Source organism: Promicromonospora iranensis, assembly GCF_028994805.1.
Taxonomy (GTDB): domain Bacteria; phylum Actinomycetota; class Actinomycetes; order Actinomycetales; family Cellulomonadaceae; genus Promicromonospora; species Promicromonospora iranensis.
In genome coordinates, this window is the sequence record NZ_JAJQQP010000007.1 from 81468 (window position 1) to 137484 (window position 56017).

Sequence of the window (56017 nt, forward strand, 5' to 3'; positions counted from 1 at the left end):
CCACCGTCGGCTCCTGGCTTCGCGGTTCCCGGCTTGCCCGTTCCGGGCTTGCTCGGTTCAGGATCTTCGGTCCCCGGCTCGCCCATCCCTGGCTCCTCAGTTCCCGGGTCCTCAGTTCCCGGCTCCTCAGTACCCGGCTCACCTGTTCCGGGCTCACCAATTCCAGGCTCACCAGTTCCAGGCCCACCAGTTCCAGGCCCACCAGTTCCAGGCCCACCAGTTCCAGGCCCACCAGTTCCAGGCCCAGGGTTCTCTGTGCCAGGCTCACCCGGCCCAGGCTCACCCGGCCCAGGGTCCTCGGACCCCTCCGACGGGACGCCGGTCAGCAGGCCGTCGACCAGTCCGTCCTTGCCCAGCGTGCCCTCGACCACTCCCGGGACGTCGGCGCGCAGGAGCGACCGGACGATTCCCTCGCGGTCGACGAGCTCGCCCACCAGCCCACTCTCGGCCGCAGCGAGGTCGCCGCGCACGGCGGCCTCGTCCTCGGCCGGGTCGGTGGCTCCGTGAGCGACCGGGGCCGGCGGACCTTCCGCTGCGGCGTGCGCGGAGGAGGCACCGACGACCATGAGGCCGCCCGCGACAAGTGCCGTGTAGAGCACGCGTCGGAAGTATCTGTCCATGGGTCTCTCCTTGCCTGGCGTGGAGCCGACGGCAGATTCACCGTCGGGAGATGCCGCACGCGAAGGCGCGGCCCAGCCAGGTCAGGCAGGAGAGACAGGGATGTCCGTGTAGCTGCGCGAGAGCCTCGCGCGCGACTCGTCGGTCGCCACGCGCCAGCAGCGTGCCCGGAAGAGCAGCAGGGCGGAGAGCACCGCGAGGAGCTCACCGCCCGGGACCTTCAGCTGCGGGGCGCCGCCGAGCAGACCGGCCGTGCTCGCCGCCGCGGCGTTGCCGGCACCGCCGGCAACGAGCGGGAGGTCCGCACCGAGGAGGCTCGGGCCGCCCGCGTGGGCGGCCCCCGCCGTCAGGACGTTCAGGGCGAGAACGGCGTCCGATGCGGTGGCGCCCTCGCGGACGCCCTCCCGCATCAGGTCGAGCATGGCGTGCTGGACGCCCGCAGAGGTCCAGACCACGACCGCGACGCCACCGGGAGCCTGCAGCGCCCCCGGGGACGTCGCCTCGGCGCCCTCGGCCTGCTCCGCCGGGGCCACCGTGCTGGGGCCGTCCGGCACCGAGGGCTGGACGGGAAGCTCCGGCACGAGGACACCCGGCGCCGGAGCGGTCGGCTCCACGATCGGGCGGAGCGGCTCGACGACCGGAGCCAGCCCCTCGCCCACCGGAGCGACGACTCCGACGACCGGCGACAGGACCGGCTTGAGCGCGTCCGTGACCGGAGCGGTGGCGGGCTCGAGCGCCCGCACGATCGGGGAGGTCACACCACCGACGACGTCGGTCACCGGGGAGACCAGGCCGACGACGGGCTTCAGCACGCCGCCCGTCACCGGGGCGAGCGGCTCGGTCACCACGCCGAGCACCGGCGCCAGCGGGGAGACGACCTGCCCGACCAGTCCTGCCACCGGGGTCAGCTGTTTCCCGACAGGTTCGGTCACCGGCTTGAGCGCCTCGCCGACCTGCTCCGTGACGGGCTTGAGGATCGGGTCGGAGACCTGCTCGACGACCTCGGCGACACCCGCGACGGGCTTCTCGGTGATCCGTGTCACCGCCTCACCCACAGGTGCGGTCACCGTGCTGACAGGCTCGGTCACCGGCTTCAGCACGCCGTCGGTGACCAGGTCCACCGCCCCCGCGACCGGCTTCGTGGCCGGCTCGGCCACCTTTCCGGTGAGCTCGTTCTTCCCGGTCGACCCGGGAGCAGGCGCGGCAGGCTCTGGCACCGGCTTCGCGGCAGGCTCCGCCACGGCGGGCTCCGCCGCGGCAACGGGCGCCTCGGGCTCCGCTTCCGGCGCAGGCTCAGCGGCCGGGCCGGGCGCAGGAGCCGAGGGCTCGGGTGCGGACGGCTCCGTCGTCGCCGAGGCACTGCCCGCCGTGGCCCCGACGGCTGTGGTGTTGGTCAGCCCGATCAGGTCGGTGGTTCGCGTGACGGTCTGCGTCGTCGCCTCGACCGTGTCACCGAGGACGGAGCCGAGCGGGCCGCGTTCCGCGGCGCTCGACGGGGCCGCGAGAGTGACGCCCAGCGCGAGGCCCGCTGCGCCGAGCGCGAAGGTCCCGACGGCGCGCGCGACAGCACGACGGAGGTGATCCCCCGTGCCCGTCAGCGCGTCCTTCGACATCGGTCTCCTGCTCTCCGGCCCCCGTGTGGGCCGCTACCAGACATGCATACACATTTAATCTGCTCGGGGTTCCCGAACTCGGCAACTGCATATCTGCGGTTTGCGGATCGCGAATTTTGTGCTTAGGAACTGCGACATGTCGGAAGAGGCGCGCTATCTCGCCCTTCTTCCGCTAATCCGCACGATTGGAACGGGGCATCCCGGGGCCGAGGGTGAACTCACAGATCACCCGACGGTGGCCCCGAAGACGAGGCCCAGCACATAGGTGACGCCCGCCGCGCCGAGGCCGATCGCGATCTGGCGCAGCGCCCTGGTGAGTGGGGAGGTGCCCGACAACAGCCCGACCACGGCACCCGTCACCAGCAGCGCGAGCCCCACGAGCGCGGTGGCGACGACCACGGCGGCGAGTCCCTCGAGCCCGAACAGGTAGGGCAGCACCGGGACCACTGCGCCCGACGCGAAGAAGCAGAAGGACGAGACCGCCGCGCCCCATGCGGTCCCGTGCGTCTCGAGGTCGTCCGCGCCGTCCAGGTCGTCCGCGTCGTCGGCGGAGTCGGTGCCGTCCGCGGGACGCTCCGCGGCGGAAGCCCCGTGCACCCGGAGGAGCGGCCCCTGCTGTTCCGTGGGAGTGACCGCGAGCCGGGCGAGCACGGCGTCGGCGTGCGCGGTCGCGTCCTCGATGGTCATGCCCCGGGCCCTGTACACGAGCGCCAGCTCGTTCGCGTCGACGTCGAGGTGCGGCAGGGCGGCGCCGGCCGCGGGCGACGGCGACGACGCCTCGAGCAGCTCGCGCTGCGAGCGCACCGACACGAACTCCCCCGCACCCATCGAGAGCGCACCCGCGAGAAGTCCGGCGAGCCCGGACAGCAGCACGGTGCTCGTCGCCACGCCGGAGGCGCCGATGCCGAGCACGAGCGCGAGGTTCGACACGAGCCCGTCGTTCGCGCCGAACACGGCGGCACGGAACGTGCCCGACAGCCGGTTCCGGCCGCGGGTTGCCAGCGCCCGCACCACTTCCTCGTGGATCTGCTCGTCGGCCGCCATGGTCACCGTGGCATCGGCGTCGTGCGCGTACGACGACCTGGCCTCGGCCCGCTGCGCGAGCGCCAGCACGAAGACGCCGCCGAAGCGGCGGGCGAGGAAGCCGAGCGCCCGGGTCCGGAGGTCGCCACGCACGGGCGCGCCGACGTCGGGGCCCAGGAGATCGAGCCAGTGTGACTCGTGCCTCTTCTCCGCGCGCGCGAGCGCGAGCAGGATCTCGCGCTCCTCACCGGCGCGTCGTCCGGCGAGGTCACGGTAGACCGCGGCCTCGGCTCGCTCGTCCGCGAGCAGCCGGCGCCACCGCCGGACGTCGGCGCGGGTCCGACGGCGGGACGGGTGCAGCTCCTGCGCACGCTCGGCGGGCGTGGGGGTGCTGCCGGACGAGCGTCGGGCCGGGTCGGAAGGTATGTGGGGCACGACGTCATCATGCCCACGGATCACGGGGCGTGGGTTTCGTGGCTCCAGCGGAGGTTTTTCGCCCGGCCGAACTCCGTGCCCGTCCGGGGCCGAACCTCCCGTTCCCCGGCCTGCCGTACGGATTCACGAGCAGAAGGATGCACAATGGACGCCGTGATCATCGTCAGCACGCACGGGTCGGCCGCACCCGGCGGCGCGATCGGATGGGCGTGGATCAACCACGCGGGCGGCCAGTTCGACTCGGGCGGCGCTGCCCGAGGAAACGACCAGGTAGCCGCGCTCTCGGCCTTGCTGCGGGCGATCGAGGCCCACCCGGGTGACGAGCCCCTGCTCGTGGAGTCCGGCTCGCAGTACGCCATCCGATCAGTGTCCGAGTGGTCCGAAGGATGGAAGCGCAACGACTGGCGCTCCCCGTCCGGCGATCCCGTCCCGAATCTCGACCTCGTGCAGGGCATCGACCGTGCCGTCACGGAACGCACGGGCCCGGTCCGCTTCCACTGGGTACGGGGGCACGTCGGCAACCCCTACAACGAGCGCGTCGACCAGCTCGCCGGCTTCGCCGCCGAGGAGTGGGACGCGGGACGTGGCGGTGTCGGCGAGATGCTCGTGCCGGACGCCGGGATGATCCCGGACGCCGAGCTGCGCCACGCGAGCGCCGCCGCGGAGACGCCGGAGCCCTCTGCCCGCGTCACGCCGCCTGCCCCGGTCGGGACCGCGGCCGGCCGGACGTGGGTCGCGGACACCCTGTTCGACTGAGCTCGACCGAGTTCGACCGACGGTCGTTCGGCCGGGGACAGAGCTGCGGCCCTGACCCGACGTACCAGGTGCGTCGGGTCAGGGCCGCAGTCCGCGTCTGGTGCGAGGACGGGCTACAGGCCGGCCAGCAGGAGGTCGTCAGCGGTCCGGGCGGCCGGGGCGACCCGGCCGGTGGTGGCCGGGTCGGCGTCGTCGGCGCCGTCGTCCTTCCTGGCCGCCTCCCGCAGGAAGAGCGGAACAGGCTTCGCCGTACGGGCGCTGAACTCGAGCCGGTCGGCGACGGCGCGCGCGTGCTGCGCCATCTCGTGCGCGATGGTGATGCTCTCGCCCAGGTAGGCGCTCGGGTCGATCAGGCGGCGGATCTCGTCGCGGTCGAAGTAGGCGCTGACCGTGGTGTTCCGCACCAGCAGGTCGAGGAACCGCTCGTCGCCGACGGCGGACTCCTGCGCCACCTCGTACACGACCTCGTGCGCCTTCTGCCGACCGATGCGCTCGCCCAGCTCCATCATGAGCGACTCCGAGCCGATGAGCCCCTCGCTGAGGGCGAGGTTCGACCGCATCCGCTGCTCGTCCAGCTCCAGCCCGTCGAGGATGACGTCGAGCCGGGTCAGGATGTCGCCGCCGAGCACCGTGGCGCGCTTGACCGTCTCCTCCAGGAGGTCGGTCATGCCGCCGTTCGCCTCGTGGTCGTGCTGCATCGCCTCGAGCGCCGGTGCGGCGAGCGCACGGAGCTGTGCACTCATCGACAGGAGGTCGAGGGCGAGCTGCGGGTTGCGCTTGTGCGGCATGGTCGAGCTGCCGACGGTCCCGTCCGGGATGGGCTCGAACGCCTCGCCGAACTCCGGCTGCATCATCGAGTAGATGTCCTTGCCGATCTTGCCCGCGGTGCCGGCCACCTGGCCGAGGACGAGCACCAGCTCCACGATGCCGTCGTTGATCGCGCGTGACGGGACGGGCATGGTGCCCAGCCCGAGGTGGTTGGCGACCCGGCGCTCGACCTCGCGACCGGCCGGCCCGAACGACGCGAACGTGCCGACGGCGCCGCCCATGAGCACCCGGAACAGCCGGTCCTCGAGGCGCTCGAGCCGGTCGGTGTGGGCCGTGAGCTCGTCGATCCAGACCGCCACCTTGAAGCCGAAGGTGATCGGGACGGCGTGCTGGCTGTGCGTACGGCCCGCCATCGGCACCGCTGCGGAGGCGTCGGCCTGCTTCGACATGCCGCGCAGCACCTTGGCGAGCAGGTCCTTGACGGCGCGGTGCGCGTCACGCAGCACCAGCACGTCGGCCGTCTGCGTGATGTTCTGCGTGGTGGCACCCCAGTGCACCCATCCACCGTGCTCGCGCCCGACCACGCGGGCGAACTCCTCGATGAGCGGCATCAGAGGGTGGCTCGCCGACACCGTCTCGGCCGCCACCCGGTCGAGGTCGAGCTTCTCGATCTGTGCCGCCTGCGCGATCGCCTCCCCTGCCGGCTCCGGGATCAGGCCGACCTCGGCCTCGGCCAGTGCGAGCGCGGCCTCGACGTCGAGCCGCGCCTGGAATCGGTTCTCGACGCTGAAGAGGTGCGCGATCCCGGCGTCGGGCACGCGTCCGTCAGTAAAGTGTCGAATCGATTCGCTGTGCATTTCTGGTTTCCCCACTCAGTTTTCTCGCCGTACGTGACTGGACGTGCACTGACAGGTCTGACCCGGGTACGGGGCCGGTCTGCCGGCGGTCTCCTTCTCCACCGCACCGGCCGCCGTGGAGCCTTGCCCGCCGGCCTGCCGTGCTGAACGCACTGTGCCGATTGCTCGATGCACCGAGTTGCTGTTCCGAATGATGGGAGAAGAAACCGCCCCCAGATTAGCCGAACTGTTTCGGGAATGTAACGGGAGTGAGGCCTGTCACACGGATCGCCGGTTCCCGGAGGGCCCGCAACCTGCCGTTCTGCAGGGCAGTGACCGGGCGGTGACCGGCGACGGGTGAACTTTCCTGGTGCTCGTTCGTCGTCTCACATGGCGAGAACGCAGGGCAGGCCGCCGACGCAGAGAACCCGGCCGCACGTGCCGTCGAGGGGCGTGCGGCCGGGCTCTCCGTCGAGGCACCGGCTGGTGCGGCGCGAGCGTGGTGCGGTCAGCCCGCGGACGCGTCGTCGGCCGGGGCTTCGTGTTGCTCGCGTTGAGGCGCGAAGGCCTCGGTGGCGCTTCGATGCAGGAGCGTGGTGCGGCGAGGGTTGGCGATGGAGTGGTACTGGGCGTCGTCGGCGTCCGTCATGATCCTCCTCCGGTGCAGGCGTACGGCTACGGTGCACGTGGTTCACCGCTCTGTGCGGATCAACTATTTTCGTTGATACCGAGTCGCGCCGTCGACTGAAGTGCCTGTGACATCTGCCTCATCGCGCCGTCAGAACTTTGCCGCGGGCACGCTCGTTGGTGCTACCCGTCCGCCCTGGGCGCGACGGCGGCGCCCGGAGGGACACCGCGCACGCGGTACCCGGTGGGGAACAGCTGGTAGCGGCCTGCCACCAGGCCCCAGAGGCCGCGCGGCGCCAGGAGGACCACTGCCACCGCCACCGCGCCGAGCACCACCAGGTACCAGGTGCCGAGCGGTGCCAGTGCCTGCTGCAGCGCCCAGTAGAGGACTGCCCCGACGAGCGGGCCCTCGATGGTCCCGATCCCGCCGACCACCACGATGAAGATCATCGCGGCGGTCCAGCTCACGGAGTAGATCGATCCCGGCGTCACCCCGAGCGTGCTCAGCGCCACGAGGGCACCCGCGAGCGCCGCACCGCCCGATCCTGCGACGTAGACGAGGCGCCTGCCCCGGTCCACCGCTACGCCCAGGCTGCTCGCGGCGACGCGGTCGTCACGGATCGCGGTGAGGCCGAGTCCCACGCGGGAGCGCATGAGCAGGTACGTCCCGAGCACGACGGCGACCATGAGCGCCAGCGCGAACCAGTAGACGAAGGCGACCCGCTCCACCCGGTCGGTGCCGCGGAAGGCGCTGAGGGAGAGCCCGGTCCCGCCACCGAGCCCGTCGATCCGCATGGTGACGAGCCGGAACACCTCCGCCACGACCCAGGTGCCGATGGCGAAGTACCCGCCGGCCAGGCGGAACACGAGGTAGCTCGTGGGCAGGGCGATCGCGGCACCGACCAGGCCGGCGGCTGGCACGGCCAGCCACAGCGGGGCCCCGACGGCGTCGGCGAGCTGGATCAGGGCGTACCCGCCCACGCCGACGTACGCCTGCTGGCCGACGCTCACCATGCCGCCGTACCCCGCGAGCAGGTTCCAGGTGGTACCGAGTATCACGAGGGCGAAGAGCATCACGAGGCTCGACAGCGCGCCCAGGGTCACCACGTAGGGCACGACCGCGGCGAGCAGGACGACCACGACCAGCAGGACGCCCCCACCGGCCAGCGATCCGCGCCCGCCGCGCGTGATCGTCCGGGTGGCAGCTCGGGCCGCACCGGCGTCGCTCATTCCTGCACGCTCCTCGGCATGAGGCCGCCCGGCCGGACCACGAGGACGGCGAGGAAGACGAGGTGCCCGGCGAGCACCCCGGACTGCGGGTCGGTCTGCGCGCCGATCGTCTGGGCCAGGCCCAGGACCATGCCGCCGGCGAGCGTGCCCCACAACGAGCCCAGCCCGCCGATGATCACCGCCTCGAACGCGAACAGCAGAACGAGCTCTCCGTAGCCCGGCGAGAACTGCGTGCTCATGCCGACGAACACGCCCGCGAGCCCCAGCGTCGCAAAGGCGAGCGCGGTCGCCACCGCATACATGTGCCGCGGGTCGACGCCGGTCATGGCGGCGGCGCCGGCGTCGTCCGCGACGGCGCGCATGGCGCGGCCCGTGGAGGTGCGGGCCAGGAGGAGCTGGACCGTCGCGATGACCGACGCCGCCACGGCCAGGGTGAGCAGCGGCAGGACGCCGACCGAGAGGCTGCCGACGGGCAGGCCCGCCGAGGCCAGTCCGCCCGTGGGGATGGTGCGGGTGTCCGCGCTGAAGACCTCCTGGAGCAGGTTCGTGAGCGCCACGGCGACGCCGAACGACACGAGCAGCGGCGCGAGCTCACCCGCGCCGCGCGGGCCGTCGGCCGGGTCCCGGCCGACCTGGGCGAGCGCCGGGTTGAACAGGCCCCGCTGCACCGCGTAGCCGAGGGCCGCGAACAGCGGGACGACCACGACGGTCGCGAGCCACAGCGGCAGGCCCTGCTGCACCAGGACCAGCGTGAGGTAGGCGGCGAGCACCGCGAGCACGCCGTGCGCCAGGTTGACGATGCGCATCACGCCGAAGATCAGCGACAGGCCGCAGGCCAGCAGGGCGTACTGCCCGCCGAGCAGCACTCCCTGCACGCCGGCGTTGAGCCAGTCCATCGTTCCTCCGGTCTCGTTGCGTTCCATTTCGGTGGGGGGTGGGTGATGCCGAAGTAGGCGTCCGCGACGGTGTCACGGTCCAGGCCGGCAGCCGGCGCCTCCAGCACGGTCCGGCCGCCGAGGAGGCACTGGACCCGGTCGGCCACCCGCAGCGCCTGGTCCAGGTCCTGCTCGACGACGAGCGCGGTGGTGCCCGACGCGGTGATCCGCCGCACCGCGTCGTAGAGCTGCGCCACGACGGTGGGCGCGAGCCCGAGCGACACCTCGTCGAGCAGCAGCACGCGCGGGTTCGCCAGGAGCGCACGGCCGATCGCGACAGCCTGCTGCTGCCCGCCGGACAGGACGCCGCCCCGTCGGTCCCTCATCTCTGCCACCAGCGGAAACATCTCGTACACGGCGCGCAGGTCCCACGGCCCGGGGCGCTTGGGCCAGCGGCCCATGAGCAGGTTCTCCTCGACGGTGAGCGAGCCGAAGACACGCCGCCCCTCGGGCACGAGCGCGATCCCGCGCCGCACCCGCCGGTGGGCGGGCACCCGGGTGACCGGCTCGCCGTCGAGCAGCACGCTGCCCGACGTCGGCAGGTGCGTCCCGGCGAGCGCCGCCAGCAGCGTGGACTTGCCCGCGCCGTTGGCGCCGAGCACCGCGAGGGTCTCGCCCTCGGCGACGGACAGCGACACGCCGTCCACCGCAGTCAGGTCGCCGTACCGGACCTCGAGGCCGGTCACGTCCAGGACGTTCATGCCGTCTCCCCGGTGGGCTCCGTCGCCGGCTCGGAGCCCGCGTCCACGGCGTCGACCGTCGAGCCCAGGTACACCTCGACCACCTGCGGGCTGCGGATCACCTCGTGCGGGTCGCCCTGGGCGATCACCTCCCCGCCGGCGAGGCACATCAGCCGGTCCACCACGCCGAGCAGCGCGTGCAGCACGTGCTCGATCCAGACGACTGCCACGCCGTCGTCCCGCAGGCGGCGCACGAGGTCCACCACCTGTGGCAGCTCGCGGTCGGTGAGGCCGCCGGCGATCTCGTCCAGGAGAAGGAGTCGCGGGCCGGCCGCGAGGGCTCGCGCGACCTCCAGCCGCTTGCGGTCCAGCAGGCGCAGGCTGCCCGACGGCGTGTTGGCCACGCCGGTCAGGCCCGTCACCTCGAGCGCGTGCCAGGCCTGGGCACGCGCGTCCCGGGGCGGCCCCGTCCTCGTGTGTCTCCGCCCGGCGAACGACGCCCCGACCAGGGCGTTCTCGTACACGGTGAGCCCACCGAAGGGTCGCGGCACCTGGTACGACCGTGCGATGCCCCGGTCGGCACGGGCTGCGGCGCCGAGCCGGGTGATGTCCCGTCCGTCGAGCGCCACCGTCCCGGCGTCGGCCCGCTGCGTGCCCGCGACGATGTCGAGGAGCGTGGTCTTGCCCGCCCCGTTCGGCCCGACGAGGCCGAGCGCCTCACCGGCGGAGACCTCGAACGACACGTCGCGGGCCGTGACGACCCGGCCGAAGCGCTTGGCGACGCCGGACACCTCCAGCAGGGGCACGGTCACTCCTTTCGGGGTCTCGGCAGGCTCGACCAACGGTGCGGTGCGGGTCGAGGTGCGGGTCTATCGGAGGGGTTCTACCTCGCCGCCCGCCGGGATCTCCGGGGCCAGCTCGTTGGAGACGACCACGAGCTCGTACGGGTGCGCGCCCTCGTCCTCCCCCTCGTCCAGGCGCCACTGGCCACCGACCAGCGGGGTCTTGGCGACATACGGCGGGACGCTGTCGTCGACGCCCCAGGCGACGTCGCCGACCACGGTGGAGACCTGGAGGGTGGACAGCGCCTCGGTGATCGCGTCCGGCTCGGTGGAACCGGCCTCCTCGACGGCAGCGACGGTGATCTCGAACAGGGCCTCCGCGAAGCCGAGCGGCTGGGTCCACTGCTTGCCGGTGTCGGCCTCGTACTGGTCAGCCAGCTCCTGCGCCGTCTGTCCCGTCAGGGACGAGGAGAACGGTGCCGTCGGGTGCCACCAGACCTCGGAGGTGAGGCCGTCGCCCTCGTTGCCCAGGGCCTCGACCGCCGACGGGAAGAGCAGTGCCTTGCCGATCGTCGCGATCTTCGGCTGGTAGCCCTGCTGGCCCGCCTGCTGCCAGAACGTGGTGAAGTCAGGCGGGATCGGCACGCCCACGAGGATGTCGTGGCCCTTGAACGCGGAGAGCTGCGCCGAGAAGTCCTGGGTCCCGTTCGGGTACAGGCCCGGATCGTCGATCGTGACGCCGGTGTCGGCCGTGAGGGCGGGGAAGTTCGCGCTCCAGGCCTGGCCGTCCGGGTCGTTCGGGAACAGGCCGGCCGCCTGGGAGTTGGTGTCGACCTGGCTCCACATGTCCGCGTAGACCGCCGACACGTCCTCGAGGCCCCAGAACGCGTGATAGCTGTACTCGAGGTCGGCCGGCTGGTCACCCTCGCGGATCGCGAACGGCTGCCAGGGCGCGACCGTCGAGATGCACGGGACCTGGTTCGCCTCGCACTGCTCCGAGACGGGGTTGGTGATGTCCGGCGTGGACGAGGTCAGCACCAGGTCGACGCCGTCGCTGTTGATCAGCTCGGCCGCCACCTCGCCCGCGCGGGCCGAGCTGGACTGCGAGTCCTTCACGATGATCTCGACGGCGTGCTCGCTCCCGTCGACCGTGACCGGGTTGTCCGCGAACCACTCCTCCATCGCCTCGATCACGTAGGCGTTGGCCTCGCCGAACGGGGCCGACGAGCCGGTCTCGGTCGAGACGAACCCGATCCGGAGGACGTCCTCCTCCCCGCCGTCGCCGCCGATCGTGCCGCCGCCGACGTCGCCGCAGCCCGCGAGGGCCCCTGCCAGCACTGCCGTCGACGCCCAGGCAGCCAGTGCCCGTCCGTTGCGAACCATCGTCGTCACTCCAAGTCAGTAGTGGTACGTGCTACATCGGTGGTGCCGTGACTTCCAGTGGTGCGGGTGGCGCCGGTCACTCGCGCGGGGCGAGCACCATGTCGAAGCGGGTGCGCGACCACGTGCCCGCCACCGCGCGGCCGTCCGGCGTCGGGGTGCCCGCCGGCAGCTCCTCGAAGTCCATGACGAGCGAGTCCTTGACCCCGAACACGGAGTCCGAGGCGAGCAGCTCGTCGCCGCGCACGAAGATGTGGGTCACCAGGGTGCGGAGCCCCGGCGCGGTCACCATGAAGTGCAGGTGCGCGGCACGCAGGGGCGACCGGCCCGTGGCCGCGAGCAGCGCGCCCACCGGCCCGTCGTGCGGGATCGGGTACGGCGTGGGCGTGATGCCCCAGAACCGGTACCCGCCGTCGTCGTCCGAGTAGAGGTGCGCGCGCCCCGCGGTGCGCTCGTCGCCGTACTGGACGTCGTAGAACCCGTCCTCGTCGGCCTCCCACACCTCGATCCGGGCTCCCCGCACCGGCCGGCCCGACGTGTCGGTGACGGTGCCCTCCACCCAGCAGGGCTGCCCCGTGGCGCCGCCGGCGATGTCCCCGCCGTTCTCGATACGCGGGGCGTCGTCCATGAAGAACGGTCCGAACACCGTGGCCTCCGTCGCGGACCCGTACGCCTCGTTGTTGATGGCGATGGTCTGCATGGAGGCGCCCAGCACGTCGGACAGCAGGATGAACTCCTGCCGTCTGTCGTCGGTGATGTGCCCGGCAGCCGTGAGGAACTCGATGCCCTTGTTCCACTCGTCCTCGGTGAGCCGCACCTCGCGCAGGAACGCGTGCAGGTGCCGGGTCAGGGCCTGCATGACGGTCTTCAGTCGCTCGTCGCCGGCACGGTCGAACGACGCCACCACCCGGTCGGTGAGGTCCTGCTCCCGGGCGGCCTGCTCCGGGGCCGCCGCGTGGTCGTCCTCAGCCATCCTGGTCGCTCCGCCCGAGCACCGCCCTGAGCGCGTCGCCGAGGGCGCCCGCGGGGTCGGCGGCGAGCGTCTGCGCTCGCCATGCCACGTGCGCGTCGGGACGCACCAGGATCGCGCCCGACTCCTCGACGCCCCGCATCTTCGCCCAGTCGTAGTAGGTGTCGATCACCTCGCGGCCGGGTCCGATGACCACCGTCCCGAGCGGCACGCCGAGCTCGTCGGCCACCGTGGCCGCCGCGTCGGCCCATGCCTCCCCGGCGATGCCGGTGACCAGCGTGAACCGCCCGTACGGCACCAGGTCGTGGGTCGAGCGCTTGTAGCCGGCGGGGTCGGCCACCCAGACGTGCGGGAACCGGGCGCCCGGGACCGTGGACTGCTCGTAGTAGAGCTCCGGGTCGCGCTCGTCCACAGGCTGGGGAGAACCGTCAGCGACGACCGCGGCGGACTCGTAGAACTGCCCCATGTCCACACCGTGTGCGTTGAACTCGTAGTGCTTAAGGTCCATCGCCTCCACGAGCGCCGCACGCTTGGCCTCCCCGGCCGGGGTGTTGGCCTTGCGCTCGTCGATCGCGGCCTGCATCGCCTCCGGGGTCTCGGCGTCGAGCACGCCGAGCACCTCCATGAACCGGAACTCGCCGCCGGACTTGTTGGCCCGCAGCACGATCTGCTCGGCGATCGGCGCGCGCTCGGTCGAGTAGGTGTCCAGCAGGGACGGCGCCGCCTGCCCGTTCAGGACCGCGGCGATCTTCCACGCCAGGTTGTACGCGTCCTGGACCGACGTGTTCGAGCCCAGGCCGTTGCTCGGCGGGTGCCGGTGCACGGCGTCGCCCGCACAGAAGACGCGCCCCTTCTGCAGGTGCGTCGCGTACATCTGGTTGTTGCCCCACAGCGAGTAGCCCGTGATCTCGACGTCGAGGTCGTCGACGCCGACCAGCTGCCGCACGATCTCGGCCGCTGCCGCGTCGTCCAGCTGCGGCGGGTCGCCCGCGATGTCGTAGCCCCAGACGATCAGCCACTCGTTCCACGGCCGGACCATGCGGACCAGGCCCGCACCGATCCCGCCGACGTCGGAGCCGGGCTGCAGCACCCAGTACAGGACGGACGGACGGTGACCGACGAGGTCGGTGAGGTCGGCCTTGAACGTGATGTTCATGGAGCCGGCGATGTCCATGGCGCCCTCGAACGGCAGGCCGATGTCGGCCGCCACCTGGGAGCGCGCCCCGTCGCCGCCGATCAGGTACTTCGACCGGATCGTGTACTCGGTGCCGGTGACCCGGTCGAGCACGCGGGTGCTGACGCCGTCGGCGTCCTGGGTGTGGCTCAGGTACTGCGTGGAGAACCGCGACTGGGTGCCCCGCTCGGTGGCGTTCTTCACCAGGATCGGCTCGAGGTACGTCTGCGGGATGTCCACCGTGAGCGACGGCGAGGCGAGGCGGGCGTCCGCCTCGCGCGCGGGGTGCGTCTCCCAGGTGAGGATGCGGCCGATCTCCTCGCCCGCGATCGTCGTGCAGAACACCGTGTCGCCCACGAGCTCGTGCGGCGTGGCGTCCGCGAGGACCTGGTCCTCGATCCCCAGGTCCCGGAAGATCTCCATGGTCCGCTGGTTGGTGATGTGCGCTCGGGGCGTGTTCGCCGTCCAGCGGTACTTGGTGATCATGATGTTGCCGATCCCCAGGCTGGACAGGAACAGAGCGGCCGACGCGCCCGCCGGGCCGGAGCCGACGACGAGCACGTCCGTCTCGACGACGACGTCGGTGGGCGTGGTGCCGGCAGGGCTGCTGGGCAGTGCGGTCTCTGTCTGACCGTCGTCGAACTCAGGCATGCGCACAGGCTGCCGTGGGCCTCCGACCAGGGAAAAGACCTGCCCACGAAAGTCGGCGGAAATTCTCAAGAACCGATGGGGAGCGGGTGTGCCGGGCCGGTGTACCGGCGAGCCTCCGACGGCGACATGCCCGACTGCTCCCGGAACACGCGCGAGAACTGCGCGGCCGACGAGAAGCCGCAGCGCAGGCCGATAGCCTCGACCGTCTGCTCCGCGTAGGAGGGCATGCGCAGCATGCGGCCCGCCATCTCCACCCGGCGCCGGGCGACGAACCGCGGCACGCTCGTGCCCCGCTCGGCGAACACGCGCGAGAGCTGCCGCTCGCTCAACCCGATCGCGTCGGCGATGCGGCGCGCGGACAGCGTGGGGTCGCGCAGCCACTGCCGCACGTACTGCTCTGCCGCGGCGAAGTGCGCCCCCGTCGTCGACGTCCCGGCGGCCGGGGGCCTGGCCGTCGACGGTGCTCCGGCGGCCGTCGACCCGACCCCGGCCGTGTCCGGCTGCGCCAGCACCGCGGTGACCAGCTCGAGCAGCGCGTCCTCGTCCGCCGAGCCGTCCCCCCGTGACCCCACGGCACGCGCGACGAGTGCGGCCAGCGCCGCCGCATACGAGCCCGCGCCCCACGCCGGGGCGGTTCTCCCGCCCGGTCCGGCCCGCCCGCGAAAGTCGATCACCCGCGCGGTGCGCGGCATGGTGCCGCCCACGGACCGCAGCACGTCGTAGGGCACCTTGACCGCCAGCTCCTCCAGGCCCTGCTCGAAGCCGCGCAGGAACGGCCGGTCGGCGTCGCAGACCAGGAGCTGGCCGGGGCGCAGCGTCCGGGTGCCGTCGGCGTCGGCGAAGAGCGCCGCACCGGCGAGCGTGAAGTACAGGGCCACCGACTCGGTGGGGCGAGAGCGCACGGTGCGCGCGGTGCGTTCGACGGCGTGCGGGTTGGCCTCGACGTGCGCCAGGTGCAACCGGTCCAGCTGGAGGTTCGCCTCCGCGGCCTCGAGCGCCGACTCGTCGAGCATGCGGCACTGCAACGCCACCAGGGCGTGGGCGTTGTGCTCCTCCCACAGCTCGATCCGCCGCGCTGCGGGCAGGCCTCGCGTGGAGAAGCGGTCGACGGCGCCGTGCGACGCCGGTGTGGCACGGGTCACGGTGCTCACAGTAGGTCCAGCGCACGGAGCCGCACCAGGATTCGCGGTGATCCCGCGGCGTGTTGACCTGGCGTGTCGACCTGGCAGCTGTTCGCCGTGTTCGAGCAGGTCAGGCCGTATGGCGAGCGTCCGGCGCGGGCAGCGGGTGCGGGCGACCGCCAGGCGCGGGATGCTCCACCTATGCCTGACACCGAGCCACGGCCGCAGCGCCTGAAGCCCTCCCGCGACCCCCAGCTCGTGCTCCTGCGGCACGGCGAGACCGAGTGGAGCGCGAGCGGGCAGCACACGGGCCGCACCGACATCCCGCTCACCCCGGCCGGTGAGGAGCAGGCACGGTTCGCCGGGGCGACCCTCGCCGACTACGAGTTCGCGGCCGTCTACACCTCGCCGCTGGTCCGGGCACGGCACACGGCGGAGCTGGCGGGCTACCCCGACGCCGTCGTCGACGAGGACCTCGCCGAGTGGGACTACGGCCCCGTCGACGGCCGCACCTCGGCCGACGTGTCCGCGGAGCTGGGGCGAGAGTTCCTCATCTTCGACGACGGCGTGCGCGTGCTGCCGCCGTCGGCCGAGCACGCCGACGGCCGCCCCGGCGAGACGCTGGACGAGGTCGCGGTACGGGCGGCGCGCGTGCTGGCCCGCGCGGAGGAGACCCTCGCCGGCCGGGCCCGAGCCGGGGACAGCGGCGGCGACGTGCTGCTCGTGGCGCACGGTCACCTGCTGCGCGTGCTCGCCGCGGTCTGGCTCGGCGTGGACCCCCGGCTCGGGGCGCGGTTCGAGCTGGGCACCGCCGCCGTCTGCCAGCTCGGGTACGGGCACGGCCTGCGCACCATCGAGGGATGGAACCTGGCCGCACAGTAGATCCCGGTCACGCAGTAGGGCAGTATTCGCGGAATGAGGGAAGAGCACCTCGCCGAGGGCGAGACCATCGTGATGCAGCTCCGCACGCACCCGAAGAAGGTCATCAAGCCGATCCTCCTGCTGGTGGTGCTGCTCGCGGTCCTGGTCGCCCTGTGGGTGCTGCCCGTGCCGGTCGACCAGATCGTGCTGTGGTTCGGCACCCTCATCCTCGTGGTGCTGGGGCTGTCCGCCGCCGTCGGGCCGTTCCTGCGCTGGCGCACCACGCGCTACACCATCACCAACCAGCGTGTCGCGCTGCGCACCGGCATCGTCACGCAGACCGGCCGGGACATCCCGCTCTACCGGATCAACAACGTGACGTTCGAGAAGCAGCTCACCGACCGGTTCTGGGGCTGCGGCACCCTCGTGATCTCCGACGGCACCGACCAGCCGGGCATGGTGCTCGACGACGTGCCCGACGTCGAGCAGGTGCAGCGCACCCTGCAGGACCTGGTGCGCCAGGGCCAGCAGCTCAGCGACGACTGACGTCGGGCCCGGCGGGCCGCGGACCGTCGAGGACAGCGGCCAGGTCGGCGCCCGCGCGCAGCAGGGCCACCGTGCGCGCCGCGATCTGGTCGAGCCGCCCGCCCAGGATCCGCTCGGCCTCCGCCACACCCTCGACGACACCGTCGACCCGACGCAGGGTCGCGACGACGTCCCGCACGGCGGGGATGCCGTACCCGCTGCCGCGCAGGGCCGCGACGATGCGCGCCTCCCGGATCGCCCCGGTCCCGTACTGGCGGGCGCGCAGGGTGGTCACACGCTCCGGGACCGCCAGCCCTTCCTGCTCCCAGAACCGGAGCGTGGACGCGCGTACACCGAGGGCGGCGGCGAGCTCGGTGACGGTCATGGTGTCGCCGGCGATGTCGGCGCCCGGCACCCCCGCCTCGCTCTGGATGGCGCGCAGCGCTTCCCGCGCGCGAAGCACCTCGTCCCGCTCCCGCGCGAGCGTGACGTGCACGGCGCCGACCGCGGCAGCGGCGTCGGCGAGGCCGAGCGCCGGCTCGCTGGGCCGGACCTCCCCAGGCTGCGCCCCGCCGAACAGCCGGGCGAGCAGACGCCGCGCCGGCACCGGCCCGGCGGCGCTCGCGAGCCCGCGGTAGGCGGCCAGCGCCCGGACGTGCACGGCCGTGTAGGTCCGGTACCCGTTGGCCGCACGCACGGCGGGCGGGAGCACACCGAGCCGTTCCAGGTCCCGGACCTGCTGCACGGAGTACCCCGACTCGCGCGCGACGTCAGCGGTCCGGAGCGGTGGTCGGTCGTCTTGCGTCATCCGGTCAACCCCACACAAGCACTTGAAGGTGATGCTTGAACCATGAGCACCGACCTGAGTATCGACCAGATCATCGCCGCAGTGCAGGACCTCGACGGTTCGCTCGTCGTGGCGCCCGCCGTCGGTGACGCCGACTTTCCTGAGCTGGCCTGGGGCGACGCCTTCTTCTACTACGCCCCCGACGGTCAGCTGCCCCGGACCGTCCAGCCCTACGGCACCGTCGTCACCAAGAACTACCCGGACGACACCGGCTCCGACCTCGACCCGGCCGGTCGCTGGCGCGTGAACGTCCATGTCGGCCGGGCGGCGTACCGCGAGCTCACCGGCGGGGACGGCGGTGCGGAGCACGACGGCACGGGTGCGGCCGCGATCGACCCGGCCACGCCCGACGTCGTCCTCCCGCACCCCGTGTACGGGTCGGCCGGCTGGATCGCCGTCGTCAACCCGGGCCCGGCCACCGCGGGGACGGTGCTCCGCCTCCTGCGCGCGGCGCACGAGGCCGCCCGCGCCCGCTTCGAGCGCAGACGCTGATCCTGTGGGGTTCAGTCGACCGGGATGCGGCTTGCCGCCTGGGTGCTGCGGCGGAGCATGTCGGCGCTGAGCCGGATCTCGCCGAGGGCGTGCGCGTCCAGCAGGCGCCGCGCCAGCTTCTCCAGCGCGTCGGGGGCGGCCGCTCCCTTCTCGTCCGCCGCGACCGCGATGCCCTCGCTGCCGGTGACGCCGTAGCGTGCGGCGAACCAGTCCGCGACGGTCACCCCGTGCACGGGCATCTGCACGACGTCGACGGTGTCACCCGCGCCGATCTCGCCGTTCTCGATCACGCGCAGGTAGGCACCCGTGCGGTTCGCCTGCGTGAACCGGCGCACCCAGCGCTGCTCGCCCAACCGACGGCCGAAGGTCTGACAGGGCACGCGCGGCTGCGTCACCTCGAGCAGCGCCGAGCCGATCTGCCAGCGTTCTCCGACCACCGCGCGGTTCACGTCCAGCCCGCGGACGCGCAGGTTCTCGCCGAACAGGCCCGGCGTGACCTCACGGCCCAGCTCCGCCGACCAGAAGTCGGCGTCCTCCTGCGCGTACGCGTAGACGGCCTGGTCCGGTCCGCCGTGGTTCGCACGGTCCGCCTGCACGTCCGCGTACAGGCCGAAGGGCCGGACCTTGACCCGGCCGTCGACCGGGCGCTTGTCGATGGCGGTGACTCCCACCGTGCCGGCGTCGGGGTGCAGGACGTGGACGCGGCAGACCGCGAGGAGCTCAGCCATGCGCACATGCTCCCCTGCCTGCGGCGGCCCTGGCACGTGTCGGGCCCACAGTTCACCCGGGTGACCTGCGGACCCGACACGTGTGCCGTCACCTGCGCTTCGGCAGCGGCAGCGGCTCCATCCACTGGTCGTTGGCCGTGAGGTCGATGCCGTACTCGGCGGCGAACCGCATGCGGGTGCCGGCCAGCACGCCGTCGACCGACTCGTCGAGGTCGTAGACCCGCGCGCCGCGCAGTCGGTTGCGCTCGTCACCCGACAGGCCGTACGTACCGAAGCCCGTGTTGCCCGCGTAGCCGAGCAGCACGCCGTAGTAGTTGCCGGAGTAGGTGTTCACGTGGTCGTGGCCGCAGAACACGCCGCGCACGTCACCCCGGTGCTGGATCGCCGAGAACATGCCCGAGTTGAACGGCCCCGGGCACTCGTCCTCGTTCCGCTCGCCCTCGATGGCGTGGCGGGCCTTGGCGCGCTCCTGGTCGGCGTCGGTCCGCCCGTCCACCGACCCGAACCACATGAACCGGTACTCCCACAGCGGGATGTGGATGAACATGAGGGACGGGACGACGTGCCCGACCTTGCGCTCGAGCTGCACCGACGTGTCGTAGTACCACTTGACCTGGTCCATCCGCAGCCAGTCCCACGTCGGGTAGCCCTCGAAGTCCTGGCCGGCCAGAGTCTCCGGGGCGTACCGGCCGGAGTCGAGCAGCCAGAGGTTGAAGGCCGGCCGGCCGTTGCGGCCCTGGATCAGCAGGTTCGAGTTGCCCTGACCGGTGACGCCGCGCGCCGTCGGACCGTTCACGTTGTAGCGGTACGACCGGTAGAAGGCGAGCATGTCGGCCTCGTCGAGCCCGCTGTTCGGCGTCGAGTCCTCGTCGTGGTTGCCGAAGGTGATGGCCCACGGCACCGACCGCTCCTCCATCGGCTGCACCACGTTGTTCATCGCCTGGTGCATCTCGAGCGGGGTGTCGCAGCCGCCGGTGATGTTGTCACCGTTGAGGATCACCAGGTCGGGCCGCTCGTCGTCGAGCACCGCGCGCATCAGCTCCAGGGTGCGACGGTCCACCTTCTCGTCGTCCTGGGTGTCGTTGAACTGGACGATCTTGAACCTGCCGTCGCGGCCGAACCGGAGCCCGCGCTGCGGGTGCCGGGTGAGCTCCGTGGCGGCCGCGGGCGCCGCCGCCGCGACGGTCGCGGCGCCGGCCGCACCGAGGCCGCTCAGGGACAGGAACGTCCGACGGTCGACGGCGGACGTCCCGCTGCCCGGCGTCCCGCTCTCGGCCGGGTTGATCTCGCTCGGCATGTCGCCGGCTGTCTTCTCACTCATGCCGACGACGATCGAAGGCCCGGCTGGCGGCAGCCCGACCGGCGGGTGGACCCCCGGTGACGGTCTGCTGAATTAGTGTCGGGGAGTCATGGTGAACATCGCGTCGCGGGTGCGGAGCCTCGGAGCGCTGACCACGGTCGTACTCGTGGTCACGCTCGCGATCGCGTCGTCGTCGGCACATTCGCTCCTGGTCGAGAGGTCGCCTGCGGCGGCCGTGGTCGACCTGCTGATCGCCGCTTCCGTCCTGGCGAGCCTTCGGCTTCGCACGACCGCGTTGCTGCTGGGCGTTGCGGCATTCGCCGCGCAGCTTCTCCTGACGACCGACTTCACCGTGACGATGGTGGGGCTGTGCGTCGTCTACCTCTCCGTCGGGCGGAGCGGCAGCAGCGCGCAGCGCGCCCTCGGTGCGGTGTCCGTGGTCCTGATCGTGTGGTTGGCGCTGCTCACGGTCTACTTCGAGGGCGCGGGACCCATGGGTGACGCCATCGAGCCGGTGGGGTTGCCGCCATGGCTCCTGGTGACCCTGGGGATCCTTCTCGGGGCCGGCATGTACCTCGTCCCGATGCTGCTGGGAACGTTGTGGCAGGCGCGGCGTGCGGTGGGACAGAGCACGCGGGAGCGCCATCAGGCCGAGGCCGACCGGGACCTGCTGCGGTTCCAGGCAGCCGTCCAGGGCGAGCGCGCTCGCCTGGCGCGCGACGTGCACGACACCGTGGGCCACGCGTTGACGATCGTGATCGCCCAGTCCCGTGTCATCCAGCGGATCGTCGACCGCGACCCGCACCGTGCCACGAGCGCCGCCGCGACGATCACCGCGGTCGCGAGCGAGGCGCTGGAGGAGATCCGCGGTGTCCTGGCCGGCCAGAGCGCCGAGGAGTGGTTGTCCCGCCAGGACATGCTGGACCTGATCAGCTCGGCCGGGCTGGGCGATCGCATCGATGCCCAGCTCGACGTCGGGCTCCCCCCGCTGCCACCCCCTGAGGGAAGGACCGCGCACCGGGTGATCCAGGAGCTGCTCACCAACGCACTGCGACACGGCGAGGAGGGCGCGCCGATCCTCGTCCGCGGAACCGTCGAGAGGGATCACGTGGTCATCCTCGTCACCAACGTGCTACCCACGGCGCCTCGTGACGGTGTGACCACCGGTGGCTCCGGACTGCCCGGTCTGCGAGAACGGCTCGCCGCGGTCGGTGGGCGCCTCAGGGCCGGACCCACCGCCGGACGGTGGCACAGCGAGGCGCGCATCCCACGGAACCGGTCTGCTTCGGGCGCCGAGGGTCCTCGCCCGCGTGAGGACGACGCATGATCCGGGTGCTGCTGGTGGACGACCAGGCGCTGTTCCGGGTGGCGATCGGCACGTTGATCGACCTGGAGGACGACATCGAGGTCGTCGGGCAGGCGGCTGACGGTCTGCAGGCACTGCGGCTGGTCGACGAGACGGAGCCCGACGTCGTCGTCATGGACGTACGCATGCCGCGGATGGACGGCGTCGAGACGACACGGCGCCTCCTTGCGGCCGGGGCCGCGCGCCGCACCACGCCGCGAGTCATCATCCTGACGACGTTCACCTTCGACCAGCAGGCGCTCCGAGCGGTGCGCCTCGGTGCGAGCGGCTTCCTGCTGAAGGACGTCGACCCGGATCTGCTCGTCGCGGCCATCCGGACCGCTCACCGCGGTGGCAGCCTCATCGCGCCGGGGCAGCTGGAGGACATCTTCGAGCAGGGCGGCCGGGAGCCCGCAGAGCTGCCGCCGGAGTTCTCCCGACTGACCGATCGTGAGCGAGCGGTGCTCGCGCACATCACCCGTGGGCTGAGCAACGCGGAGATCGCGGAACGCGAGTTCGTCTCCGAGTCCACGGTGAAGGGCCACGTCAGCTCGGTCCTGACCAAGCTCGGTCTGCGTGACCGCACGCAGATCGTCGTCTTCGCGTACGACCACGGTGTGATGGCGCCGCGCGAGGAGTAGCCGCAAGTACCGGTCGGACGGTACTTGCGACCGGGGCGGTGCCCGGTGCCGCGTCCATAGTGTCGAGGTCATGAACATGACCTCCTTACCCCGGGCGGTGCTCGAGGCACGGCACGTGCATCGCACCTACGGGACCGGGCCCGCGGCGCTGACCGACGTCAGCGCCGAGTTCCGGGCCGGCAGCCTCACCGCGGTGATGGGCCCGAGCGGATCCGGGAAGTCCACCCTGCTGCACCTGCTGTCGGGGCTCGACGACGCAGACCACGGAGAGATCCGCCTGGGCGAGACCGCGCTCGGCGACCTCGACGAGGACGCCCGCGCCGAGCTGCGTCACCAGCGGATGGGATTCGTGTTCCAGGGCTTCAACCTCCTGCCCGGACTGACCGGGCTGGAGAACATCAGGCTTCCGCTCCGTCTCGGCCGGCGGCCGGCCACCGCCGATCCGCAGTGGGAGACGTACCTGATCGATCTCCTGGACATCGCCGATGCGCTGGACCGTTCTCCGACGCAGCTCTCGGGCGGCCAGCAGCAGCGGATCGCCATCGCCCGTGCCCTGCTCCACCGGCCGGACGTGGTCTTCGCCGACGAGCCGACCGGAAGCCTGGACGTCGCCACGGGCCGGAACGTGCTCGGGCTGTTCTCGTCCCTGGTGCGCGAGCACGGCATCTGCATGGTGATGGTCACCCACGACCCCGTCGCGGCGAGCATGTGCGACCGGGTCCTGGTCCTGCGCGACGGCACGATCGAGCACGACCTCGCCACGACGGCACCGGAAGATCTCGCGCGGCTTCTCATCGGGCACGTGAACGCATGAGCGCACGGCAGGGCGGTCAGCGCGCCACGGGTGCTGCGATGCTGATCTCGGTCACGGGAACCACGATGACGACCGTCGTCCCGGGTATCCAGGCGGACGTCGCCCAGAAGGTCGCCGAGACCCTCTTCGGCGGCATCCCTCTGGTGCAGCTGATCCTCCAGCTGCTGGCCTGGGCGTTCCTCGCCATCGCGGTCGCCACGGCGACGTCGACCGCGACGAACTCGTTCCGCATCGTGCTCGACGCGCGTCTCGAGGAGATCGCGCTGCGGCGCGTGCTCGGCTCGTCCGCGACCCGAGAACGCCGCCGGCTGACACGGTTGAGCAGCCGCATCGGCATCATCGGCGCTCTGCTCGGGATGACCCTCGGCACGCTGATCCTGCTCGCCGTCGCCCCGGGAGCGGTCACCGAGCCCTTCACGGTCCTGTCGATCGTGGTGGGCGCGACGGCGATGGCGCTGGCCACGGTGACCGCGGCAGGCCGAGCCGCACGAGAGGTACTGAGCACGACGGCCATCACGGGCCTCCGCCTGACCCGGGTCGACGAAGCCGAGCGGGCACCGCACACACGGCACGAGGCGGGACGAGCCCTGTTCGCCGGCGGACTGGTCGTCGTCCTGGGCAGCGTTGTCGCCAGCTTGTTCAGCCCGTTCGCGATCCTGGTCGGAGCGCTCGGTGGCGTCGCGATGATGTTCGGCGCTCTCTCCGTCATGGATGTCCTGCTGCCCGCGGTGCTGAAGCTCATCGCCCGCCGCGGCGTCGTGCACGGAGCCGCGGGTGTGGCGATCCAGTCCCTGAGAACGCGCTCGGCCGGCGCGGCACGCGGGGCGACCGGCGTCTTCACCAGTACGGCAGCGGTCACCACGTTCATCGTCGCTCTCGCGACGCTCACGGGGGCGCTCGAGGACTCCTACGCGGGCACGTCCCACGAGGACGCGGCGGTCGGTGTGCTGCACGAGGTCACGGCGCAGTTCGGGCTCGCGACATCGCTGCTCGTGGTGCTCTGCGGCATCGGGCTCTACACCTCCATCACGCACTCGGTACGGCAACGCACGAGAGAGATCGCGACCATCCGCGTGCTCGGCCAGCGCCCCGACGACACCCGCAGGATGCTGCTGGTGGAGGCCGGTGTCCTCACGGCCGGCGCCGCGATCCCGGGCCTCGCGCTGGGAACGTTCACCGGCTGGGCCGGTGCGCAGGACGTCCTGGGCACCGTGCGGGAGCTCGGGCTGCTCGTTCCCGTGCTGCCGTGGCCCTACCTCCTTGCGTGTGCCGTGGGCGCAAGCCTGCTCGTCCTCGTGTCGATGCGGTCCGCCGCGCACCACGTCATCGAGCCCCCTCCCGTACGCGCCCTCGCCACAGCCTGACCTCCCCTCGATGATCAACCAGACAAGGAATCCTCTATGTCCACGTCCCAGCCCTCTGCCGTCCGGCGTCGTACCCGCACCTGGGTCGTCTTCTCCGTCATCGTGGCGATCGGCCTCCTGATGGCAGCCGCTCCACCGGTCATCGAGAGGATCGCGGGACGCAGCATCGGTGCTCTCATGAACGAGTCACAGGGCAACAGCACGTTCAGCCGCTACGACAGCGCCGCCGAGCTCCCCGAGGACGTCGCACCGTCGTGGCTACCTCGCGAGGCACGCGACATCCGGGTCGTGGGAGCCGGGCCGAGCTCCGGAGTACGGGGAGTGCGCATCGACGCCGCCGTCACCTCGACGTCGATACCGTCCACGTGCGTTCCCGCCACGAGCCGGACCATCCCCTGGGACGGCGGCGGGAGCTGGCCCGACCTCGGCTCTGCGACGACCTACACGTGCGACCCGTCCTGGACTCTGGCCGTCACCGGGGACCGCTGGTACCTCTGGAGCTGAACGGCGCTCGGGCCGGGACGTGAGCTCCCGTCAGCCGCGCCGTTCGGCCACCTGCCGGAAGATCCGGTAGACCACCAGGATCACGACGACCAGGCCCGCGGTCGCGGCGATCTGCGGCCGGGCGGCGGCGTCCGACAGCATGAGCCCGACCACCGCCACGAGCGCCACGAGCGTGGCCCACGAGAGCCACGGGTAGCCCCAGGCGCGCAGACGCAGCGCCTCGCCGCGTTCGGCGGCCGCGGCCTCCAGCCGCGGCCGCAGGCGCAGCTGCGAGACGACGATCAGCAGCCACACCACGAGCAGCGCCGAGCCGACGGCGTTGAGCAGCACCCCGAGCAGCGACTCCGGCAGCAGGTAGTTCAGCAGCACCGCGACGACGCCGAAGAAGACCGAGACCAGCACCGCCACCCACGGCACGTCCCGGCGCGAGACCCGGGTCGCGAGCGCCGGCGCGTCACCGCGCCCGCCGAGCGAGAACAGCATGCGGGACGTCGCGTAGACGTTGGCGTTGAAAGCGCTCAGGAGCGCGAGCACCACGACGACCTCCATGAGCCGCGCGGCGCCGTCGAACCCGGCCATCTGCAGCACGGACACGAACGGCGACTCCAGGCGGGCGGCGTCCGTCCACGGGATCAGCGCGACCATGATCGCCACCGAGCCCACGTAGAAGAACAGGATGCGCCAGAGGATGGTGCGGGTGGCCGTGGCGACCGCCGTCTGCGGGTCGCGGGCCTCGGCCGCGGCGATCGTGACGATCTCGATGCCCCCGAAGGCGAACACGACGGTGAGCAGGCCGGCCGCGATGCCGGGCAGGCCGGTGGGCGCGAAGCCGCCGTGCGCGGCCCAGTCCCCCAGGACGCTGCCCGCCACCGGCACGACGCCGGTCACGATGAGCAGGCCCAGCACCAGGAACCCGACGATCGCGGCGACCTTGACGGTCGCGAACCAGAACTCGGCCTCCCCGAACTGGCGCACGCCCACGAGGTTGACCCCGCCGAACACCGCGACGATGACTGCCGCGACGGCCCACTGGGGCACCGCGGGCCACCAGCCGTGCACGATCCCCGCCACGCCGGTGATCTCGACGCCGAGCACCATGACGATCGTGAACCAGTAGAGCCAGCCCAGGAGGAAGCCGGCCCAGCGGCCGAGCGCGGCCTCCGCGTAGACGGAGAAGGACCCGCTCGACGGGAGCGCCGAGGCCATCTCTGCGAGCATCCGCATGACGAGCACCACGATGGCGCCCGCTATCGCGTAGCTGAGGAGGACGGCGGGACCGGCGGCGGCGATGCCGAGGCCGGAGCCGAGGAACAGGCCCGCTCCGATGGCGGACCCGAGGCCCATCATCGTCAGGTGCCGGGGGCGCAGTCCGTGGGCCAGCTCCTGGCTCAGGTCGTCGGTGGTGCTCACGACCGACCACGGTAACCCGAGCGCCGGAGTGCCGGTCCACGGCGTGTGCAGGGACACAGGGTGTGCCGGAGCACAGTGGGTGGCGGAGCACGGCGCGGCCGCGCCGCAGCGGATGTGAGTGGCTCGCCTCCGGTGAGAGACTCGGAGGCGTGACCGACTCTGCACACACCCCCGTGCACGCTGGTGAGGCCCGCCCTGTCGAGGACGAGGACTACGGCCTCGAGACACCCCTGGCCGGGCACCCCGAGCCGCTGCCGCACGTGGTGGTCGTCGGTGGCGGGTTCGCCGGCATGGCAGTCGTGAAGGCGCTGCAGGACGCGCCGGTGCGGATCACCCTGATCGACCGCCGGGTCTACAACACCTTTCAGCCGCTGCTGTACCAGGTGGCGACCGGCGGGCTGAACCCCGGCGACGTGACCTACTTCCTGCGCGGCCTGCGGCTGAAGCAGAAGAACGTGCACGTCGTCCACGAGCACCTCGTGGAGGCGGACCACCAGGCGAAGAAGATCCGTCTCCTGAACGACCACTGGGTCAGCTACGACTACCTCGTCGTGACGGCGGGCGTGACCACCAACTTCTTCGGGACGCCGGGCGCCAAGGAGTACGCGTTCCCCATGTACTCGCGGTCGCAGGCCATGCGGATCCGCGACAACCTCTTCATCCGCCTGGAGAAGGCGGCGAAGTCGAAGCGGCTCGACGACGGCCTGCGCGTCGTGGTCGTGGGCGGCGGAGCCACGGGGGTCGAGGTGGCGGGCGCGCTCGCGGAGCTGCGGACCGCCGGCCTGGCGCCCGCCTACCCGGAGATCCACGGCGACGCCTTCGAGGTCAAGATCGTGCAGCGCGGCGGTGAGATCCTCAAGGCGTTCGCCCCCCAGCTGCGGGCGTACGCCGCGAAGGAGCTGTCCCGGCGCGGGGTCTCGCTGCACCTGGGCGCGGGCGTCGCCGCCGTCGAGCGCGACGCGGTGGTGCTCACCGACGGCAAGCGCATCCACGCCGACCTGACCGTCTGGTCCGCGGGCGTGCACCCGCACGAGGAGGTCTCGGACTGGGGCCTGCCGCAGGACAAGGGCGGCCGTATCAAGGTCGGCGACGACCTGCAGGTGGAAGGGCTGCCCGGCGTCTTCGCGGCGGGCGACATCGCGGTCTCGCCGTCCGGCCTGCCGCAGCTGGCCCAGCCCGCGATCCAGGGCGGCACGGTGGTCGGTCGGAACATCAAGGCGCTCCTCGAGGGCCGCCCCCTGGAGGAGCTGCGCTACGTCGACAAGGGCACCATGGCGGTGATCGGCCGGCGCGCCGCGATCGCCGAGATCAACCTGCCCGGCGGCAAAGCCCTGCGGATCACCAAGGGCCTGGCGTGGCTGGTCTGGCTGTTCGTGCACATCATGTCGCTGATCGGCCCCCGTAACCGGGTCACGACGCTCGCCGGCCTGGTCACCCGCTACGGGTTCCCGTTCCACCGGCGGCCCATCCCGATCGTGGGCGACGTGCCGACCGTGCGGCCGCCCAAGCCCGGGACTTAAGCGTTTCACTTCCTGTTTCTCGCGCGGGCGCGTGGGAGACCCTTCGAGGGCCGTACTCGATGTACACCTCGAAGGGGAGGAACCATGAGACCCACACGCGCGACCATCTCCGGTACCGCAACGGCCGCGATGTTCGGCCTGCTGCTCGTCCCGCTGCTCGCCCAGTCGGCGGGTGCCGCGACGCCCGCCGACCGCGACGCCGGCGCCGGCGCGAACGCCGTCGGCATCCACGTCTCCGGCGGGCAGCTCGTCGAGAGCGACGGATCGCCCCTGCTGCTGCGCGGCGTCAGCCACGCCCACACCTGGTACACCTCGGAGACGGATTCGTTCGCCGACATCTCCGACGCCGGCGCCAACTCGGTCCGGGTGGTGCTCAGCGACGGCACCCGCTGGACGCGCAACGAGCCCGCGGACGTCGCGAACGTCGTCGGCCTGTGCGAGGAGAACCGGCTGATCTGCGTCCTGGAGGACCACGACACGACCGGCTACGGGGAGGAGTCCGCCGCGAGCACGCTCGACACCGCCGCGAGCTACTGGATCTCGCTGCTCCCGACCCTCCGGGGCACCGAGGACCGCGTGCTCATCAACATCGGCAACGAGCCCTACGGGAACAACGCGACGGTCAACGCGAGCTGGGCAGCCGACACGTCCGCCGCGATCCAGCGGCTGCGTGACGCCGGGTTCGAGCACACGATCGTCGTGGACGCGCCGTCCTGGGGCCAGGACTGGCAGGGCATCATGCGGGACTCCGCCGCGGACGTCCTCGCGGCCGACCCGGACGGCAACACCGTCTTCTCCGTCCACATGTACGGCGTGTACGACACCGCGGCCGAGATCACGTCGTATCTCGACACCTTCACGAGCCAGGGCCTGCCGATCATCGTCGGCGAGTTCGGCCACAACCACTCCGACGGCAACCCCGACGAGGACACGATCATGTCGTACACCCGGTCGCAGGGGATCGGCTGGTTCGCCTGGTCCTGGAGCGGCAACGGCGGTGGCGTCGAGTACCTCGACATGGTTGCCGGCTTCGACCCTGCCCAGCGGACCGAGTGGGGCAACCGGGTCATCACCGGGCCGGACGGTCTCGCGGAGACCTCGGTGCGGGCGAACGTGTTCGGCTGCACCCCGTCCTGAGGTCCCGGCCTTGCGCCCTGTATCGACGAGTGTCAACATAGACACATGTCGATACAGGGCGCGAGCGCCGGATCCGCGACGTCGGCCGAGGCGCACGCGATCGGTGCCGACGCCGCCGCCGATCTCGCCGCGACCCTCAAGGCGATCGCCGACCCGCTGCGGCTCCGCATGCTCTCGGCGATCGCCACATCGGCCACCGGCGAGACGACGGCGGGCGAGCTCGCGACACTGACCGCCGTCTCGCAGCCGACCGTCTCGCACCACCTCAAGGTGCTGCGCGAGGTGGGCCTGCTCACGTCGGACCGTCGCGGCACCTGGGTCTGGTACCGCATCGCACCGGCCTACCGGGGCGCGGTCACCACGCTGCTGGACCGGTTCGCGCCGGTAGCCGTCGAGGTCCACGGCGCGCACGCCGCCGCGGCGCACGGCGAGGTCAGCGGGCTCGCCGACGTCGACCCCGCCCTCGACCGGATCGCCGCCTCGCTCGCCGAACGCTTCACCGGGACCCCCCAGCGCGAGTGCTACCGCGTGGTCCGGGAGTCGTACACGGCGCTCGCCCGCCGCGGCGGCAACGCCGCCCACCTGGTCCCGCTCACCGAGCACTTCGCGCGGCAGCGCATCATCGACGCCGAGAAGGCACGTGCGGGGACGGAGACGCACCTGCCCCAGGTGCTCTTCGTGTGCGTGGCCAACGCCGGACGGTCGCAGCTGGCCGCGGCCCTGCTGCAGCACTACGCCGGCGACCGGGTGGTGGTCCGGTCCGCCGGCTCCGCCCCCGCGAGCGACGTGCACGCGGCGGTGCGCAGCATCCTCGACGAGCTCGGCGACCCGGCCGCCGCGGACGCCGTCGACGACGTCACGCGCTTCTATCCCAAGCCCTTGACCGACGACGCCGTCCGCGCCGCCGACGTCGTGGTGACCATGGGCTGCGGTGACGCGTGCCCGGTGCTGCCGGACAAGCGGTACGAGGACTGGGCGGTGGGTGACCCGGCGCTCGCCTCCCCCGCCGGCGTGGCCGCCATCCGCGACGAGCTGGACCAGCGGGTGCGCGACCTGCTCGCCTCCTTGCTGCCGACCGACGGAACCCTGACGACCGAAGGAACCCGATGACCGCCACCCGCCCGCCGGACGCCCCGCTGAAGATCGTCATCGTCGGCTCGGTCGCCGCCGGCACGTCGGCCGCCGCGAAGGCCCGCCGCAACACCGAGACCGCGCGGATCACCGTGTACGAGCGCGACCACGACATCTCCTACTCCGGCTGCGGCCTGCCCTACTTCGTGGGCGGCGAGGTCGCCGACATCGACGACCTCACTCCGCGGGACCCGGCATGGTTCAAGGCCCGGTACGACGTGGACGTGCGCACCGGGCACGAGGTCGTCGCGGTCGACACCGCCGCCCGGACGGTGACCGTGCGGGACCTGGCCACCGGCCGCACCTTCGTCGACACCTACGACGAGCTGGTGCTCGCGACCGGTGTCCGTGCCGTCGTCCCGCCGATACCCGGTGCGGGCTCGACCGGCGTGTTCTCCGTGCGCACCCCGACCGACGCCCGCGCCATCCGGGCCTGGATCGAGGACAGCGAGTCCCGGGGCCGGCCCGTGCGGCACGCGGTGGTGGTCGGGGCCGGCTACATCGGGCTCGAGATGACCGAGCAGCTGACGGCCCGCGGCCTGGCGGTGACGGTGGTCGAGGCGGCCGACCACACCATGCCCCGGATGGACGCGGACATGTCCGCGCGGGTGGACGCCGAGGTCCGCAGGCACGTCCGCGAGCGCGGCGGTGACCTGCTGCTGTCGACGAAGGTCACCGGCATCACGGCGGACGACGGCGGGGTGACCGGCGTCGGCGTGGCGCGCGAGCAGGCTGCCGAGCACCTCGACGCCGAGCTGGTGATCGTCTCGGTCGGCGTCCGGCCCCACGTGAACCTGGCGGAGCAGGCAGGCGTCGAGCTCGGCCCGACGGGCGCGATCGCCGTCGACCGGCGGATGCGCACGAACGTGGAGCACGTGTGGGCGGTCGGGGACGTCGCCGAGTCGTTCCACGTCATCACGGGCGAGCCCGTGTGGGTGCCGCTGGGCTCCACCGCGAACAAGATGGGCCGCATCGCGGGTGACGCGATGACCGGCGGGCCCCTGGAGCACCGCGGCATCCTCGGCACGTCGATCGTGCGGGTCTTCGACCTCGGGGTGGCCCAGACGGGGTTCACCGAGACGCAGGCCCGCGCCGCCGGGTACGACGTCGAGGTGCTGCACAACATCAAGCCCGACCGTCCGGAGTACCTGGGCGGCACGCCCCTGGTCATCAAGGCGGTCGCGGACCGGGCCACGGGGCGGCTCCTGGGCGCGCAGGCGATCGGGGCGTCGGGGGCGGACAAGCGCATCGACGTGCTGGCCACGGCGATCACCTACGGGGCCGACGTCGCCGACCTGTTCCACCTGGACCTCGCCTACTCCCCCACCTACGCCACCACCAAGGACCCGGTCCACTACACCGGCATGGCGCTGACGAACGCGGTCCACGGACAGGCGCCGCTGGTCACCCCGGCCGAGCTGGACCGGCGCCGGTCCGACGGCGAGCGCATCCAGGTGGTGGACGTGCGTTCGGCGAAGGACCGCGCGAGGTCCTCGGTGCCCGACTCCGTGCACATCCCGCTGGCGGAGCTGCGGCAGCGGGCGGGCGAGCTGGACCCCGCACTGCCCACGCTGACCTACTGCAACAAGGGTGTGACCGGGAACGCGGGCCAGAACGTGCTGCGCAACCTCGGGTTCACCGACGTCGCGAACCTGTCGGGCGGCAACCAGGGCTACCAGCAGCACCGTCAGCACACCCCACGAGCCACTCCGGAGACCCCCGTGCCCGAGACGTCCACCCCCCGCAAGCCGTCAGCCCTGTTCGTCTGCGTGCACAACGCGGGCCGGTCCCAGATGGCCGCCGGGTTCCTGCGGGCGCTCTCCGGCGGCGCCGTCGAGGTGCGCTCCGCCGGCTCCATGCCCGCCGACCAGATCAACCCGGTCGCCGTGGAGGCCATGCTCGAGGTGGGCATCGACATCCGCGACGAGACGCCCAAGATCCTGACCGACGACGCGGTCGAGGCCTCGGACGCCGTCATCACCATGGGCTGCGGCGACGCCTGCCCGTTCTACCCCGGCAAGAACTACCAGGACTGGGAGCTCGACGACCCGGCAGGACAGGGCATCGAGGCGATCCGTCCCATCCGCGACGAGATCGAGCGGCGGGTCCGCGGCCTCCTCGCGGAGCTCGGCGTCCAGCCCGTCGCATGAGCGCGCCCGCGAGCGCGCCGGCAGGCGCACCGGTGGACGCACCGGTGGACGCACCGGTACGCGCACCGGCCGACGCACCCGGGAGTGTCCGCGCCGTTCTGTGGCGGCGGGCGCTCGGCGAGCTCCTCGGGACGGGGATGCTGGTCGCCGTCGTGGTCGGGTCCGGCATCGCCGCGGCGAACCTCTCGCCCGACGACGTCGGGCTGCAGCTGCTGGAGAACTCGATCGCCACCGCGCTCGGGCTGGCCGTGCTGATCGCGGTGCTCGGACCGCTGAGCGGGGCGCACTTCAACCCCGTGGTGACGCTCGCGGACTGGGTCCTCGGGCGCCGCGACCCGGCGGGGCCGCGCCTCGGCGACCTGGGCGCGTACCTCGCCGCGCAGGTGAGCGGCGGGATCGGCGGCGCGCTGCTGGCGAACGCGATGTTCGGCGAGCCGACGACTCTCGCGACCACCCAGCGGGTGTCTGGCGCCACGCTCCTCGCCGAGGTGGTCGCGACGGCGGGCCTCGTGCTGGTGATCCTCGGGCTGCTGCGCGCCGGTTGCGACACGCTGGTCGCCCCGGCGGTGGGCGCCTACATCGGTGCCGCCTACTGGTTCACCAGCTCGACGTCGTTCGCCAACCCCGCGGTCACCGTCGGCCGCATGTTCAGCGACACCTTCGCGGGGATCGCCCCGGGCTCGGTGCTCCCGTTCGTGCTGGCGCAGCTGGTCGGCGGAGCGGTCGGCGTCGGCCTGGCGGCGCTGCTGTACCCGGCGCGGTCCGAGGCGGCCGCCCGCTCCTGACCCCGCCACCCCGCCGAGGTAGACACTCAGCGAAGCAGTCAGGCAGCGAGGTAGTCAGGCCTGCTGACTACCTCGCTGCCTGACTACCTCGGCGGGTGATGGGTCAGTCGCCGGAACGGCCGTGGACGACACCCGTGCTGAATCCGACGGATCCGGCCGGCGCAGCGCCTACCGGGACGGCGTCGGCCGGCGCCGTGCCGATCGAGACCTGCTGCGGCCCTGCCGACGTGCCGCAGCACGAGCCCTGCCCGGCCGCGGCGAGCTCCTCGGGCGAGACGATGCCGTTGGCGTCGGCGGCCATCGCGAGGTCGGACGAGCAGACGCCGGTCTCCGGCAGGTCCAGCTCGACGGCGTCGGCCGCCGCGCGGTCGCCCGCCAGCGCCGCGGCGATGGAGCGGACCTGCTCGTAGCCGGTGGCGAGGAGGAAGGTCGGCGCCCGGCCGTACGACTTCATGCCGACCAGGTAGAACCCGGCGTCCGGGTGGACCAGCTGGGCCTCGCCGTGCGCGGGGACCGTGCCGCACGAGTGGAAGTTCGGGTCGATGAGCGACGCGATCTGGCGCGGCGCCTCCACCACGGGGTCGAGGTCGAGGCGGACCTCGCGCAGCATCGCCAGGCCCGGGCGGAAGCCGGTGGCCGCGGCGATGGAGTGCACCGTCAGGTCGAGGGCGCCGTCGTCGCCGTCGCGGCGCGCGGAGCCGAGCACCCGCACGGTGTCGCCCGCACCGTCGGCGGAAGTCTCCAGGCGGTCGATCGCCACGCGGGTGAGCAGCTCCACCCGACCGGCCTCCACCGCGTCGCGCAGGCGCGTGCCGAGCAGCCCCCGGGCCGGCAGCTCGTCGCCGGTCCCGCCGCCGTACAGGCGGCGCGGCGAACCGCCGCGGATGGCCCAGGTGATCCGGGTGCCGGGCGCCTGCTCGGCGAGCTCGACGAGGCTCAGCAGGGTGTTGGCCGCCGAGTGCCCCATGCCGACCACGAGGGTGTGCCGGCCGGCGAACCGTTCGCGGTCGCGGCCGAGCACGTCCGGCAGCCCACCTGCGAGGTACCTCGCCGCATCGGGCTCGCCCAGCGTCGGCAGGCCGGACGTCCCCAGCGGGTTCGGCTGGTCGAACGTGCCGGACGCGTCGAGCACCGCCTGTGCCCGGATCTCCTCGACGCCGGTGGTACCACCGTCGATCCGGACCAGGTACGGAAGGCGCTCGCGCCCGAGCGAGCGGGAGCGGTCGGCGCCGTCCTTCGTGACGGCGAGCACGCGCGTCCCGTAGCGGATCTGAGCGCCCGCACGCTCGACGAGCGCCCCGGCCAGCGGTGCGAGGTACTGCTCCACGAGCTCGGCGCCCGTGGGCAGCGCGTCCGGCTCGGGCTCGGTCCACCCCGGCGTCGTGCCGCTGCCCGCGCTCGGCACGGAGGTGAGCAGCCGGCGGGCGGCGGCGTCGACGTCGTACCGCCACGGCGAGAAGAGGCGCACGTGGCCCCACCGCCCGACGGCGGCACCGGGGCCGCCCCCGGCCTCCAGCACCAGGGGTTCGAGCCCACGCTCGGCGAGGTGCGCTGCGGCCGCCAGGCCCACCGGGCCGGCGCCGATCACGACGACCGGCAGGTTCTGCGCTGTAGTCATTCCCGTCACCATCTTCTCTGTCAGCTCTGGTCAGATCGAAGAGTCTCGATGCGTTGCTGGAGTGAACATATCCAGAAACTTCGATGCGTGGCAAGATGGGGGCATGACGACGATCGCACTCGAGCTCGCGCCTGCCGCTCCGACGTCCGGCCCGTGCTGCGCGCCGCTCGTGCGCGAGGCGACCGACCCGGCGGCCGCCGCCGACCTCGCCCGCTCCTTCAAGGCGCTCGGTGATCCCACGCGCGTGCGGCTGCTCTCGATCGTCGCCGCGCACGACGGCGGTGAGGCCTGCGTGTGCGACCTCACCGAGCCCGTGGGGCTGAGCCAGCCCACCGTGAGCCATCACCTGAAGATCCTGGTCGACGCCGGTCTGCTCGCCCGGGAGCAGCGCGGCAAGTGGGCCTACTACTCGGTGGTGCCGGGTTCGCTCGACCGGCTCGGTGCGCTGCTCAGCGAAGCAGCGAGGTAGCCTCGCTCCTGGCGCTCGGCCACCCCGCCGTCGGCCAAGGAGACCCCCATGACCCCGGACGAGCTGCGCTCCGCGCAGAAACTGGCGATGGCCAACCCTGAGCGGTTGCGCCTGCTGGCTCGTATGCTCACGCACCCCGCCGGCCGGGCGACCGCGGCGGACCTCGTGCGGTTCCCGGCGCCCGACGAGCTGCCGCGAGGCGCCGAGGCACTCGACGTCGCGGAGGCGGAGCAGGAGCTCGACGCGCTGGCCGCGGTGGGCCTGGTCGCCGTCGTCGGACCGGCGCCGGCGAACGGGCCCGTGCCCGACGGGCCGGTCGACGGGCCCGGCCGCCCGCCCGCGCCGCTGTACCGGGTGTCCGCGCGGGGTATCTCGCGGTTCGGCGCGGCAGCCCTGGCGGCGCCCCGGCACCCGGGCGACGCAGCACTCGACGTGCACGACCACGAGGTGCTCCTCGCCCGGCTGACCGAGTCCCTCTCCGCCGAGTTCGCCGCGAACGCGGGTGCGGAGACGGTGGATCGGCTCGTGCGCGAGTGCTATTCGTCGCTGAGCGAGCAGATCGGGCACTTCCAGCACCTGCCCGCCCTGACCGCGTGGCTCGCCACCGACCGCCTCGCCGCCATGACCGAGGTGACGCACGGCTCACCGCGGGACGTGCTGTTCGTCTGCGTCCACAACACCGGCCGGTCCCAGATCGCGGCTGCGGTCACCCGACGGCTGGCCGGCGACCGGATCCGCGTGCGCACCGCCGGCACACGTCCGGTGACCGAGCCCAGCGCGATGACGGAGACGGTCCTGGCGCGCCGCGGCCTCGACGGACTCATCGAGTTCCCGCGGGAGCTCACCGACGACATCGTGCGCGCGTCCGGTGTGATCGTGACCATGGGCTGCGGCGACTCCTGCCCCGTCTACCCGGGACGGCGCTACCTCGACTGGCCGCTCGACGACCCCGCGGGCCGGCCGATCGAGGAGGTCGAGCGGATAGTCGACGACATCACCGCCCGGGTCCGGACGCTCCTCGCGGAGATCGACGCCGCTGCCGAATCGGTGCAGGGCGACGCCGCCGATGCGGACCCGGCGGGCGACCGACGTGCCTCGGCGCCCCGCGGCCAGTCGCCGCAGGCGGCGCGGAGCGAGTGGCCCACGGTCGCGTCGGCTCTCGACGCGAAGGGTCAGCGGAAGGCGCGATAGCCGGTCGGCTCGACGTCGGAACCCCACGTCTCGAGCGCGCCCAACCTATTCACAGGCCTGTGCACAAAGCCTGTGGATAACTACGGCGGACGGTCCGCGCGACGTCGTCGCAGGTGGCTTCCGTGGGCGGCGGCGTCGCTGGGCCGTGCAGTGGGGAGTGTCAGTGGCTCGGTGCACAGTGGTGACACGAGCATTCTTGAGACGACCTCTTGAAGGGCTGAGTCATGACCGAACCAACTTCCGCCGACCCCGCGGCCGCCCGGCCCGCTTCGGACGGGATCGGCACCCTGGACACCGTGGTCCTGGACGTCCCCGACCTCACGGTCGAGGCGAACTTCTGGAAGGCACTGCTGGACGGCACGGTGTCGAAGGCGGACGACGACTGGATCACCGTCGTCACCCCTGACCGGTGGGGCGTCGCGTTCCAGCTGGCGCCCGACCACGTGCCGCCGCAATGGCCGGGGCAGGAGCACCCGCAGCAGGCACACCTCGACCTCTACGTCCCCGACCTGGCGGCCGGGAGCGCCCGTGCGGTGGAGCTCGGGGCCACCGTGCTTCGGGAGGGCGAGCAGTGGATCACTCTCGCCGACCCGGCAGGGCACCCCTTCGACGTGTGCCTCAAGGAGGACGCGGACGGCGTCACTGTCATGGGCGCCACCTTCGACTGCCCTGATGCGTCGGCGCTGGCCCAGTTCTGGTCCGGTGTCGTGGGCGAGCCGGTCACCTACGACGCCGACGGTGTCGCCATGCTCGGTGGGCCCAAGCCGCTGCTCTTCCAGTCCGTGGAGGGGTACAACGCGCCGCGGTGGCCCGATCCCGCGTACCCGCAGCAGCTCCATCTCGACATCGAGGTACCCGACCTCGACGCCGGCGAGGCGGCGGTCCTGGCCCTGGGTGCGACGCGCCTTCCGGGCCAGGACGAAGGTTTCCGGGTGTTCGCCGATCCGGCGGGTCACCCGTTCTGCCTGGTGCGCTGACTCAGTCGTGCACGAGGGCCGGGTGGTCCGGGTGGTCGACCCGGACCACCAGGTCCGGCCTGCCCTCGATCTCCTCGGCGTAGCGCTCGTAGGCGGGTACCGTCCAGGCGGTGTCGGGCGATGTCCGACGCCGGAGCGTCGCGGCCTTGAGCGAGAGATGCACGACGAGGTCGACGTCGAGCCCTCGACCGACGGCGAGCGCCCCGTCGAGCACGAGGACGGTCCCGGGCGCCACGGGCGCGTAACCGACCCGGGTGGCGCGGTCCGTGTCCGGGTCGCGCAGGCTGGGCAGGTACTCCCGTCGGTCGACGGCGCGGGTCAGCACCTCACGGTTCAGCGCGCCGACGTCGATCCAGCCGTCGAGCAGGCTGTCCGGGTCCTCACGTCCTCGTTCGAGGCGCAAGGAACGAGGGCGGAGAAAGTCCCTGACACCGACCCGGCCCGTGGGGCGGCCGGCGGCCTCGAGCGGCGCGACCAGCGCATCGGCCAGCAGCTCGGGGTGCGTCGACGGGTGACCGTCCACGAGCAGACGGAGCGCCGGGCCAGGTTCCCGTCGGCCCGACGGGCCGTCGACCCGCTCTGCCGACACCTCGGCCGGACCTGCCGTGTGGGCAAGGACGAGATCAGTGATCCGCTCGACGAGCAGCACCTCGCTGACCGGTTCTACGCGTGTGCTCATCGTGGAACGACTCTACGGCGTGCGCACGACGCAGCGGCCGGTGGTCCGACCGGTCCGAGGCCCGACCGGCTCAGGTGAGATGAGCGAGCCCGACCACAGGGCACGCTGTCGCCCCCTTGTCCACAGATCATCGAGGACCGGCTCCTCTCTGCGCCAGACCGGTCGAGGATCGTGCCGAGACAGGTGCGAAGCACCGACACGAGCAGTCCGGCAGGGGGACACATGGCAGGAGCGCACGAGGTCCAGGGAGCACGGGTCGTCGATCTGAGCGCACACCGACAGGCCCGCGACCGGCGCCAGACGCTCGAGCCGGCCACCACCCGGGAGGACTCACCCGGCTGGCTGCTGCGCTCGCCCGCCTACCGAGTCGTGGACAACCTCGTGCCCTGGGCGGGGCTTGCCGACGGCGGCAGCTTCGCCGCGCTGCTGGGTGACCCGATCGACGCCTACCTGATCCGCACGACGTTCCCCGCCGCGGCCCTGGCACGTAGCTTCTGCGGCGGGCCGACCCTCGAACAGGTCACGCTCGCCGTCATGCAGGATCCGCGACGGGTCAAGGCGCGCGTGTGGGTCGGCGGCTACGGGACACCGGGCGAGGGCGTCAGCGTCGCCGCGGTCTACGTGCGGTTCGAGGGCGATCCCGGAGACGCCGACGCCCGAGCCGGTCGGCATCCCGCGCTCTGGGCGTGGCTGGCCGACCGGCTCGGGCAGGACGGCGCCGGACCCTCCTGGCCGGAGCCCGACGAGATCGCACCGGACCGGACGGACGTGCGCGAGACCGGCAGCTGGTGGCGGCTGCGCTGGGGCCCGTCCCGTACGCCGCACGTCCGGGGGTCACGCGTCCCGCCGCCGCACGCCGTGCCGCGGGCGTCCGGCGCTAGCGGTCCGCGCGCCGGGAGCTGATCACGCCGGTGTCGAATCCCGCCAGGTGGAGCCCACCGTGGAATCTCGCGTGCTCGATCTTGAGGCACCGGTCCATCACCACGTCCAGGCCGGCGGCGTCGGCCCTGCGCGCCACGTCCTCGTGCCAGGAGCCGAGCTGCAGCCAGAGCGTCCTGGCACCGACCGCCAGCGTCTCGTCCAGCACGCTCGGCAGGTCGTCGTGCCGCCGGAAGACGTCGACCAGGTCGGGCACGACCGGCAGGTCCGCCAGGCTCGGGTACACGGGGTGGCCCAGGATCTCGGTCGCCCGCGGGTTCACGAAATACACGTCGTACGGGGAGGAGGAGAGCAGGTAGGTCGCCACGAAGTAGCTCGCTCGCGCCGGGTTCGCCGACGCTCCGACCATGGCCACCGAGGTGGTCGAGCGCAGGATCCGCAGTCGCTCCTGGGCGCTCGGGCCCTGCCAGGTCTCGCTCATCGGTTCGCTCCCGTCGCCTTGGTCAGAGCCTGGTCGAGGTCCCAGAGGATGTCCTCGACGTCCTCCAGGCCCACAGAGATGCGGACGAGGTCCTCCGGGACACCGGCCGCCTCGAGCTGCTCGTCCGACAGCTGCTGGTGCGTGGTCGACGCCGGGTGGATCACCAGGGTCCGCGAGTCCCCGACGTTCGCCAGGTGCGACGCGAGCTGCAGCGACTCGATGAACAGCCGTCCGGCGTCGCGGCCGTCGAGGGGCGCGTCGTCGTCCGCCGCGAGCTGGAGGCCGAACGCGAACACCGAGCCCGGCCCGAGCGGCAGGTACTTGCGCGCCCGTTCGTGGTGCGGGTGCGACGGCAGGCCGGCCCAGAGCACGTACGAGACGCGCGGGTCCGCGTCGAGCCACTCGGCCACGGCACGGGCGTTCGCGAGGTGTGCATCCAGGCGGTGCGGAAGAGTCTCGATGCCCTGCAGCAGCTGGAACGCCGACTGCGCCGAGAGCGCGGGACCGATGTCGCGCAGCTGCTCGGACCGCAGCTTGGTGAGGAACCCGTACTCGCCGAAGTTCGCCCACCACTGCACGTTCCCGTAGGACGGGACGGGCTCGGTCATCTGCGGGAACTTGCCGTTGCCCCAGTCGAACCTGCCGGACTCCACGACCACACCACCGAGCGTGGTGCCATGACCGCCGAGGAACTTCGTGACGGAGTGGATCACGAGGTCGGCGCCGTGCTCGATCGGGCGCACGAGGTACGGCGTCGCGAGCGTCGCGTCCACGACCAGCGGGATGCCCGCGGCGTGGGCCACCTCCGCGAGCCCTTCGAGATCGGCGATCTCGCCCGACGGGTTCGCCACCACCTCGGTGTACAGCACCTTGGTCTCGGGCGTGATCGCTGCCGCGTAGTCCGCGGGGTCGGTGCCGGGTACGAAGGTCGTCTCGACGCCGAAGCGGCGCAGCGTCACGTCGAGCTGCGTCACGGTCCCGCCGTAGAGCTGGGCCGACGCGACCACGTGGTCCCCGGACCCGACGAGCGCGGCGAACGTGATGAACTCGGCCGACATCCCGGACGCCGTCGCGACGGCGCCGATGCCGCCCTCCAGCGACGCGATCCGCTCCTCGAGCGCGGCGACCGTCGGGTTGCCGATGCGCGAGTAGATGTTGCCGTACTTCTGCAGCGCGAAAAGGTTCGCGGCGTCGTCGGTGTCCTGGAACACGAACGACGTGGTCTGGTAGATCGGCACCGCCCGTGCCCCGGTCGCCGCGTCGGGGATGCCCCCGGCGTGGAGGGCCCGCGTGCGAAACCCGAAGGTGTGCTCGGTCATCGTCCTGCCTTCCGTTCTGGCTTGCCGCGCCCGACCGTTTCATGATGCGAGACCATGATATGGATGGGTTCGACCACGCACTCACCCGCTGCCCTGAGCGATTTCCGATGACGCGTCTCAGAGCGCCCGAGTACGTTGAACCGGTGACCCAGCCCTATCTCCGGTTCCCCCATGTCCATGGCGACCAGGTGGCGTTCATAGCCGACGACGACGTCTGGCTCGCCCCGGTCTCCGGCGGCCGCGCGTGGCGCCTGACCAGCGATCACGCGCCGGCGACCACTCCTCGCTTCTCCCCCGACGGCATGCGCCTGGCCTACGTGTCGCACAAGGACGGGCACCCCGAGGCCTACGTGGTGGAGCTGGCCGACGGAGCCGCTCGGCGCCTCACCTGGCTCGGGGGAACGACCACCATGGTGCTCGGCTGGGACGATGCCGGCCGGGTGCTCGTCGCCTCCAACTGCGGCACGCACGAGCGTTCGCTGACCGTGGTGCGCGCGGTAGGCCTCGACGGCACCGTCGAGACCCCGCGCTACGGGCCGTCCTGGGGCGTGGCCGAGCACCAGGGTGCGGACCACAGGCGCACGACTGCCCTCGTCTCCGCGGGCTACCGGACGCCGGCGTACTGGAAGCGATACCGCGGCGGCACGGCCTCGGTCCTGTGGATCGACCGTGGCACCGGTACCTGGGAACGACCGCTGCCCGACGAAGAGGCCGGGATCTACGACCCGCACTGGATCGGCGACGCGCTGGTGTTCACGTCGGACCGCGGCGCCACGTTCCCGGACCACGCCGACGAGCAGGCGAACCTGTGGGTGCTCGACGGACTCGCGACCGGCACGGAGGCTCCTGAGCCGCGACAGCTCACCACCCAGTCCGAGGCGGAGGGCTACGTCCGCGACGCCACCTCCGACGGTTCACGCATCGTGTGGCACAGCCGCGGCGACCTGTGGCTGCTCGACCGGCTGGACGGCACTCCGCGCCGGCTCGACATCACGCTCACGGGCGCACTGCCGCAGCCGTACCGGGCGGATCCGGAGTCGACCCCCGCCGGCGTCGACGGCCTGGCGGTCGACAGGACCGGCGACGCGAGCGTCGTCGGCTGGCTCGGCACCGCGTACTGGGTGACCCATCGCGCGGGCCCGGCCCGAGCGCTCGTCGCCGACCCGTCGGTCCGTGTCCGGGAGCCCGTGCTGCTGGGCGACACGGGGCGCGCGGTGGTCGTGACGGATGCGCCCCGCAGCACCGCGGACGGTGAGAGCCGGGAGGACGCGCTCGAGGTCCATGCCCTGCCCGGTGTCTCCGGCGGCACGCCCGACGCCGAGCCGCAGCGCCTCGCGGCCGGCGAACTCGGCCGGGTCCTGCACCTCGCCGCCAGCCCCGCGGGGGACAGGGTGGCGGCCATCTCGCACGACGGCCGCATCAGCCTGGTCACCATGCCGCCCGCGGTCGCCGGTGGCACCGACGGCACGGAGGCCGGCCGTCCCGACGCCGTGGCGCCGGGCACCATCACCTCGCTCGGCAGGTCCGGCAACGGCGAGGCGGAGTCCCCCACGTTCTCCCCCGACGGGCGGTACCTCGCCTGGTCGAGCCCCACGGGCAGCGAGGGCGACCACCACCAGATCCTCGTGGCGGACCTGCACGCCGAGAGCCCCATGGCGACGCCACTGACGTCGGGCCGGTTCCACGACTTCTCGCCGGCGTTCAGCGACGACGGCAAGTACGTCGTGTTCCTCTCGGACCGCACCTTCGACCCGTCGTACGACTCCCACGAGTTCGCCCTCTCGTTCAGCGCCGCCACCCGGCCGTGGCTCATCCCGCTGGCGGCCACCGAACCCGCGCCGTTCGGCCCCAGCGCCGACGGCTGGCGTCTGACCAAGCCCGACGACAAGTCCGACGACAGGCCCGGCGACAGGCCCGGCGACAAGGACGGCGGCAGGGTCACCGGCGAGACGCACGCCACCGCGGGCAAGGCCCGTGCCGGCGAAGCGGCCGGCACGGAGCGCGACCCGCACCAGCACGACGACGCCTCCCCCGACATCGACTTCGACGGCGCCGAGGAGCGCGTGGTGCCGTTCCCGGTCGTGTCGGGCCGCTACCGCACCCTGCTCGCCGCCAAGGGCGGGGTGCTCTGGATCCACGAGACCGACGACGCCGGTGTGCTCGGCTCGCGCCACGCCGGCTCGGAGGCCGACCCGGCGCCCAACGTGCTGCAGTTCTGGTCGTTCGAGGCGCGCAAGGCCACGGACGTCGCGGAGAAGGTCGGCGACTACGCGGTGTCGGGCGACGGCGAGCGGGTCGTGATCCGCTCCGGAAACGGGCTCAGCACGCAGTCGGCGACGAGCAAGCCGGGTGACGACGACCCCAACGCGTTCGACATCGACCTCTCGCGCGTCCGCTACGAGGTGGACCCGCGCGCACAGTGGCGCCAGATGTTCGACGAGAACGCCCGCATCATGCGCGACCACTACTGGCGGGCGGACATGAACGGCGTCGACTGGGACGGCGTGGTGGCGCGGTGGCGCCCGCTGGTCGACCGGGTCGCCACGCACGACGACCTCGAGGACGTGCTCTGGGAGACCGTCGCCGAGCTCAACACGTCGCACGCCTATGTGCGCAGGCCGCACGAGCCGGGCGACACGTCCCGCAAGCTCGGCCTGCTCGGTGCGGACCTCTCCCGGGCCGCCGGCGGCTGGCGGATCGACCGGGTCCTGCCGAGCGAGTCGTCCGACCCGGGAGCACGGTCGCCGCTGCGCGCCGCCGGCGTCGACGCGCAGCCCGGCGACCTGATCGTCGCCGTGGACGGGCGACCCGTGGACCCGGTGGCCGGCCCGGCGGCGAACCTGGTCGGCGCGGCCGAGATCCCGGTCGAGCTCACCCTGCGGCGACCTGCGGCCGGGTCGGACGGCACCGCGACAGGGGGCGAGGCAGCGGGAGACCGCCGAGTCGTCGTCGTGCCGCTCGCGAACGAGTCCGACCTCCGCTACCAGGACTGGGTGCGGTCGCGTCGTGAGTACGTCGCCGAGAAGTCGGGCGGTCGCCTCGGGTACGTGCACGTCCCGGACATGATGAGCACCGGCTGGGCGCAGCTGCACCGCGACCTGCGGCTCGCCACCGACTGCGAGGGCATCATCGTGGACGTGCGGTTCAACGGTGGTGGGCACACGTCGCAGCTCGTGATCGCGCGCCTCGCCGCGCGCGTCGCCGGCTGGGGCCTGAACCGGCACTACGACCGCCCCAGCTCCTACCCGGACCGTGCCCCGCGCGGACCGGTCGTGCTGGTGACCAACGAGTACGCCGGGTCCGACGGCGACATCGTGAACGCGGCGGCACAGGCCCTGGACGTCGGACCGGTGGTCGGCGTCCGGACCTGGGGCGGGGTCGTCGGCATCGACGGCCGCTTCGACCTGGTGGACGGCACCGGGATCACCCAGCCGCGGTACGCCTTCTGGCTCGAGGGCAAGGGGTTCGAGGTCGAGAACCACGGCGTCGATCCCGACATCGAGGTGCGCCACACGCCGGCGGACTACTTCTCCGACGTCGACCCGCAGCTCGAGGCCGGCATGGCCGAGGCGTTCCGCCGGCTCGCGGAACGGCCCGCCGCGGCGGCGCCCGCGATGCCCGAGCCTCAGGTGCGCCGCCGGTAGTCCCCCGACGCGTCGGGCCGGTCAGGCGCGCGTGGCCTGCACGAACGCCATCGGCCCGAAGCGGTGCTCCGTGTGCTCCACCTCACGGGCGTCGGTGAACCCAACGTCCGTGAGGAGGCGCACCAGGTTGCTCGGGCCGTGCCCACGTGGCTTCCCGTGCCCGTGCGACCTTCCGTGCCCCCGGAGCCTGCCGCGGCCGTGCTCATGGCCGTGACCGGCCCCGCGCCCGTGCCCGCCGGCATCCGCGCCCTCATCCGCGCCGTCCGAGCTCCCGAGGTCCACGATCGTCACCGTCCCGCCCGGACGGAGCGCCCGGAAGGCCTCGCGGCCGAACAGGACACGCCCTTCGTCGGGCACATGGTGCAGCGCGAGCGCGGACACGATGTGGTCGAGCGACGCGTCGCCGGTCGGGAGCCGGTCGGCGAACCCCTGGACGAGCGTGAGCGGTAGCCGGCGGCGCGTCGCCTTGCGAGCGGCGACCCGCAGCGCGCCCGCGTCGGGGTCGAGGCCCGTGACCCGCGCCGCCGGCTGCGCGCGGAGCACGGCGAGCGACAGGTTCGCGGTGCCGCAGCCGACGTCGAGCACCGACTCGCCGGGCGCGACGTCCGCGAGCGCCGCCGCACGGTCGTGCAGGGCACGGGCCCCGACGCGGAGCGAGAACAGGTCGTAGAACGGGAGCAGCCAGGGCTTTCCCATGCCCGGCAGGAACTCGCGGTCCCGTTCCTCGGGAGTGCGATGGTCGAGGATCTGCACGGTCGTGTTCATCGGGGGCCTTCCGTCCAGTGGTGAGGCTGGTGGGTCCGTAGGTCCCGCGGCGCGGGACCTTCTGGACACCAGCATCGGACGTCCTGCGGGGTGGGGACAGGACGGAAGTCGGTGACGATCGCACGATCTTCGGTTCCGCTCGCCGGACCGGTTCGCCGACGAGGGCGGGCAGCCGCACCGGGACGGCGGTAGCGTCGAACGGGTCCACGACGAAGGGGGTACGCATGGCGCGGGATCGGGGTGGCTCGGGGCTGACCGTGGTGATCGCCTTCACCGCCAACTTCGCGGTGGCGACGGCCAAGACGGTCGCAGCGGTCCTGACCGGTTCGGCGTCGATGGTGGCCGAGGCCGCGCACTCGTGGGCGGACACGGGCAACGAGGTGTTCCTCCTGGTCGCCGAGCGCAAGTCGGGCCGGGCACCGGACACGGACCGCCCGCTCGGTTACGGCCGGGAGGCCTACGTCTGGTCGATGCTGGCCGCCCTCGGTCTTTTTGTCGCCGGTGGTGTGGTGTCGGTCTATCACGGCATCCGGGAGTTCGGGGCCGCCGGGGAGACCGGCTCGTACACGGTCGGGTACATCGTGCTCGCCGTCGCGTTCTGCCTCGAAGGGGTGTCGTTCGTGCAGGCGTACCGGCGCACCCGGGCGGAGGCGCGGGCGCTCGGCCGGGACCTCCTCGACCATGCGCTGGCCACCTCGGACCCGACCCTGCGCGCGGTGCTCGCCGAGGACGCCGCAGCGCTCGTCGGTCTGGTCATCGCGGCGGGCAGCATGGCGTTGCACCAGGTCACCGGTGACGGTCGGTACGACGCGGTCGGCTCGATCCTGGTGGGCGTGCTGCTGTGCGTCGTGGCGGTGGTGCTGTTCGACCGCAACCGGCGGTTCCTGACCGGTGAGGTGGCCGACGAGCGGATCCATCAGGCGGTCCGGGCGCGGGTGGAGGCCCTGCCCGGTGTCCAGCGGGTGGGCCACCTGCGCCTGGAGTTCGTCGGACCGCGGCAGATCCTGCTGGTCGCGAGCATCGACCTGCCCGGCGACGAGTCCGAGTCCCACGTGGCGGTCCGGCTGCGCGACCTGGAGCAGCAGCTCGAGCGTGTCCCGCAGATCGTCGACGCCGTCCTGACCCCGGCCGTGCCGAGCGATCGGTGAGGTGACGATGACCACCTCCTCGGGCGACGCCGCAGCCGCGCCGCGCTCTGCGGCCGCGCCGCGCTCCGGGGCCCGTCTGCGCACGGTGCGCCCGGACGGCACGCCGGTGTACTGGCACCCGGCACGCCCCGGTGCCCCGCCGGTGCAGGTCACCCGGATCGACGTCGAGGCCGATCACCCGCACCTGTCGCCGGACCACCGGCACGCGCACGACTTCCTCGTGCTCGTCTACATCGAGCGGGGCGGCGGGACGGTGGCGCTGGGCAACCACGACACACCGCTGCACGACGGCGACGTGCACGCCATCCCGCCCGGGCAGGCGATCGGCTCGGCGGCACTCACCGACCTGCACCACTGCCGCGCCTGGAGCGTCGCCTTCACGCCCGACGCCGTCCCCTCGCTCGCCTCGGTCTCGCCCCTCGCCTGGGCGCACCACCCGATCCTCGCGCTGTTCGCGCTCGCGACGCCGCCCGCCGGGGCGAGCGCCAACGTCCCGGTCGCCGAGCGCCCCCGCTGGGCCGGGTGGCTGACGGAGCTCGGGGAGGAGCTGGCGGAGCCCGGCCGGCTGGGAGCGCGTGACGCGGCGTCGGCCCTGCTGACGCGGATCCTGATCGGCGCGGCGCGGCTGGCGCCGTCGGCTCCCCCTCCGCCGGACGCGCTGGTGACGCGCGTCTTCGACGAGATCGAGGCCACGTTCCGCGAGCCGGTGTCGGCGTCCGACGTCGCCCGGGCGCTGGGCTACACGCCCGGCCACCTGACCACCGTGGTCCGCGAGCGCACGGGCCGCACCCTGCTGGAATGGATCACCGAACGGCGGATGACGGAGGTGCGGCGGATGCTCCGCGACACCGACCTGCCGCTCGGCGTGGTGGCCGCCAGGACCGGTCTGCGCGACGCGACCTACCTCGTCAGACGGTTCAAGGACCGGTACGGGACCACCCCCGACCGGTGGCGTCGGAACGAGCGTGTGTGAGTTCCCACCGACTATCAGTTAGTTTTGGGGCGCGCATCGGCAATGTCGATGTGTGTCAACCGTCGAACGGAGCTTTCACCATGTCTCGCAACCGCGCCCTCCTCACGGCCGCCGCAGCCTCCGCTGCCCTCCTGGCCCTGACCGGCTGCGGCAGCTCTGGTGAGCCCGGCGGCGCGGGCGAGGAGCTCGGCCTGGTGTCGGGCGACACGCTGACCGTCGCCACCGAGGGCACCTACCGGCCGTTCAGCTACCACGACGAGTCGGGCGAGCTGGTCGGCTACGACGTCGAGGTCGCCGAGGCCGTCGCCGAGAAGCTGGGCGTCGAGATCACGTTCGAGGAGACGCAGTGGGACGCGATCTTCGCCGGTCTGGACGCGGGGCGCTTCGACACGATCGCGAACCAGGTGACGATCACCCCGGAGCGCGAGGAGGACTACGTCTTCTCGACGCCGTACACCGTGTCGACGGGCGTGCTCGTCGTGGCCGCCGACAACAACGACATCACGAGCTTCGCCGACCTCGACGGCAAGACCACCGCCCAGTCGCTCTCGAGCAACTGGAACGAGCTCTCCAAGGAGAACGGCGCCACGGTCGAGGCCGTCGAGGGCTGGGCACAGTCCGTCGCCCTGCTGGAGCAGGGCCGCGTCGACGCGACCATCAACGACAGCCTGACCTACCTCGACTACGCCAACACCGAGGACGCCTCCGGCATCAAGGTCGCCGCGGAGACCGAGGAGGAGTCGCAGTCGGCGTTCGTCGTGACGCCGGAGCGCGAGGCTCTCGCCCAGGCGGTGGACGGCGCCCTCGACGAGCTGCGCGCCGACGGTACTCTCGCCGAGCTGGGCGAGAAGTACTTCGGCGAGGACGTCTCGGAGTGAGCCCGCGCGCAACGCTTCTCCGCTGATCGCGGGGAGAGGGATACATGGACTGGCAGCTCGTCGCCGACTCGTTCTGGCCGCTCCTGCGGGGTGGCCTCGTCGGCACCATCCCGCTCGCCCTCGCGTCCTTCGCGATCGGGCTGGTGCTCGCACTCGTCGTGGCGCTCCTGCGGCTGTCGCCGAACCGGATGCTGTCGTGGATCGGCCGCGCGTACGTCTCGCTGATCCGCGGCACACCGCTGCTGGTGCAGCTCTTCATCATCTTCTACGGCCTGCCGCAGCTCGGCGTCCGGTTCGACCCGTGGCCCGCCGCGATCATCGCGTTCTCCATGAACGTCGGCGGCTACGCGGCCGAGGTGATCCGAGCGGCGATCCTGTCCGTGCCCAAGGGGCAGTGGGAGGCGGGCTGGACGGTGGGCATGTCGCCGGTCCGGACGCTCCGCCGGATCGTCCTGCCGCAGGCGGCGCGCGTGTCGGTGCCGCCGCTGTCGAACACGTTCATCTCGCTGGTCAAGGACACGTCGCTGGCCACGGTCATCCTGGTGACCGAGATGTTCCGCAAGGCCCAGGAGATCGCCGCGTTCTCCAACGAGTTCATGGTGGTCTACACCGAGGCGGCCCTGATCTACTGGATGTTCTGCACGGTGCTCGCCACCGGCCAGAACGCTATCGAGAAGAGGCTGGACCGGTATGTCGCGCACTGAGCCGTCCGATCGACCCGGGCCTTCCGACCGCCCCGTGCCCGACACCCTGCTGACCGCGCGCGGCATCGAGAAGTCGTTCGGCGAGAACCACGTGCTGCGCGGCGTGGACCTGGAGGTCCGGCGCGGCGAGGTGGTCGCGCTGATCGGCGCGTCCGGGAGCGGCAAGACCACAGTGCTCCGCTCGCTCAATGGGCTCGAGACGCCGGACGCCGGGATGGTCGAGTTCAACGGCGGCCCCGCCGTCGACTTCGGCGCCCAGGCCGCCGCCGCGACCGGCGGCTGGGGAGTCCGGCGGGAGGGCGCACGCCAGGCGAAGGCGGACCGCGCGGCCCTGCGCGACCGGTCGGCGATGGTGTTCCAGCACCACAACCTGTTCCCGCACCGCACCGTGCTGGACAACGTGATCGAGGGCCCCACGCAGGTCAAGCGGATCCCCCGCGCGACGGCGGTCGGCCGTGCCGAAGAGCTCCTGGCCCGCGTCGGGCTCGCCGACAAGCGCGACGCCTACCCGCACGAGCTGTCCGGCGGTCAGCAGCAGCGCGTCGGGATCGTGCGTGCGCTGGCCCTCGAGCCGGACCTCCTGCTGTTCGACGAGCCGACGTCGGCCCTCGACCCCGAGCTCGTGGGCGAGGTGCTGAGCGTGATGAAGGAGCTCGCGGACGAGGGCTGGACCATGGTGGTGGTGACGCACGAGCTGCAGTTCGCGCGCCAGGTCGCGGACGAGGTGCTGTTCCTCGACGGCGGCGTGGTGGTCGAGCGTGGTGCGCCCGCGCAGATCTTCTCCGACCCGGCCGAGGAGCGGACACGCCGTTTCCTCGACCGGATCCTGCACCCCCTGGACTGACCCGCCACGCAGCGTCTACGCGGCAGCGACCGCCACCCGGCGACGCACCACACACCCGAGCGCGAAGACGGCCAGTGCTGCGGCCGCCGCGGCAGCGCCTGCGAGGTCGAGCCAGGCCGCACCGTACGGCAGCACGGACGCCCCGACGACCGGCGCGAGAATCCTGCTCCCTTTCGAGGTCTAAGTTTCTCCGCTCTGAACCGTTTCAGAGCGGAGAAACTTAGACCTCGAAAGGGGTAGAGAGAGCGGAGGGACTACTCGCCCGGGTACTTGAGGCCGATCTGCTCGCGGATCGTGTCCAGCGTCCCCATGATCGCCACGGTCTCGGCGCGCGACAGCAGCGGGCTGTCCAGCTCGCCGGCCGCAACCATGCGCTCCGCCTCGGCAGCCTGGAAGTGCATGCCGCGGCCCGTGACCTCGGCGGTGAAGGTCTCCGTCTCGGTGCCCTCGACGTCGTACACGTGGACCGTCGCCGGGTTGTACCAGACGGCGTCGATCTCGATGCGGCCGTCGGTGCCCAGGATCGACGCGCGGTTCGGACCCTTCGTGTCCGAGGCCGAGACCGTCGTGGCGACCCGGGCACCGTCGTACCCGAAGATCGTGGCGATCGTCGCGTCCGCGCCGGTCTCCTTGAACGTCGCGTGCGACTGGATCGTGAGCGGCTCGCCGAACACGTCCCAGGCGAACGAGACCGGGTAGATGCCCAGGTCGAGCAGCGAACCGCCGCCCAGGGCCAGGTCATTGATGCGGTGCGTCGGGTCGTCGGAGAGGTCCTGGGTGTGGTCCACCATCAGGGTCCGCACCTCGCCGAGCACGCCCGACGCGATGATCTCGCGAACGCGCGCCATGTGCGGCAGGAAGCGGGACCACATGGCCTCCAGCGCCACGAGGCCCTTCTGCTCGGCGAGCTCCGCGATCTCGCGCGCCTCGGCGGCGTTGACCGTGAACGGCTTCTCGACCAGCACGTGCTTGCCGGCCTCGAGCACGAGCTTCGCGGCCTCGGCGTGCATCGGGTGCGGCGTCGCGACGTAGATGATGTCGACCTCGGGGTCGTTCACCAGGTTCTCGTAGGAGCCGTGCGCCGTCGGGATGCCGAAGCGGTCCGCGAAGGTGCGCGCCTTCTCCAGGGATCGGGACCCCACCGCCTGCACGGTGAAGCCGTTGTCGTTCAGGTCTGATGTAAAGGCAGCGGCGATCCCGCCGGCCGCGAGAATGCCCCAACGCAGGTGTGTCATGCGCTCGAGCGTAGTGCCCCCTCCGCCGAGGTAGACATCTGGCGAAGTAGTCGTGCAGCGAGGTAGTCACCCAGCGCGAGCTGGGTGACTACCTCGCTGAGTGACTACCTCGCGGGTGGGGTCAGTTGACCTGGATGGTCATCTGGCCGCGCTTCGTGTCCTGCGACAGCACCTTGATGGTGGTGCCGGTACCGCCGACCTTCACCGAGTTGGTCGGGTTGTCGTCGGTCCAGTACGCCTCCGGGTCGGTGTCGTCGAACTTCCATACCGGCCGCTGCTTGCCCTGGACCAGGGTGGTCAGCTCGGTCTCCGACACCTCGCGGTGCAGCGAGAGCTTGTCGGTCCTCTGCAGGCCGAACGTCGCGTCGAAGGACTGGATGCGGTTGCGGGCGATCGTGCCGTCCGACCAGTTCATCACCTGCGGGCGCGCGTCGACCGGCAGGGCCTGACCGGCGCCCGGGTGCTCCGACGTGTTGTTGTCGCCGTACCGGGAGTTCACGTACCAGATGAGCAGGCCGTCCTGGTACGGGAAGTGCTCCACGCGCTCGGTGTTGCTGAAGGACCAGCCGAAGTTGTACGGGCCCGTCCGCAGCGTCGTGTCGTAGCCGCCGTACACGCGGTTCTCGGCGACGTAGTAGTGGGAGTACTCGACCTCGTAGGTACCGTCGGCCCCGACGGTCTGGAAGCCGTCGACGGCCCAGTCCGACGCGTCCTCGAAGTCCTCGACCAGTGCGGTGCCCACCGCGACGTCGTCGACCATGAAGCCCTTCCCCGTGGTGCCGCCGTCGGTCGAGTAGCGGAACCGGACCGACGCCGTCTGGCCCTCGTAGGCCGCCAGGTCGGCGGTGAGGTCCACCCACGCGCCGGCCGAGCTGCCGGTGATGCCGCCGCCCGGATTGGTGCCGTTCGGGTCCTCGTCCGTGGAGAGGTTGGTCGGCACGGTCGTCCAGGAACTGCCGCCATCCGTGGAGACCTCCACGAACGCGTAGTCGTAGTCCGCCTCGATGGCGTACTGGACCTTGGCGGACAGCGAGCTGCCCGTCGGCACGGTGAACGACGGCGACGCGATCGTGTTGTTCAGGTCGTCCGCCTTGCCGGAGTAGACGAACGGGCCGTCGAACGGCTCGACCTCCAGGTCCTCGGTGGCGACGCCGTCCGGCAGGTTCACGATCGCTGCCTGCTCACGCGTGGTGGCGTGGAACGACGGGCCGAGCTTGACGCGCTCGCGCTCACCGGGTTCCACGGTCTCGTAGTCGAGCCAGCCCAGGAACAGCTTCTCGGTGGCGCCCATGTGGTTCGGCGTGGTGCCGGTGGTGCCGTCACCGTGGCCCAACCACGAGCCGGAGCTCATGAGGGTCCAGAAGCCGGAGCCGTTCTCGCCACCGGCGGTGTCGTAATAGTCCGGCAGGCCGAGGTCGTGGCCGAACTCGTGCGCGAACACGCCGAGGCCGCCGTTCTCCGGCTCCGTGGTGTAGTCGCGGATCCAGAGGTCGGAGTCACCGATCTTGATGCCGCCGAGCTTGGCGAAGTCGGCCGGGCCGTCCGAGCCGAGGCCGCCCTGGTTCACGGACCAGCGGTGGGACCAGATGGCCGACTCGGGTGCGCCGGCTTCCTCACCCTCACCGGCGTGGATCGCCTGGAAGTGGTCGATGTAGCCGTCCGGCTCGGACGTGATGCCGTCGCCGTCCATGTCATAGCGGTCCCAGACGTCGAACGACTTGAGGTACGCGTCGATCTCCTCGGGGGTCTTGCCCGCAGCGACCTGCTGCTCGTACCAGGCGTCAGCCGCGTCCTGGACGAACCGGGTCATGTCCTCGCCGGACTCTGTGGTGCCGTAGGAGGCCGTGCTGTACGGCACGGTGACCCAGTCGGACACGTCACCCTGCAGGTCGAACCGGCCCGACGACATCTCGTCGTAGACGTCGGCGAACGACTCGCCCCCCTGGTCCTCCAGGCCGGTGAAGAACATCTCCATGAAGTGGTCGCGGGAGAAGTCCGGCTCCCAGTAGGTGGAGTTGTCGTCCGCCGCAGGCTCCGGGATCTCGTTGTGCGAGGGCCCTGCCGGGGCGTCCGGGTAGCGCTCGTCGACCTGGTCGCCGAAGTCCACCAGGATGCTGAAGAGCTGGGCCGTCTCCTCGACGCCGTACTGCACGTACTCACGCGGCGAGATCTCGACGACCTTCGAGGCGCGGGCGCCCTTGCCGCGCGTCTCGACCTTCGCCTCGCCCGTGGCGACCAGGTCCACGGCGCGCTGCCGCTTCTCGATCTGCTTCTCCGCGAGGGGGTCAGGACGGTTGTCCTCCTTCGCGGGCGCCGCCTGCTGCGGCACCTCCTCGGCAGGGGGTGCTGCCGACGCGGTGGTGATCGGTACGACGGCCGCGGAGAGCAGCAGAGCAGCTCCCGCTCCGACGGCACAGATACGTGGGTTCATTTTTCCTCCGTGAAGAGTTGCGGCGTCCGGGACGAGGAGGTGATTCGGGTCGCCGGACCTGCGGGTCACCTTTGACCACACAGGAGGAAACCAGGGAAATATTACGACAATGTTGCCTACGACACACATTTGCCTCACGACGTATGTCTCGTATGCCGTCATAGAATCGATTCGAGACCGCGTAGTTTTGTCGTACCCGCCGGGCCCGTTCGTCGTCCGGGTGAACCCCGCCCGCCGACCAGCCGGAGAGCAGCATGAGCCTCAGCACGCCCGTCACCGCAGCGAGCTTCGCCGCGCCTCCCGTGAACCAGCGTCGGGCGATCATCGCCCTCATCGCCCTCTCGGTCAGCGCGTTCACCTTTGTCACCGCGGAGAACCTGCCGGGCGGCCTGCTCACCCTCATCGCCCCCGACCTGGGTCGCACCACGTCCGAGATCGGGCTGCTGGTGTCGGCGTACGCCGCCGTCGTCGTGCTGACGTCGCTGCCGCTCTCGCGCCTCACCCGCCGGTTCCCGCGCCGCTACGTGCTGGCGGCGACCACCGCCGTGTGCACCGTCGGGACGCTGTGGTCGGCGGTCGCACCCGGCTACGCGGACCTGATGGCCGCGCGCATGGTCACGGCCCTGGGGCAGGCTCTGTTCTGGTCGGTCGTCACGCCGGCCGCGGCGAGCCTGTTCGCCCCGGCGATCCGCGGCAAGATGATCGCGCGGCTCGCCATCGGCAACTCGCTCGCGCCGCTGCTCGGCGTGCCGCTCGGCACCTGGGTGGGCCAGCAGACGAGCTGGCGCACGGCGTTCCTGTTCTTCTCGGTGGTGAGCCTGCTCGCGTGCCTCGCGATGGTCATCGCCATGCCGAACGTCGACGCCGAGCAGAGCGGCACGGCCCGCGGCACGCACCCGAGCATGCGCCGCTTCGTGGTGCTCATGGTGGTCACGGTGCTGCTCGTGACCGGCGGGTTCATGATGATCACGTTCGTCACCCAGTTCCTGCTGGAGACGGCGGGATTCCCCGACCGCTACCTCAGCGCGCTGCTGCTCGGCCAGGGCGCCGCTGGCCTGGCGGGCACGCTGCTGATCGGCCAGGTGCTGGACAAACGGCCCTGGCAGACGGTGCTCGTAGCGCTCAGCCTGCTCACCGGTGCGCTCGTGCTGCTGTGGAGCCTCGGGCACGTCCCGGCGCTCGCCCTGGTCGGGCTGGCGCTGTTCGGCCTCGCGTTCAGCGCGATCCCGCCGGCGCTGTCCTTCCTGTCCATGCAGGTCGCCCCGGGCGCCACCGAGTCGGCGACCGCGATCTCGAGCTCCGTGTTCAACATCGGGATCGGCGGTGGGTCGGCGCTCGGGGCGTTGGTCGTCGCCACCGTCGGCGTCAGCACGGTGCCCCTGGTCGGCGCGGCGTTCGTGCTGGCAGCGCTGGTGGTGGTCGCGACGGACCTGCGGCTGACGGCCCGAAGCGCTATTCCGCCACGCCCTTGAGGCTGCCCGTGACCGGCTCCTCGGAGCTGACGATGCACTGCAGGGTGCGGTCGTCGAGCTGCTCCCAGGTGTCCTTGGTCGGATAGAAGCCGGTGTAGCTGTACACCGACTCGTCATACGAGAGGCCGACGAACTTCTCGAACTCGGCGTAGCACCACTCCTCGAACTTCGTCGCGACGGCCTGCGCACCCGGGAACTCGTCGCCCTCGAGGACCAGCTCGGCGTAGACCTCGCCCGTGTGCGGCTCGGCGCAGGGCACGACCGGCACGGACTCGACCTCGAACTCGTCACCCGCCGCAGAGTCGCCGTAGCCGTCGAGCGCTGCCAGGTCGATGCAGTCGCCCTCGAGGATCTCGAAGGCGTCCGCCTCGGCCGAGGCGGTGATCTCGCCGCCGGGCTCGTCGCGCGGGGCTTCCCCGCTCGACATGAGGTCGTCGAGAGCCCCGCAGCCGGTGAGCATCGTGAGAGACACGGCCGCTGCGGCGGTGGCCGCCAGCAGGCGGGCCGGGCGTCGGGCCGAGCGCCGGCCGGGCATACCGGTGACGGCGGTGCGGGCGGAACGGAATGTGGGGTTCATCGACTCTTCCTCAGAGGCGGCACGACGGCGGGCGCCGCGGTCACGACCGGACCGGCCGCCCCGGAAAACTACCCTCGCCGACACCCACGCTGACCCCGGGGGCGCAACGATTCGGTCACGACTCGCGCGGAGCGCCCGCAGCCCGGGTCCAAGGCTGTTCATACGCTGTTCACCCGGCCGAACCGGCGCCGCTCTACGGTGGCTGACGCGGACCACCCGCGCAGCACACCGACGCACGGCGACCGTGACACACCGCGGAGCACGGCACCCGAAGAAGGAGCAGTCATGCGAGCCAGTACCCCCGTGCGCCTGACCGGCGCCGCCGCGGCAGCGGCCCTGCTGGCCGGGGCGTTCGTCGCCTCGGCGGGCGCAGCATCGGCAGGCACGGACCCGAGCAGCGCCGGGCGCCCGGACGCCGGCCACCGGACACTGCGTGCCGCCACCTACAACCTCTCGCTCAACCGGGCGACGGAGGGCGAGCTCGTCGCCGACCTGTCCACGGGCGACGACGCCCAGGCGGCGACGGTGGCCGAGGTCATCCAGCACGCGAACCCCGACGTCGTGCTGCTCAACGAGTTCG

The 56017-nt window shown here is 72.1% G+C and carries 51 protein-coding genes and 1 pseudogene (1 of these 52 running past the window's edge); 27 read left to right on the forward strand and 25 right to left on the reverse strand.

From position 1 onward, the window contains the following. The 3 genes from LUM46_RS13210 to LUM46_RS13220 form a co-directional block, all read right to left on the reverse strand. The coding region (locus tag LUM46_RS13210; RefSeq protein ID WP_274994491.1) for a hypothetical protein at positions 1 to 268 on the reverse strand (268 nt) is incomplete at its 3' end. Positions 269 to 701: 433 nt separating this feature from the next. Continuing rightward, complete coding sequence (locus LUM46_RS13215; RefSeq protein WP_274994493.1) at positions 702 to 2231, reverse strand: hypothetical protein; 1530 nt, start codon at positions 2229 to 2231, stop codon at positions 702 to 704. Positions 2232 to 2456: 225 nt separating this feature from the next. Continuing rightward, positions 2457 to 3689 carry a VIT1/CCC1 transporter family protein gene (locus LUM46_RS13220; RefSeq protein WP_374726961.1) on the reverse strand — a complete coding sequence of 411 codons (1233 nt, stop codon included), beginning with the start codon at positions 3687 to 3689 and terminating at the stop codon, positions 2457 to 2459. A gap of 144 nt (positions 3690 to 3833) precedes the next feature. On the opposite strand from LUM46_RS13220, the gene LUM46_RS13225 reads away from it, so the two are divergent. Then, positions 3834 to 4445, forward strand: coding sequence for a ribonuclease H family protein (locus LUM46_RS13225; protein WP_274994494.1), 612 nt, complete (start codon positions 3834 to 3836; stop codon positions 4443 to 4445). A gap of 113 nt (positions 4446 to 4558) precedes the next feature. Here LUM46_RS13225 and LUM46_RS13230 read toward each other — a convergent pair whose 3' ends face one another. The 10 genes from LUM46_RS13230 to LUM46_RS13275 form a co-directional block, all read right to left on the reverse strand. Beyond that, complete coding sequence (locus tag LUM46_RS13230; protein ID WP_274994495.1) at positions 4559 to 6031, reverse strand: class-II fumarase/aspartase family protein; 1473 nt, start codon at positions 6029 to 6031, stop codon at positions 4559 to 4561. 526 nt (positions 6032 to 6557) lie between these two features. After that, a complete protein-coding gene (locus LUM46_RS13235; RefSeq protein WP_274994496.1) occupies positions 6558 to 6698 on the reverse strand; it encodes a hypothetical protein in 141 nt (46 codons plus the stop codon). Between the two features lie 161 nt (positions 6699 to 6859). Beyond that, positions 6860 to 7906 carry a branched-chain amino acid ABC transporter permease gene (locus tag LUM46_RS13240; protein ID WP_274994497.1) on the reverse strand — a complete coding sequence of 349 codons (1047 nt, stop codon included), beginning with the start codon at positions 7904 to 7906 and terminating at the stop codon, positions 6860 to 6862. Continuing rightward, a complete protein-coding gene (locus tag LUM46_RS13245; RefSeq protein WP_274994498.1) occupies positions 7903 to 8802 on the reverse strand; it encodes a branched-chain amino acid ABC transporter permease in 900 nt (299 codons plus the stop codon). The genes LUM46_RS13240 and LUM46_RS13245 overlap by 4 nt, the downstream gene beginning before the upstream one ends. Beyond that, positions 8724 to 9542, reverse strand: coding sequence for an ABC transporter ATP-binding protein (locus LUM46_RS13250; protein WP_274994500.1), 819 nt, complete (start codon positions 9540 to 9542; stop codon positions 8724 to 8726). Before LUM46_RS13250 ends, LUM46_RS13245 begins: the two co-directional genes overlap by 79 nt. Continuing rightward, complete coding sequence (locus LUM46_RS13255; RefSeq protein ID WP_274994503.1) at positions 9539 to 10327, reverse strand: ABC transporter ATP-binding protein; 789 nt, start codon at positions 10325 to 10327, stop codon at positions 9539 to 9541. Before LUM46_RS13255 ends, LUM46_RS13250 begins: the two co-directional genes overlap by 4 nt. 63 nt (positions 10328 to 10390) lie before the next feature. Then, positions 10391 to 11686 (reverse strand): ABC transporter substrate-binding protein, encoded by a 1296-nt coding sequence (locus LUM46_RS13260; RefSeq protein ID WP_274994504.1) that lies wholly within the window; start codon positions 11684 to 11686, stop codon positions 10391 to 10393. A gap of 76 nt (positions 11687 to 11762) precedes the next feature. Next, complete coding sequence (locus LUM46_RS13265; RefSeq protein WP_274994505.1) at positions 11763 to 12656, reverse strand: intradiol ring-cleavage dioxygenase; 894 nt, start codon at positions 12654 to 12656, stop codon at positions 11763 to 11765. After that, entirely contained in the window at positions 12649 to 14478 is a 1830-nt protein-coding gene (locus LUM46_RS13270; protein WP_274994506.1) for an FAD-dependent oxidoreductase, read from the reverse strand. The genes LUM46_RS13265 and LUM46_RS13270 overlap by 8 nt, the downstream gene beginning before the upstream one ends. Positions 14479 to 14543: 65 nt before the next feature. Continuing rightward, positions 14544 to 15620 (reverse strand): helix-turn-helix domain-containing protein, encoded by a 1077-nt coding sequence (locus LUM46_RS13275; RefSeq protein ID WP_274994508.1) that lies wholly within the window; start codon positions 15618 to 15620, stop codon positions 14544 to 14546. A 180-nt stretch (positions 15621 to 15800) separates the two neighbouring features. Here LUM46_RS13275 and LUM46_RS13280 point away from each other — a divergent pair, with 180 nt between their 5' ends. Beyond that, positions 15801 to 16481: a histidine phosphatase family protein gene (locus LUM46_RS13280; protein WP_274994509.1), complete on the forward strand. Its 681-nt coding sequence runs from the start codon at positions 15801 to 15803 to the stop codon at positions 16479 to 16481. Between the two features lie 33 nt (positions 16482 to 16514). Continuing rightward, positions 16515 to 17006: a PH domain-containing protein gene (locus LUM46_RS13285; RefSeq protein WP_274994510.1), complete on the forward strand. Its 492-nt coding sequence runs from the start codon at positions 16515 to 16517 to the stop codon at positions 17004 to 17006. Here LUM46_RS13285 and LUM46_RS13290 read toward each other — a convergent pair. Further along, positions 16993 to 17793 carry a MerR family transcriptional regulator gene (locus tag LUM46_RS13290; RefSeq protein ID WP_274994511.1) on the reverse strand — a complete coding sequence of 267 codons (801 nt, stop codon included), beginning with the start codon at positions 17791 to 17793 and terminating at the stop codon, positions 16993 to 16995. The two genes, LUM46_RS13285 and LUM46_RS13290, sit on opposite strands and share 14 nt — an antisense overlap. A 42-nt stretch (positions 17794 to 17835) precedes the next feature. Here LUM46_RS13290 and LUM46_RS13295 point away from each other — a divergent pair, with 42 nt between their 5' ends. After that, positions 17836 to 18324 carry a DUF6194 family protein gene (locus LUM46_RS13295; protein ID WP_274994512.1) on the forward strand — a complete coding sequence of 163 codons (489 nt, stop codon included), beginning with the start codon at positions 17836 to 17838 and terminating at the stop codon, positions 18322 to 18324. A gap of 11 nt (positions 18325 to 18335) precedes the next feature. Here LUM46_RS13295 and LUM46_RS13300 read toward each other — a convergent pair whose 3' ends face one another. After that, positions 18336 to 19052 (reverse strand): MOSC domain-containing protein, encoded by a 717-nt coding sequence (locus tag LUM46_RS13300; protein ID WP_274994514.1) that lies wholly within the window; start codon positions 19050 to 19052, stop codon positions 18336 to 18338. Between the two features lie 88 nt (positions 19053 to 19140). Continuing rightward, the gene (locus LUM46_RS13305; protein WP_274994515.1) at positions 19141 to 20373 is read right to left on the reverse strand and encodes a metallophosphoesterase family protein; all 1233 of its coding nucleotides are present in this window, start codon (positions 20371 to 20373) and stop codon (positions 19141 to 19143) included. An 88-nt stretch (positions 20374 to 20461) separates the two neighbouring features. Here LUM46_RS13305 and LUM46_RS13310 point away from each other — a divergent pair, with 88 nt between their 5' ends. From LUM46_RS13310 to LUM46_RS13330, 5 genes are all read left to right on the forward strand, one after another. Then, the gene (locus LUM46_RS13310; RefSeq protein ID WP_274994516.1) at positions 20462 to 21679 is read left to right on the forward strand and encodes a sensor histidine kinase; all 1218 of its coding nucleotides are present in this window, start codon (positions 20462 to 20464) and stop codon (positions 21677 to 21679) included. Continuing rightward, a complete protein-coding gene (locus LUM46_RS13315) occupies positions 21676 to 22338 on the forward strand; it encodes a response regulator (RefSeq protein WP_274994517.1) in 663 nt (220 codons plus the stop codon). The genes LUM46_RS13310 and LUM46_RS13315 overlap by 4 nt, the downstream gene beginning before the upstream one ends. A 76-nt stretch (positions 22339 to 22414) precedes the next feature. Further along, the gene (locus tag LUM46_RS13320) at positions 22415 to 23152 is read left to right on the forward strand and encodes an ABC transporter ATP-binding protein (protein ID WP_274994518.1); all 738 of its coding nucleotides are present in this window, start codon (positions 22415 to 22417) and stop codon (positions 23150 to 23152) included. Next, a complete protein-coding gene (locus LUM46_RS13325) occupies positions 23149 to 24516 on the forward strand; it encodes an ABC transporter permease (protein WP_274994520.1) in 1368 nt (455 codons plus the stop codon). Before LUM46_RS13320 ends, LUM46_RS13325 begins: the two co-directional genes overlap by 4 nt. 36 nt (positions 24517 to 24552) lie before the next feature. Beyond that, the gene (locus LUM46_RS13330) at positions 24553 to 25020 is read left to right on the forward strand and encodes a hypothetical protein (protein ID WP_274994521.1); all 468 of its coding nucleotides are present in this window, start codon (positions 24553 to 24555) and stop codon (positions 25018 to 25020) included. Between the two features lie 30 nt (positions 25021 to 25050). Here the strand turns inward: LUM46_RS13330 and LUM46_RS13335 are convergent, their stop codons facing one another. Next, the gene (locus LUM46_RS13335) at positions 25051 to 26430 is read right to left on the reverse strand and encodes an amino acid permease (protein WP_274994522.1); all 1380 of its coding nucleotides are present in this window, start codon (positions 26428 to 26430) and stop codon (positions 25051 to 25053) included. Between the two features lie 149 nt (positions 26431 to 26579). Here LUM46_RS13335 and LUM46_RS13340 point away from each other — a divergent pair, with 149 nt between their 5' ends. From LUM46_RS13340 to LUM46_RS13365, 6 genes and pseudogenes are all read left to right on the forward strand, one after another. After that, complete coding sequence (locus LUM46_RS13340) at positions 26580 to 27950, forward strand: NAD(P)/FAD-dependent oxidoreductase (RefSeq protein WP_274994523.1); 1371 nt, start codon at positions 26580 to 26582, stop codon at positions 27948 to 27950. A gap of 84 nt (positions 27951 to 28034) precedes the next feature. Next, the gene (locus LUM46_RS13345) at positions 28035 to 29087 is read left to right on the forward strand and encodes a glycoside hydrolase family 5 protein (RefSeq protein WP_274994524.1); all 1053 of its coding nucleotides are present in this window, start codon (positions 28035 to 28037) and stop codon (positions 29085 to 29087) included. Positions 29088 to 29132: 45 nt separating this feature from the next. Then, a complete protein-coding gene (locus LUM46_RS13350; RefSeq protein WP_274994526.1) occupies positions 29133 to 30197 on the forward strand; it encodes a metalloregulator ArsR/SmtB family transcription factor in 1065 nt (354 codons plus the stop codon). Next, positions 30194 to 31888: pseudogene (locus LUM46_RS13355) on the forward strand (FAD-dependent oxidoreductase); the annotation flags it as partial. The gene LUM46_RS13350 and the pseudogene LUM46_RS13355, both read left to right, overlap by 4 nt. A gap of 51 nt (positions 31889 to 31939) precedes the next feature. Continuing rightward, a complete protein-coding gene (locus LUM46_RS13360) occupies positions 31940 to 32368 on the forward strand; it encodes an arsenate reductase ArsC (protein WP_274994760.1) in 429 nt (142 codons plus the stop codon). Beyond that, positions 32365 to 33153, forward strand: a complete 789-nt coding sequence (locus LUM46_RS13365) for an aquaporin (RefSeq protein ID WP_274994527.1) — start codon at positions 32365 to 32367, stop codon at positions 33151 to 33153. The genes LUM46_RS13360 and LUM46_RS13365 overlap by 4 nt, the downstream gene beginning before the upstream one ends. 103 nt (positions 33154 to 33256) lie before the next feature. On the opposite strand, the gene LUM46_RS13370 is transcribed toward LUM46_RS13365, so the two are convergent. Beyond that, positions 33257 to 34771, reverse strand: a complete 1515-nt coding sequence (locus LUM46_RS13370) for an FAD-dependent oxidoreductase (RefSeq protein ID WP_274994529.1) — start codon at positions 34769 to 34771, stop codon at positions 33257 to 33259. A 103-nt stretch (positions 34772 to 34874) separates the two neighbouring features. Here LUM46_RS13370 and LUM46_RS13375 point away from each other — a divergent pair, with 103 nt between their 5' ends. The 3 genes from LUM46_RS13375 (at position 34875) to LUM46_RS13385 (ending at position 37408) form a co-directional block, all read left to right on the forward strand. Beyond that, entirely contained in the window at positions 34875 to 35240 is a 366-nt protein-coding gene (locus LUM46_RS13375) for an ArsR/SmtB family transcription factor (protein WP_274994530.1), read from the forward strand. A gap of 48 nt (positions 35241 to 35288) precedes the next feature. Continuing rightward, on the forward strand, positions 35289 to 36431 hold the full coding sequence (locus tag LUM46_RS13380) for an arsenate-mycothiol transferase ArsC (protein ID WP_274994531.1): 1143 nt from the start codon (positions 35289 to 35291) through the stop codon (positions 36429 to 36431). Between the two features lie 224 nt (positions 36432 to 36655). Further along, a complete protein-coding gene (locus tag LUM46_RS13385; protein WP_274994532.1) occupies positions 36656 to 37408 on the forward strand; it encodes a VOC family protein in 753 nt (250 codons plus the stop codon). A 1-nt stretch (position 37409) separates the two neighbouring features. Here LUM46_RS13385 and LUM46_RS13390 read toward each other — a convergent pair whose 3' ends face one another. After that, on the reverse strand, positions 37410 to 38087 hold the full coding sequence (locus LUM46_RS13390) for a nucleoside/nucleotide kinase family protein (RefSeq protein ID WP_274994533.1): 678 nt from the start codon (positions 38085 to 38087) through the stop codon (positions 37410 to 37412). A gap of 222 nt (positions 38088 to 38309) precedes the next feature. Here LUM46_RS13390 and LUM46_RS13395 point away from each other — a divergent pair, with 222 nt between their 5' ends. Continuing rightward, a complete protein-coding gene (locus tag LUM46_RS13395; protein ID WP_274994534.1) occupies positions 38310 to 38990 on the forward strand; it encodes a hypothetical protein in 681 nt (226 codons plus the stop codon). Here LUM46_RS13395 and LUM46_RS13400 read toward each other — a convergent pair. Then, positions 38965 to 39447 carry a CoA-binding protein gene (locus LUM46_RS13400; RefSeq protein WP_274994535.1) on the reverse strand — a complete coding sequence of 161 codons (483 nt, stop codon included), beginning with the start codon at positions 39445 to 39447 and terminating at the stop codon, positions 38965 to 38967. The genes LUM46_RS13395 and LUM46_RS13400 overlap by 26 nt on opposite strands. Next, positions 39444 to 40766, reverse strand: coding sequence for an O-acetylhomoserine aminocarboxypropyltransferase/cysteine synthase family protein (locus tag LUM46_RS13405; RefSeq protein WP_274994536.1), 1323 nt, complete (start codon positions 40764 to 40766; stop codon positions 39444 to 39446). Before LUM46_RS13405 ends, LUM46_RS13400 begins: the two co-directional genes overlap by 4 nt. A 143-nt stretch (positions 40767 to 40909) precedes the next feature. Between LUM46_RS13405 and LUM46_RS13410 the strand changes: the two genes are divergently transcribed. Beyond that, positions 40910 to 44410, forward strand: a complete 3501-nt coding sequence (locus tag LUM46_RS13410; RefSeq protein WP_274994537.1) for a S41 family peptidase — start codon at positions 40910 to 40912, stop codon at positions 44408 to 44410. Positions 44411 to 44431: 21 nt separating this feature from the next. On the opposite strand, the gene LUM46_RS13415 is transcribed toward LUM46_RS13410, so the two are convergent. Beyond that, positions 44432 to 45175 carry a class I SAM-dependent methyltransferase gene (locus LUM46_RS13415; RefSeq protein WP_274994538.1) on the reverse strand — a complete coding sequence of 248 codons (744 nt, stop codon included), beginning with the start codon at positions 45173 to 45175 and terminating at the stop codon, positions 44432 to 44434. Positions 45176 to 45399: 224 nt separating this feature from the next. Here LUM46_RS13415 and LUM46_RS13420 point away from each other — a divergent pair, with 224 nt between their 5' ends. From LUM46_RS13420 to LUM46_RS13440, 5 genes are all read left to right on the forward strand, one after another. Beyond that, complete coding sequence (locus tag LUM46_RS13420; RefSeq protein WP_274994539.1) at positions 45400 to 46323, forward strand: cation diffusion facilitator family transporter; 924 nt, start codon at positions 45400 to 45402, stop codon at positions 46321 to 46323. A 7-nt stretch (positions 46324 to 46330) separates the two neighbouring features. Next, positions 46331 to 47296: a helix-turn-helix transcriptional regulator gene (locus tag LUM46_RS13425; RefSeq protein WP_274994540.1), complete on the forward strand. Its 966-nt coding sequence runs from the start codon at positions 46331 to 46333 to the stop codon at positions 47294 to 47296. A gap of 80 nt (positions 47297 to 47376) precedes the next feature. Then, the gene (locus LUM46_RS13430) at positions 47377 to 48174 is read left to right on the forward strand and encodes an amino acid ABC transporter substrate-binding protein (RefSeq protein ID WP_274994541.1); all 798 of its coding nucleotides are present in this window, start codon (positions 47377 to 47379) and stop codon (positions 48172 to 48174) included. Positions 48175 to 48218: 44 nt separating this feature from the next. Further along, positions 48219 to 48878: an amino acid ABC transporter permease gene (locus LUM46_RS13435; RefSeq protein ID WP_274994542.1), complete on the forward strand. Its 660-nt coding sequence runs from the start codon at positions 48219 to 48221 to the stop codon at positions 48876 to 48878. Then, positions 48865 to 49722 carry an amino acid ABC transporter ATP-binding protein gene (locus tag LUM46_RS13440; RefSeq protein WP_274994543.1) on the forward strand — a complete coding sequence of 286 codons (858 nt, stop codon included), beginning with the start codon at positions 48865 to 48867 and terminating at the stop codon, positions 49720 to 49722. Before LUM46_RS13435 ends, LUM46_RS13440 begins: the two co-directional genes overlap by 14 nt. Positions 49723 to 49976: 254 nt before the next feature. On the opposite strand, the gene LUM46_RS13445 is transcribed toward LUM46_RS13440, so the two are convergent. Both LUM46_RS13445 and LUM46_RS13450 read right to left on the reverse strand, forming a co-directional pair. Further along, on the reverse strand, positions 49977 to 50957 hold the full coding sequence (locus LUM46_RS13445) for a Gfo/Idh/MocA family protein (RefSeq protein WP_274994544.1): 981 nt from the start codon (positions 50955 to 50957) through the stop codon (positions 49977 to 49979). Positions 50958 to 51078: 121 nt separating this feature from the next. Beyond that, positions 51079 to 53388 (reverse strand): immune inhibitor A domain-containing protein, encoded by a 2310-nt coding sequence (locus tag LUM46_RS13450; RefSeq protein ID WP_274994545.1) that lies wholly within the window; start codon positions 53386 to 53388, stop codon positions 51079 to 51081. Between the two features lie 254 nt (positions 53389 to 53642). On the opposite strand from LUM46_RS13450, the gene LUM46_RS13455 reads away from it, so the two are divergent. Then, positions 53643 to 54860, forward strand: coding sequence for an MFS transporter (locus LUM46_RS13455; RefSeq protein WP_274994546.1), 1218 nt, complete (start codon positions 53643 to 53645; stop codon positions 54858 to 54860). Here LUM46_RS13455 and LUM46_RS13460 read toward each other — a convergent pair. After that, positions 54841 to 55437, reverse strand: coding sequence for a septum formation family protein (locus LUM46_RS13460; RefSeq protein ID WP_274994547.1), 597 nt, complete (start codon positions 55435 to 55437; stop codon positions 54841 to 54843). The genes LUM46_RS13455 and LUM46_RS13460 overlap by 20 nt on opposite strands. Positions 55438 to 55722: 285 nt before the next feature. On the opposite strand from LUM46_RS13460, the gene LUM46_RS13465 reads away from it, so the two are divergent. After that, positions 55723 to 56017, forward strand: partial view of an endonuclease/exonuclease/phosphatase family protein gene (locus LUM46_RS13465; protein ID WP_274994548.1) — the 5' portion only. Its footprint extends 974 nt past the window's final position; the window shows 295 of its 1269 coding nt (coding positions 1–295); its start codon is at positions 55723 to 55725; its stop codon lies beyond the right edge, outside the window.

Bases quoted from the DNA above. Each gene is read 5' to 3' on its own strand.
- LUM46_RS13320 (WP_274994518.1), top strand. From the start codon at position 22,415: ATGACCTCCTTACCCCGGGCGGTGCTCGAGGCACGGCACGTGCATCGC.
- LUM46_RS13455 (WP_274994546.1), top strand. From the start codon at position 53,643: ATGAGCCTCAGCACGCCCGTCACCGCAGCGAGCTTCGCCGCGCCTCCC.
- LUM46_RS13245 (WP_274994498.1), bottom strand. From the start codon at position 8,802: ATGGACTGGCTCAACGCCGGCGTGCAGGGAGTGCTGCTCGGCGGGCAG.
- LUM46_RS13395 (WP_274994534.1), top strand. From the start codon at position 38,310: ATGGCAGGAGCGCACGAGGTCCAGGGAGCACGGGTCGTCGATCTGAGC.
- LUM46_RS13345 (WP_274994524.1), top strand. From the start codon at position 28,035: ATGAGACCCACACGCGCGACCATCTCCGGTACCGCAACGGCCGCGATG.
- LUM46_RS13385 (WP_274994532.1), top strand. From the start codon at position 36,656: ATGACCGAACCAACTTCCGCCGACCCCGCGGCCGCCCGGCCCGCTTCG.
- LUM46_RS13235 (WP_274994496.1), bottom strand. From the start codon at position 6,698: ATGACGGACGCCGACGACGCCCAGTACCACTCCATCGCCAACCCTCGC.
- LUM46_RS13350 (WP_274994526.1), top strand. From the start codon at position 29,133: ATGTCGATACAGGGCGCGAGCGCCGGATCCGCGACGTCGGCCGAGGCG.
- LUM46_RS13215 (WP_274994493.1), bottom strand. From the start codon at position 2,231: ATGTCGAAGGACGCGCTGACGGGCACGGGGGATCACCTCCGTCGTGCT.
- LUM46_RS13460 (WP_274994547.1), bottom strand. From the start codon at position 55,437: ATGAACCCCACATTCCGTTCCGCCCGCACCGCCGTCACCGGTATGCCC.
- LUM46_RS13260 (WP_274994504.1), bottom strand. From the start codon at position 11,686: ATGGTTCGCAACGGACGGGCACTGGCTGCCTGGGCGTCGACGGCAGTG.
- LUM46_RS13420 (WP_274994539.1), top strand. From the start codon at position 45,400: ATGGCGCGGGATCGGGGTGGCTCGGGGCTGACCGTGGTGATCGCCTTC.
- LUM46_RS13450 (WP_274994545.1), bottom strand. From the start codon at position 53,388: ATGAACCCACGTATCTGTGCCGTCGGAGCGGGAGCTGCTCTGCTGCTC.
- LUM46_RS13265 (WP_274994505.1), bottom strand. From the start codon at position 12,656: ATGGCTGAGGACGACCACGCGGCGGCCCCGGAGCAGGCCGCCCGGGAG.
- LUM46_RS13430 (WP_274994541.1), top strand. From the start codon at position 47,377: ATGTCTCGCAACCGCGCCCTCCTCACGGCCGCCGCAGCCTCCGCTGCC.
- LUM46_RS13405 (WP_274994536.1), bottom strand. From the start codon at position 40,766: ATGACCGAGCACACCTTCGGGTTTCGCACGCGGGCCCTCCACGCCGGG.
- LUM46_RS13240 (WP_274994497.1), bottom strand. From the start codon at position 7,906: ATGAGCGACGCCGGTGCGGCCCGAGCTGCCACCCGGACGATCACGCGC.
- LUM46_RS13315 (WP_274994517.1), top strand. From the start codon at position 21,676: ATGATCCGGGTGCTGCTGGTGGACGACCAGGCGCTGTTCCGGGTGGCG.
- LUM46_RS13250 (WP_274994500.1), bottom strand. From the start codon at position 9,542: ATGAACGTCCTGGACGTGACCGGCCTCGAGGTCCGGTACGGCGACCTG.
- LUM46_RS13305 (WP_274994515.1), bottom strand. From the start codon at position 20,373: ATGAGTGAGAAGACAGCCGGCGACATGCCGAGCGAGATCAACCCGGCC.
- LUM46_RS13380 (WP_274994531.1), top strand. From the start codon at position 35,289: ATGACCCCGGACGAGCTGCGCTCCGCGCAGAAACTGGCGATGGCCAAC.
- LUM46_RS13390 (WP_274994533.1), bottom strand. From the start codon at position 38,087: ATGAGCACACGCGTAGAACCGGTCAGCGAGGTGCTGCTCGTCGAGCGG.
- LUM46_RS13440 (WP_274994543.1), top strand. From the start codon at position 48,865: ATGTCGCGCACTGAGCCGTCCGATCGACCCGGGCCTTCCGACCGCCCC.
- LUM46_RS13415 (WP_274994538.1), bottom strand. From the start codon at position 45,175: ATGAACACGACCGTGCAGATCCTCGACCATCGCACTCCCGAGGAACGG.
- LUM46_RS13325 (WP_274994520.1), top strand. From the start codon at position 23,149: ATGAGCGCACGGCAGGGCGGTCAGCGCGCCACGGGTGCTGCGATGCTG.
- LUM46_RS13435 (WP_274994542.1), top strand. From the start codon at position 48,219: ATGGACTGGCAGCTCGTCGCCGACTCGTTCTGGCCGCTCCTGCGGGGT.
- LUM46_RS13225 (WP_274994494.1), top strand. From the start codon at position 3,834: ATGGACGCCGTGATCATCGTCAGCACGCACGGGTCGGCCGCACCCGGC.
- LUM46_RS13280 (WP_274994509.1), top strand. From the start codon at position 15,801: ATGCCTGACACCGAGCCACGGCCGCAGCGCCTGAAGCCCTCCCGCGAC.
- LUM46_RS13295 (WP_274994512.1), top strand. From the start codon at position 17,836: ATGAGCACCGACCTGAGTATCGACCAGATCATCGCCGCAGTGCAGGAC.
- LUM46_RS13310 (WP_274994516.1), top strand. From the start codon at position 20,462: ATGGTGAACATCGCGTCGCGGGTGCGGAGCCTCGGAGCGCTGACCACG.
- LUM46_RS13285 (WP_274994510.1), top strand. From the start codon at position 16,515: ATGAGGGAAGAGCACCTCGCCGAGGGCGAGACCATCGTGATGCAGCTC.
- LUM46_RS13330 (WP_274994521.1), top strand. From the start codon at position 24,553: ATGTCCACGTCCCAGCCCTCTGCCGTCCGGCGTCGTACCCGCACCTGG.
- LUM46_RS13270 (WP_274994506.1), bottom strand. From the start codon at position 14,478: ATGCCTGAGTTCGACGACGGTCAGACAGAGACCGCACTGCCCAGCAGC.
- LUM46_RS13445 (WP_274994544.1), bottom strand. From the start codon at position 50,957: ATGACACACCTGCGTTGGGGCATTCTCGCGGCCGGCGGGATCGCCGCT.
- LUM46_RS13425 (WP_274994540.1), top strand. From the start codon at position 46,331: ATGACCACCTCCTCGGGCGACGCCGCAGCCGCGCCGCGCTCTGCGGCC.
- LUM46_RS13375 (WP_274994530.1), top strand. From the start codon at position 34,875: ATGACGACGATCGCACTCGAGCTCGCGCCTGCCGCTCCGACGTCCGGC.
- LUM46_RS13365 (WP_274994527.1), top strand. From the start codon at position 32,365: ATGAGCGCGCCCGCGAGCGCGCCGGCAGGCGCACCGGTGGACGCACCG.
- LUM46_RS13300 (WP_274994514.1), bottom strand. From the start codon at position 19,052: ATGGCTGAGCTCCTCGCGGTCTGCCGCGTCCACGTCCTGCACCCCGAC.
- LUM46_RS13370 (WP_274994529.1), bottom strand. From the start codon at position 34,771: ATGACTACAGCGCAGAACCTGCCGGTCGTCGTGATCGGCGCCGGCCCG.
- LUM46_RS13400 (WP_274994535.1), bottom strand. From the start codon at position 39,447: ATGAGCGAGACCTGGCAGGGCCCGAGCGCCCAGGAGCGACTGCGGATC.
- LUM46_RS13290 (WP_274994511.1), bottom strand. From the start codon at position 17,793: ATGACGCAAGACGACCGACCACCGCTCCGGACCGCTGACGTCGCGCGC.